The following is a 54,772-nucleotide window of genomic DNA, read 5'->3' as shown; positions in this document are numbered from 1 at the left end:
ACTACGCCAAGCAGCTCAGGGCTCTGCGGTTCAAAACGCCGTTCGAAGCCATCCGACAGATCAGCGAGACAAAGCCGGAAATCTTCAGCCGATCGCCAAGCCATGACATGCTGGGACCAAACACCTAAGATCACTCGTGCAACGGCGGCGGTCCCCTGTCTCGAGGCCCCGATCAGAGAAGAGATAGGGCCGGTCGGGCGTTGAAACGCCCATCGAGAGAGGCCCCATGACCGCCCTTGCCGAACGCAACGACACCTTCCGGACCAGTCTCGGCCGCGACCCGTCCGTCCCCGGCCGTGTCGTCATGACCCACGGCGTGTCGGCGCAAGGCGACGGCTTCGTCAGACGTGCCGTCGGTCAAACCCTCGCCTTTGCAACGTTCACCGAGGAGAACGATCCCTACGGCCATCGCGACTTCGGACGCTTCGAAATCGAAGGCACCGCTGTCTATTGGAAGAGTGATCTCTACGAAAACGACGAGATGGAATACGGCGCCGAGGACCCGCTCGCCGCCGAAACATTCCGCGTTCTCACCATCCTCCTCGCCACCGAATATTAGGCGGACCAGAGCGATCGCGGTCGCGGAACGGCCCTTCGGGGCCGCTTTTTCCTATTCAGGTATTTCTCATTCAGCGCCGGTATTAGACGATCCGACTGGCCATCGAGGCCGGGCGGAACGCTTTGGCGGTTCCGGTGCCAAACAGTCTTTGTCTGTTCAGTCGGCCAAGGATACGGCGGTGCCTGGAAGGCCTCAAGGATGAGCGGCGCCTCCAATTTTGCCGCCGCGCCGGTTCCCGGCACGTCAACAAAATCGGCTCCTCCACTCACCCGCTCCGCTAGCCGCTTCGCGGTCCTTGACCCCTTCCAGCCACCCCCGTTGCGAGCGTCGTCTTTCACACTCTCAAGGAGATGACGATGCTTATCGAACAGCACATCGAGGAACTGCGCGCGGAACTCAGGAACGCTGTCATTCGCGAAGAGCGCGACGAGATCCTCGCGGATCTCGCGAAGGCGCAGGCCGAGCTGGAGGCGGCCTTCAGCGAGCCCCCTCACTAGTGGGCAGACGCCTCGCAAGCGGCGCCAGGCGCCGCTGACCGGCCCTAAAGGCCGCTCTCTCGTCGCAGCTTCCCCCAACGCGGCAGATGCCGCATCCAGCGTTTACCGAGCGGAAACGCCGCATGAGCGGCCGTCTGCGCCATCGTTCCGCCTCGAGCGATGCTCTCGGGCTCACTCCCAGCCACGGCGGGTTCCTGCACGGCGTCCGGCGCCGTGGGACGGCTCGCTGACGCATCGCCATCCACCACCGCGTCCGTCGCCATCTCACTCACTTCCTCCTGCCGGACTTGCGCCCGCCGCTGGCGACGCCGTTGCGTCGCCTTGGCCGCCTGCAGGGCCTTGTCCTCTTCCGTTCGCTCCTTGCGTGGGCGACCGCGCTTGCGCGCCGGCTCACTCGCTGGCGCAGGCAGAATTTGCGTCGTGTCGTCGAGGACGCGCGCTTTCGGTGCCGCTGTATCGCCCATTGGCTTGAAGAAGCGGTCAGCCTCTACAGGGGTCTTGGGCGCGGATGTCTCCGTGTCAGCGTTCAGCGGCCGCTCTGCCGCCATCGCCTCCGTGAAGCCGGCAACGCCGCCAAACAATCCGCCGCTCAATTTGGTGCCCCGCCGGCGAACCGTGACGACCTCGAACGGACGCTTCTGCTTCTTCATCAAACCCCTTTGCCGGCGCTGGCGCGCGGTAGAACAGAGATAGAGACAAGGAAGCCCCGGCTGGATCAATCCAGCCAAGAGGAGCCCTGTCATGGGTTTTGCCACATCGTCGGAGCACCGCGGTCCTCACGCCGTCATGCACATCTCACAGCACCCATGGGCCTTCGTCCGGTCCACCGAATGCTACCGAAGCGCCCAGATCATTTGCCGCCTGCTCGGCGCCCGCTTTCCGGGCGAGAGTTTCAGCGTCAAAGAGGCTTTGCTACCGACTTCGGCCTTTGCACTCCCTCATACCGCGACAGTGCCCATTCCGTCGAGATCAACACGATCGTCGCCGGAGAGCTGGCGTCCGAGGCGCACACCAACGTCAACCGCGAGCCCAAATGGATCGCGTTTCACTTCAACGATCCGAACGCCTTCGTCTCGTTCCAGTATTGCGCCTATCTCGAACACGACGTCGAGGTGATCGAGAAATGCCGCGCCGACAAAACCCTCGTCGCTCAAGGGCCGGTTTTCTCCGTCTATCCTGGCAAACACGACATCCTCGCCATCGATCCCAAGTTGCTTCCAAAGGGCGCCTAGCGCCTTCTCGGAAGGGCATCGCCATGCGCCGACCCTCATGACGGTGATCCCCGGTCTTGGTTTCACGCGCTGCCCTGACGGTCCTGCTGCCGGGTAAGCTCCCCGCTGCCTGCGGCAGCTTCGTCATTCTCGTTGCATGGGATAGCCATCGTCCGAGCCGCCGGGACCGGCTTCGGCGGACCTTGCGGTTGGAGCCCCGCCACGATCGCGGCAGCCGTTGGCGATCCACCAGTTCAGACGCGCGTTTCATCGCCACGGCCGTATCGAGCGTGTTCCAGACGGCGCCGAAGTTGGTCCAGCGCCAGATCGACGATCCGCGATCTGTGCCGGTCACGCTCCCAACGCAGCATCGGCCTCCACGCGCCTTGATCCCGCAGGCCGTCATCAGCGGGACGCTGGTTCGCGTTCGAGCCCCTTCGTCCCGGTGACATGGGTATCAGCCAAGCCCACCGCGCATGGCCTCGATGGCGTGGCGTCGGTCTGGCCCTCAGTTGATCGGCGGCCGTTCGCTACCCTCCGTACAGCGCGGCTCGTGGCAGGTCCGCAGCCTCGTTGTCGTCCAGACCGGTGTGAGCGGCGATGTCATGGTCATGCCAAAGCTCCGGTCCTCTCCCTGTCTCGGCCTTGCCGCAGAACCGGAAGATGGATCGGCCGTCGTTCGTGCGGATGTCGCTTTCCTGGATCGCCGTGCGGGGTCTTCTCAGCACCCGCGCTCGCCGCCACGGTGATGGCCGCGCTCATACGTCAGCGCCGGGCGGTTAGGCTGGCTGAAGGCCGTGGTGATCGTCTACCCGCTGGTTAGGCCAGTGGCCCGGGTCACCCTTTGATTTGCCGGACAGGACGCGCGAAAGAGCGCGCTCTGGGCCGATCGCAAGTGTGGCTCCCCACCTATTTTCCCCGGCCTGGCGGCCTCCTCGCGCAACAAAATAGGCGGTCGCCCCACTCTCCGCTTCGCTCGCAAGTGCGATCGGCCTCGCAGTCCGCCTGCATCGGGTTGTCCCGGCCACAAGGCCCAACCCAACGGAGAGTTTCATGTCCACGACCTTCAATACCGCCAGCTCGACCGCCCACCTCCTCGACGAAATCGCTCTGTACGGCATCACCTCCTTCGACGGCGAACGCGACTACCGGCCCCTTCCTGACGCCGACCTCGTGGAAATGCAGATCGGCAGCCTGATGAACTCCATGGCCGACATCTTCCTCGGCTCCCGCCTTGAAGGCGAAGCCGAGGAGCTCCTGTGGAGCGTCGTCAACGGCTTCCACCGCCGCATCTCTTACACCCAGAAGCGTCTGGACGACAACGAGGCCGCTCAGAAGACCTCCTTGCGTGAGCAGGACGGCTCGGAGATCAAGAGCGGCGAACTGGAGCAGCTTATCGACGAGGGCCGCTCAATGACCGAAGCTCGCAACGCCTTCGAGGCCATGCGTGACTGGGCAGCCGAACACTTCGCGTCCATCACCGGATCGCAGTGGCTCCCCCGCTCCGGAAGCCGCACGTCCCACGCGGCGATGACAGCCTCCGCCATCGAGAGCAGCCGCTACATGAAGGCCAAGCGCCACCTCGAGAACACCACCGATTGCCCCGAAGGCACGCGGATCGTCTTCTCGGGCGGCACCGACTACCAAGACATCGACGCCATCTGGAACACCCTCGATAAAGCCAAGGCCAAATATCCCGACATGGTGCTTCTGAATGGCGGATCGCGCAAAGGCGCCGAGTTGATCGCAGCCAAGTGGGCCTCCAATCGCAAGGTCCACCAAATCCGCTACACTCCCGACTTCAATCTCGGGCGGAAGGCCGCCTTCGTGCGCAACGACAAGATGCTCGCCGAAGCGCCGCAGGGCGTCATCGTCGCCCCCGGCGGCGGCATTCAGGAACAGATCGCCCGCGAGGCCAAGAACCTTGGGATCACCGTCATGAGGATCGGCGCCTGATGGCGCCCTTCCTTTCTTCAAGGCCTCACGCCCGGCAAACGCCGGGCGTTTCTAAGTCGTAACACTGTTGGAGCGAGATAGCGAGAAAGTAGGAAGCGCAAGTCGCAACGGACCAAGTTTCCAATAGTGAGTCGGACCCCTCCCCTGCCCTTAATTCTATAACAGTATCGCCTTCTAGTGACGTTCGTAAGAAGCTGGCTTACTGCGGCACCTGGCGGTTATTATGACTTACTGTCATTGCGGTTTCGATCAATGGTAGTTCCGATCCGGTCTTTTCAAAAACAGATTTTCATCTTGTCATTTGATTATGGCTGGGTACTCCTACGCTCTATTATGCAACTTCATTGTAAGATTCCGTTCTCCACGGCCTGAGAAGCGGAATTTCGTCGCGCTATTTCGAATGATGGGCTAGCGAACCTGCTCAAACGAAGCTGCATACGTGGAAGCTGTTTATTCGCGGTATGAGAGTTAAGCGAGGATCGGCATATTACAGCGATGTTGGAGACTCAGAATGAGAATGGTCATCCCCGATAGGCTCTGCAGCGCGATTTAAAAAGTGGCAGCTGCCACTTTCTACCTATTAGGTGGCAGCTGCCATATTTTTAACGGTCGTTGTCAGGCGACACGGGCTTAGTTCTAGCGATTAAGGTAATCCTCGATCAATCGCGGAAGTTCATTACGCAAATGATCTGCGAGACCGGTGCTATCGCGATCGCTGACTTTAAATGAGACAGAGACGCCCTCACCGCTTGACGATACCGAGATGCCCCGTCTTTGGTAGAGGATGCTGCGCTCAATTTGCGGCTTTGCAGATAAGGTCTTTACGAAGAAGCCAAACCGTTCGTCGCTCGATTTCTCGTTCCAGGCTTGAAAACGGATCACCGAATTCAGCGCGTCGAGCGCCACCTTTCGGCCGTTTGCGTCTACGCTCTTGGCGAGCGCTTCCCAGCGCGGACGCCCGATTTTTGGGGCTGGCCCGATGGCCTCGATGATTTCGCGTGGGATTGCTGCAGCGAGCGTTGTCAGCTTAGAGACGTTCGTCGGTGGAACCGAGAGTGCCGCCGCAATCGTCTCACGTCTTGTGTTGCGCGCTTTAAGAGACTGAGCGAACAAAGCTTGTTCGATGAAAGTGAGATTTTTGCGCTCGGCGTTCTCCTTGCCAAGCGCGACTACCATCTGTTCGTCGTCAAGCATGGCGACGACCGCCTTCACCTTCTGGCTGAGTTCGGCGCATGCCTTCCAGCGCCGGTGACCGTAGGCGATCTGATATTGTTCTGGCGCTCCAGCGTGTGGACGTACCAGGATCGGCACTTGCTGGCCGTTACTGCGGATACTCTCAACGAGATCAAGGAAGCCCGCGTCAATATCGACCGGCAGCATCCGGTCCTTGACGAAAGAGGCCTCGATCGAGGCTGGATCCAGTTCCACCACCTGCGCACTCTCGGCGATATGCCGGCGCAGCGCCTCGTTCTCCTCCTCGATGCGCGAAAACGACGCTTCCAGCGAGCGCACGGAACCGGCGGATGGGTTACGAGCCGCGGGCTTTGCTGCATCCTCTACCACGGGAGAGGGAGCCTCTGAAAACATCGCCTTCATACGCTGCGCGCGTTCGCTGGCCTTACTCATGGACGCCCCCATGCCTGTCTGATCAGTCCGAAGATTTCGGCGTTTGCCGCATCCACCGCATCGAGCGCGCGGCGCAGCGTATCCCTGTTCATGGTGCCCCGTTCGATCTCGTAGAGGGATTTTTTTTCGAGACCCGCATTGGCGATCGCCGTCGTCTCAAGCACCGGCGTCACGCAGACATGATCAGTGAAGAGAGTGCGCAGAAGTGTCGCTACGTTCACTTGGGGCAGGTCGTGCGGATTATGCCGCGTCAGGAGATAGCGGAAGAAGTCTTGGCGCATGGTGCCGCCTGCCCGCTCAATGACGCCGAGAAGGTCGGAGGTCATGGCGAGGAACTGGTTCATCGAGGCGACGTCCAGCATCGCCGGATGAATCGTGACCACGATGGAGGTGGAAGCGAACAGAGCGGAGAGCGTCAGATAGCCAAGCTGCGGCGGGGCGTCGATAAGCACCACGTCGTAGTCCTCGTCGACCGAGCGCAGCGCGGCCTTGAGGCGGCGGAAGAACATCTGGTCGCCGCGCGACTTGCCCTCGACAATGGCGCGGGGCGTGTCGTGCTCGAACTCCATCAGTTCGAGATTGCCAGGCACGAGATGGAGACCCGGAAAATAAGTTGGGGTGATAACCTCACGGATATTGACAGTGTTATCATACCGAATCGCCGGATAAAGCGTCTTGTCCGCTGAGACGTCGAATTCGGGCTGAATTCCGAACATGGATGTGAGGGATGCCTGCGGATCGAGATCCACCACGAGAACGCGCAGGCCCTGAAAGGCGAGATAGTGGGCGAGGTGTATCGAAGTCGTCGTCTTGGCTGAGCCACCTTTGAAATTGGCGACTGCGAGAACCTGCATGTGGTCTCCCGCCCGACGATGCGGCAGAAATCTCAATGCTTGACCAGGGCGTTTGTCCGCAAGGTATCGGCGCAAGTTATTGATTTGATCCAACGAATAAAGCTTGCGTCCGTTGTCTAGTTGGGTTGGCGTCACGGCTTCGCCGTCGATTGCCATCTGCCGGACAGTCGACTCCCCGATACCGAGAAGGTCGGCAACCTCGCGGCTCGAGAAGTTTCGCAATGACTTGCGCGCTTCCGGCGGATAAAGGCTCTGGCGCATTGCATGGAGCTGACGGGAGAGCGTATCTGAATGGCGTGCGATGACTGCTGCGGCATCCTCGACACCCACCGCATTTTCTGCGTCGGCGGTCACTGAGTCTCCTGACGGAAAAACTTTGCTTTGTGCCTCTATAGCGTCAGGCTCGTGTAACCGCTAGGCTTTAAAAAGAATCAACCCGAGTCGCATTCAGCTTCGCACAGGATAGTGCAAGACCGAGTGGCCCGGGAGGGGTAGTCGAAACCGACCCTGACATCCCTCGCAAGGGATGTTGATAAAATTCGCGGTTCGATACGGCGCCGACAGTTTTCAACTGGTGCCGAATCTGAAACTTGTTTCCGCCAGTGCGTGGCGGTCGCAAGTGGCTGCGGTTCTGCAGCCAAACGATTGGCAGACAAGCCCCTTTGTGAGGGCATCATACGAGGAGAAGCGAACGGCAAAAGAAAAGGCCCCGAAGCGGGAGCCGCCTGGGACCTGTTCTGAACATCGTGGTTGAGTTCTGAATAACCTCCTTCGCTGACATCGTCAACTGAAAACGCGGTTTCCCGCCACGGACTTGCTTTGCCTCGCGCAAGGAAGACCCGATGACGGACGAACAATGGCGCGCGCCTGTGGCTGCGCGAACAGGAGCGCTTGATCTGTTCGGATCGGGCGAGGGCGGATCCGTGCCCGCTCCCTCTTTCGAAGCGAGAGCGGCGATCTGGCGCGACCAGCAGGCCGGACTGATCTCGTTTGCCGAGGCACAGCGCCGATCTGCGGCCGTCGGCGCCGCGCCGACCCAATCATTGAATGACGGCAAGAGCGGGAAGGGCGTCGCGCGCCCGCCTGTCGCACGGCCGCGCCACCAGCGGCCGGTCCCGAACGACAGCCGTCAGTATGCCCAGCCGATGGCGACGACAGCAGCCCGCGACGATCGCCTGACGCCGAACGCCAAGGCGTTCCTTCAGGTTTTACGCGCGCGCTGCGGCAAGGGCAGGGAAACCACGATCACAAAGGGCACGGCTGGGAACATCATGGCCCGGTCGACGCGCACGATCCGGCGCTACCTGATCGATCTCGTCCGCTTCGGCTATATCGAACTCTCGATCTACCGCAGTCCTCGCGGTCTTCATCTCGGGCTTATGGTGAAACTCACCGAGAAGGTCATGCCGTTCTTCGAGGAGGCGAAGGGGCTTGCCCGGTGGCTCGCCGAAACGCCGGCAGCTCTGTTCGAGCCGTTCAAGGGCGTCCAGGCTTCCGGGAAACAAGGGGTGACACTTCTGTCATCCAGAAACCAAGTCTCAAAAAATCATTCTCTTCAGGTTTTAAATGGCCAAGGAGATGTAAGAAGGGCAAGGTTCAGACCGCCAGACTGACGGCCAATCGTGGCTCCGTCAGATCATAAAAAAAGCTGTCAGCAGGCATTTTGACGATGCCGCGTGGTTTCCGACGTCGATGTTCGGAATGGCGCTCAGTCGTCCGCCTTTCGCCGCCTGTTCGTATGCCGTTGGCCTGCCCCTACCGGGTGGTCCAGGGTGAATCTTAGTGCATTGTCGGCCTCTGCGCCACGGCTGGCGTGGTCGGCGACGTCGGTCCGTTGAGCGGCGCCGGCCATTGAACGGTTTTTGGCGCAGGCGGCCGGTAGCCGAGCGATGAGTGCGGACGCGCCGTGTTGTAGTGGCGTCGCCAGTTTTCGATCACGACCTTGGCTTCTGCGATCGAGTAGAAGATCTCTCCGTTCAGAAGCTCGTCCCGGAGCTTGGAATTGAAGCTCTCGTAATAGCCGTTCTCCCACGGACTGCCGGGCTCGATGAACGCCGGTTTCGCACCGACCGCGACGATCCATTCCCTAACGGCTCTCGCGATGAACTCGGGACCATTGTCCGACCGAACATGTCCGGGTGGGCCGCGCAGGATGAACAGGTCCGTCAAAACATCGATGACGTTGATCGAGTTCAGCTTTCGATCGATCCGGATTGCCAGGCTTTCGCGGGTGAACTCGTTGATAACATTCAGCATACGGAATTTCCTTCCATCATGTGTCCGGCTTTCAACGAAGTCGTAGGACCAGACGTGGTTGGGATACTCGGGCCGCAGGCGGACGCATGATCCGTCGTTCAGCCAGAGCCGACCTCTCTTCGGTTGCTTCTGTGGGACCTTGAGCCCTTCGCGCCGCCAGATCCGTTCGACACGCTTGACGTTCATCGTCCAGCCTTCGCTCTTTAGCAAGGCCGCGATCCGGCGGTAGCCGTACCGGCCGTACTCGCTGGCAAGCCGGATGATGTCAGCAGTCAGCGCCTCCTCATCAGCCCTTCCAGTCGGCCGTTTACGCTGAGTCGAACGATGCTGGCCGAGAACCCGGCATGCCATACGTTCCGACACGCTGAGTTTGCAGACGACATGCTCGACGCACTGGCGACGGCGGGAAGGGCGCAGAAGTTTCCCGAGGCGGCCTCACTCAGGATCAGCTTCTCCAGCGTCAGATCCGAGACTGCTTTGCGAAGCCGCTCGTTCTCCTTCTCCAGATCCTTCAGGCGCTTCACCTGGCTTCCCTCAGACCGCCATACTCCTTGCGCCAGCGATAGTAGGTGAACTGGGTGACGCCGATCGCGCGGACCGCCTCCGCCACGCTTCGGCCCTGTGAAACCAGGACATCGACCTGCCGCAGCTTCGCAACGATCTCTTCAGGCTTGTGCTTCTTGTTCGGCATGCTCTCGTCCTCCGATGGTCTCAAAACCATACTTCATGAAGGACCACTTTCGTGGGGGCAGGCCACTGTCGCGGCGCTTGAGATCGTCCATCCATCGCGTTCCGACGGCATCGGCATCGTGACGATTAGCGTCGGAGTGGCGCGATGCGCAAGCGGCGGATTCTACTCGCACGATAAGCTGATGGCCGCTGCGGACCGCAGCCTCTACGCGGCCAAGAAACGTGGCCGCAATTGCTTCTTCATGGCGGAGGACGTCAGCGAAGCGACGGTTAACGGTTAGACGACTGCTGCGACCATTCCCGGCTCGCCTCAGCGAGGCCGCACTGAACCAAGCCTAAAGACGACCGCTTATGGGTATTAGTTTGCAACCCGTCCGAACGACTGCGAAGGAACGATAGGGCAGTTAAAGTCCTGATATGCCCAACAAAAGTGATCCTTTATGAAGTGTCGTTTTGGGACCATCTGAAGCGCCACCAGCGCTTGCCGCACAGGTCGGTTCAGTTTCACCGCGAGTATCACCGAGCGGGCGAAGCGCTTGTCGAAGGGGCTGTTCAGAGTGGGAAGAAGAACGGGATCGCAATGAGAGACGCTATGCCGACGATCAGGTTCATCGGGACGCCGATCTTCAGGAAGTCGACGAACGTGTAGTTTCCCGCGCCGTAGACGAGCGTGTTGGTCTGATATCCGATCGGTGTCGCGAAGCTCGCACTCGCGGAGAACATGACCGCGACGACGAAAGGCCGGGGGTCGACGCCGAGTTGCGTGGCGAGCGCGATCACGATCGGCGTGAAGATCACAGCGACCGCATTGTTCGTCACGACTTCCGTCAGGAGAGATCCGAGGAAGTAGACCGCCACCAGCATCATGATCGGATGGAGGCCATCGAGCCATGGAACAAGCCCGTTCACGATCAGCTCGACCGCGCCGGTCTTTTCGAGGCCCGCCCCGACGATGAGCATGGCGAAGATCAAGATCAGGATGGAACCGTCGATCGACTGCCAAGCCTCGTCATTGTCGATGCATCTGAGGATCAGGATCGCCGCGACGCCGATCAGGGCGAGGATGCCGATTGGCATGACGTCGAAGGCCGAGAGTGTGACGATCCCGATCAGGGCGAGGACCGCGATCGGTGCCTGACGGGGGCGATAGGCCCGCCCGCCCGGATTGGTAACGGAGACGACGTCCCCCGAACGCGCCAGTTCCTCGAACCCTTCCGTGGTCCCTTCCAGGAGCAGTTTGTCGGCCGGGCGCAACATGACGCTCGACAGATCCGCACCCGCGATATGGCGGGACCGGAAGGCGCCGAGGACGCGCATCCCCGCCCGCCGCCCGAGGGCGAGATCGGTGATCCGGACGCCCGAGCTTCGCCGCGAAGGCGTTACGATCGCTTCTGCGACCCTGATCTCCGCTTCCGGGTCGAGTTCGACGGTGCGCCGAAGGCCAACTCTCAGGCTCGGATCGTGCGCGAACGTCAAGAGTTCGGACGTTCTGGCGAGAACGATCAGGGCGTCACTCTTCTGGAGGACGATGCTTCCGAGGTTCGCCCGTTCGATCGCATTGCCACGCCTGATGCCCGTGACCCTGATGCCGCTTCGCTGCAGATCAGTGATGTCCGCCAGCTTCGAGCCGATGTAGCGGCAGTCGGCACGGATCGTCAGTTCGGAGAGGAAGTGGGTTTCGGCCCCCGCATCGATCCCTTTCTTGTGGCCGCGCGAGGGCAACAGGAGCGGCCCGAGGACGATCATCGCCGCCCCGCCGACGAGCGCCACGACGATCCCGACCGGCGCGATCTCGAAAATCGAAAACGGGGTGAGGCCGTTGCCGCGCGCGACACCGTCCACGAGGATGTTGGTCGACGTTCCGATGAGCGTGCAGGTGCCGCCAAGGATCGCCGAATAGGATAGCGGGATCAGGAGACGCGTCGGCGCGAGCTCGAGACTGATGGCGAGCCGGATCACAACCGGGATCAGAACGAGGACGACCGGCGTGTTGTTCATGAAGGCCGACGCGCCGATGGTTGCGAAGATGAACACGCCGACGGCGAGGACCGGATGGCTCTTCGCCCGGTCGATGACAAGGTCGGCCAGCGCATCGAGGACGCCGGTGCGCACCAGGGCGCCCGAGATGACGAACATCGCGGCGATCGTGATCGTGGCGGAATTGGAGAAGACGTCCATGACGTCATTCTGCGGCACCAGCCCGAAAACGATGAAAAGCGCTGCCGCGCCCGCAGTCGTCACCTCCGGCGGATATTTCTCGAACACGAAAGCGACGAACAGAAGACCCAGGATGACGAGGGCGAAAATGGGTTCGCTGACACCCAGAAAATCGCTCAATCGCCGTTCCTTCGAACTCGCGCCCCGGCAGGGCACGGTGAAACCTCGCCTATAAGCATTTTTCTTTCCCAGCTGTTCCAGTGAGGCTCGCGAGAACGATCAGGCCGCCTCGGCACGTTCTCCCGTATTCACGCCAAACATCTCGTAGGAGTATCGCTCTTCCGGTTCTTCGAACCAGGCCTCCTCGGTCTCTCCCGTGTTCCACTGGTAGAGAAAACCGACATGGCTGCCGGTCTCGATCGAAACGATCCGGCCGATCGCCCTGCCGATCATCTTCGTTCCGCTGTTCCAGATATCTCCCAGGTCGTCAGCCATGGGCGTCCTCGTCATCTTCAATCGTGGTGATTCTTGCCGACGCGCGCGGGCGAACTGCTTCAGACCGGTGCGTAGTTCTTTAGATCATCGACCACCCGGTCGATCTCCTTCCAGAACAGTGGCTCGAACTGACCTCGCAGCATGGCATCGTCGGAGCGGACCCGAAGTCGATCAGCCTTATCGTGCAAACCTTCGAGAAGATCGACGGAGACCCGCTTTGATGTCCGAAAGGCATAGGCGAGAGGAAGACGCTCGACTTCCTGCATGGCCGCGAACTCCGCCGCAGGTTCAAACGAGGCCGATGCTCTCTTCCCGGCGAGCTTCAGGATGTCCTTCATCGCGAACCCTCGCTGATCGAGATCTTCGAGTGAGGCGAGCTGATCAACGCGTGGGACCGCGCGCAGCCATACCAAACGCGTCCCGTTGACGTCGTTGCGCCCCGCCTCGCTGCGGTCGCCATCCATCTTTCGACACGGCGTAAATGTCGCCGGCTGTCCTCTGACGGAAGAGGGTGGTTCGTTTGGCGCGCTCACCTTTGGATTCGAACATTGTTCGTCCGACAGTTTCTGCTTCGACGGCTGGGGTGGTATCGAACGTTCGCGTAGTTGATCAACTCTTTCTGCGTGTTTTTTTGAACTGGCGTTTTCGTCCGGCTTCGGCATGTGGGTCGGGACGGGCTCGTAACCACCGCCGAAACTGACACCCTCAGGTTTCAAGGCGCCGAGCCGTGATCGCTTCCGGCGACCCGATTGCTGGTTCTCATCCGGTCCGGCCTCCGTTGGCCGCTTCTCAAAACTCTTGCGTTCAGTCGTCATTTGGCGGCCTCCAGCTGTTCGAGGATCGTCCGCGCTTCCTGGAGCGCATCGCGGTAGAGGCGCGCATGCGGTCGCATCAGCGGGTTGTGACTGGTTTCCCGTCTCTCGGCGAGCTCGTGCAGCAGTCCCTCGCGATCGACATCCCAGTGTTGGGACCGTTCCAGGAACATCTCATCGAGGATTGGAAAGCGCTCATAGGCTTGTCGCGCGGCGAGAACTTGCGATTTCCTCGGTCGCGACGGCATGCGGGTGAGGACGACGGAGAAGGACGGCAAACCGTCTGGATCCTCCGTCCGCTTTCGAGCCTCGCAATAATAGTTGAAGGTGTCGGCTGTGATGTCGAGATCGGTCTCGGTCGGGACCATCGGGCAGACGATATGATCGCTCTGCTCAACGACATAATCAGCCCAAGGACCGGCCTCGCCTTTCGTGTCTATGAAGACGGTATCGGCCATACGCTCGTCATGGGCTGCATCGAGTATGCCGTCGAGCTCTTCGACGGCCGAGATCGGCAGAACGGTCAGATTGTCCCGCTTAATTTCGAGCCGGTTCGCCCAGCGCACGAGCGACAATTGCGGATCGGCGTCTAGAACGAGGCATTTGCTTTCGTTCGACAGGGCGGCGCTTGTCAGGGCGCGGATCAGGCTCGTCTTTCCGCAACCGCCTTTTCTCGCCAGAGCAGTTATCACCTTCATAGTGATCTCCTTCGAGCATTTTGCGTTCAGGTTGGACGAACGCAGTCGCTGGTTGCGATGCGCTCGTCTGTGGGGTGCCAGTCCATAAGGGTGGAATGCAACGGGCTCGGCCTAATCGAGCGTCCGTATATCGCCATTCGGCAACAGGCAGATGGCAGTCGGGATGGAGCACTCGTCCGAAAAGATACGCCATCCGTTACCTATCAAGTGCCTTGCGGCAGGCGACATTGATCTTTCGGCATTCCGCAGCCGCCAATTTCCATCTTCCCCTTCTGGTTCGTCAGTCGGCGCCCTGTATTCTCCGGCTCTCACCTTGCACTCTGAACACGTCTTTCGGCATTCGGCACTCGTCATCGAGTATGCTCAGTTCGTCACCCTGCAGACGACGATTGCCTTTCACCATTTGGTTTTTGGCAGTGACCACGCGCCCTACTGCATGTGGCTCTTTCCACTCATCACCTGGCTTCTGCCATTCGCCTTTCACGCTTTGGCATTCGCCTTCCTGCACTGGCCAGTTTCCACGTTTGCGGGAGCGCGGTCACTGCTGCCGTCGGATCGGCCTATTAGAGCTGTGACGGGTTGCTCCGGCTTCAGTCATTCGTATGGTTGCGGGGAGTTGATGAGATGATCGCAAGAAATAGGGGTGTTTACTTCACACGTGGCCGGTCATACGAAACTCACCCGCAACCAGCGCTCGGCGATCGCCAAGGCGTTCAGGCAAGGGACCAGCGCGCAGGCGCTAGCTGAGCGCTACCGCGTGACCAAGCGGACGATCTATTACGCCGCGAAGGGCGAGGAGGACGCGAAGATCGCGTCCGGCGCGCGCACCGAGATCGTCAACGTCCGCATGACGAGACGAGAGGTCGAAGCTTTTGACCGGGTGCTCGAGCGCCACCGGATCGAACGGCGAGCGGAGGGACTGCGCTCGCTGATCCATGCGGCGAACGGTCTCTTCGTCACGGACCAGGACCTGAAGGACCATCTTGACGACATGCGGGTCGCGCTGAACCGGGTCGGCAACAATGTCAGCCAGATCGCCAAACGGATGCATGAGGCGAACCTGCGCGCCCAGCAGCCGGCCTTCGCGGATGGCGATCTTGTCGAAATTCGAGAACTGGCCGGCATGGTCACGGACTATAGCGACCAGCTTGCTCGCATGATCGAGCGACGGCAATCGAACGTCGAGGTGCGATTAGATGCAGCGCTGACGGCATCGCGCGACGGCGATGGTGTCGCGCCCTACTGGGGTAGCGACGGCGAGAAGGTCGACGAAGGGGTCTCGCGATGAGCGGGGCGATTTCTGCAAGAACCAAGGGGCGTTCGGCTTCGTCAGGCTCGCCTTCGTCGGCCTCTGCCGTCGCGGCGGTCACCGGCACGCTGTTTGAAGAGGGATGGGGCCGGACGCACGGGGCGGGCTACCATGCCAGACGCCAGCAGCAGATGACGCGGGCGGCAAGCGGCCACTTTCCGGCGATCTTCAAGCCGGTGAGGAACGGCGGCTGCCGCACGCGGTCCGCGCTCGTCGCACAGCTAACATACCTCACGACCAAGTCGACGCATATCATCGACAGTCGCAGCGTCTACGACGGTAAGTCCGAGCTGGACGCCGATCAGATCACGAAAGTTGCGGATCGGTTCTCTGGCGCATGGAACGAGGGGTTCAGCCCGAAGCTTGGCCATACGACCCACATGATCATGGCGTTTCCGATCGGCACGAAGGGCGAGGACGTCCGAACCATCGCGAGCCAGTTGGGCGAGCGCTTCTTCGGTCAGGAAGGACGGCGGTTCGACTACCTCATCGCGGTCCACGAGGACCGGGCCCATCCGCACGCGCACATCATCCTGAACCGGCGCTCGCCGGACGGCGAGTTCTTCTATCTGCAGCGTGATCATCACTTCAACTACGACGCCTTCCGCGAAGGGATGGTTGAGGAGGCTGAGAAAGTTGGCGTACGCTTGGAGGCGACCCGCCGCATCGATCGTGGCGTTCACAGCTACAAGCCAACGGTCCGCGAGGTCTACCAGGCGAAGGAAGAGGGCAGGGCGCCTGTCGAGCGTCAGCGAACCGGAGGCGATGCTGAGCGAGCCCGGGAAGAAATAGGTCTCGTCGCACGGCTCTACCGCTCGCTCTCGAACGAAGCGACCCATGAGAACCGAACCCATGTCGGGGAAGCGCTTGGCCGAGCGGCCGAGCTTCTGTCACGCGGGCAGCCCCTCCAACCGGACGGAGCAATCACAATGTCCGAAACCCATTCTCTCGAAGAGCTGTCGAGCCGGTTCGCTGATCAAGCGATCCGCGCCGAGGCGATGGCCGAGACCATGGAGCCGGCAAAGCGGGCCGCGTTTGAGCGCGAGCTCTCAGACATCTATGCTGGCATCGCGCATATGCAGCCGATCGGGGCGCAATCGCACAGGCTGAACGAGGTCCCATCCGACGCAGGCGTTTATTCCGAAACCAACATCGAACGCGACGCTCTCGCGCGGCTGTCGGCGACGGATGTTCGGCAGCGGGTGGAAACCTCACTTGAAGGCACCGGCATCGATGCGGACCGGGTCATCGCGCGGATCGAGACCGGAGCGAACAGTGCGGCACTGGAACGCCAGTGGCTCGCCGACGATCTTCGGGCGATCGCGAAGAATGATCGGCTCGACCTTGAGCGCCAGGACCATCGGGACATCGCGACCGAGCGGCTGAACGACCTTCACGTCGAGCTAAGCGAAGCGCTGCATCGAGCTGGCATCCTGCGCAACGATGGGGCGAGCGAGGCGGCCGCCGTTACCGACGCGAACCTCGTCGCCAATGAGCCGACGTCGCCCGTTGAAGAAGCTCGAACCTATGTCGAGGAGACCGATGCGGTTCTCCGAGACATGCTTTCAGCGATGCGGGCGAACAGCGCGATGGACTCATTCGATCGCGAGGCCGATGGCACCCGCTTCCGGGAAGCGGTCGAAGAGCATCTTGATGAGGAGCAGATCGCAAATCTGAAGCAGGGCGATGATAGCGCCTTGGCTGATCTTGCTGACGACCGCCTGGACCGGCTCTACCTGGCAAAAGCCTATCTGCAATCCGATGCCGCGACCGCGAACGGCGGCGCGGCGCAGGATGTCATGCGCGAGATCGCGGAAACGGAGGTCGACCGGGTTCGCGAGCGCCATGGCGAAACCCACAACGAGCCGGGAACGCGCCATGGGTAAGGGTTCTGTCCTCGCCGCGGTCGTCTCGCTTGGACTGATCGGTGCGGCGATCGGCGTGGTTCTGGCAACGATTTATCTGACGCTCGCCGAGCCTGCTCTTCCCGTCGATGCCGATCCGACGTTCATCCTGCGAAACTATGCCTGGCTTCACAGTGCTCGGCCTGATGCTTTTCTGATCGTGAACCTGTTCACCAGCGTTTCGGCAGTCGGTGGCATCATGGTAAGTTCGCTCCTCGCCGGCGACGCCCTCACCAAATACGGGCGGACCCATTGGCAAACTCGACGTGAGATGAAGCGGCGCTGCTTCTTCGGCCCGCTTGGAACCGGCTTCGTTCTCGGCAAGACGAATTCGCGCTTTGGCCGATCGCAGCTGATCACTTCGACTCGCTTTCCGCATGCTCTTCTCGTCGCACCAACGGGCCGAGGAAAGACGGTCGGCTTCGTCATTCCGAACCTTCTGACTTTCAAGGGCAGCGCAGTCGTCCTCGACGTGAAAGGCGAGAATTTCGAAGCGACGGCCCGCCATCGAAAGACGCATGGTGACGATGTCTTCCGCTTCGCGCCGACCGATTGGCGTTCGGGGCGCACCCATCGCTACAACCCGCTGAAGCGCATTTCCGAGATGGAGAACCCGCATCGCCAGCAGATGGAGCTGCAACTTCTCGCAACTCTCTTCCTTCAGGCCGACAGCGATCACGTGCGAGGCCTCCTGAAAGGCGGCATCGATATCTTCGTCGCCGCTGGCCTTCTCGCCTTCGAGCGCGGCATCCCGACCCTCGGCGAAATCTATAGGATTGCGGTCTCCGGCGGCGATAAGCAGAAGGAGTACAATCTTCGCGCCCAGGAGGTTCGGAACCACGCAGCCAAGCAGATCTTCGTGCGCATGGCATCGACCAACAACGACACGCTCACATCCTACATCTCGCTTCTGATGACCTCCGGGCTCGATCAGTGGAGCAATCCGGCGATCGATGCTGCGACCGCAGTCTCCGACTTCGACTTCAGAACGATCAGGAAGAAGCCGTTCTCGGTCTATCTCGTCGTCGAGACGCTGATGGTGAAGCCGCTCTCCTCGCTCATTCGGCTGTTCTTCTCCGATCTCATCGCAGCGCTTCAGGAGAACGAGCCGGGTCCTGACGAGCCCTGGCCGGTGATGATCATGCTCGACGAGTTCAACCGGCTCGGAAAGATGCCGATCGTCACGGACTCGATCGAAACACTTCGCTCCTTTCGCGGCCATCTCGCCATCGTCACCCAGAGCATTCCGGCTCTCGACGAGATCTATGGCGAGAACACACGCCGCGCGCTGCAGAGCAATGCCGGCGTCAAGCTCTACCTCACGCCATCGGACGAGAAGACGATCGAGGAACTGACGAAGGCAGTCGGCACGACGACCAAGCGCGTCGTCACGAAGTCGCGCTCGATCGGCGCCAATCCCTTCAAGGGCCTTAGCGCGTCCGAGCGCACCGAGGAGACCGCGCTTCTCACGGAAGACGACGCCCGGCGGATGCCGCTCGACGACATCGTCCTCGTCATCGATGCTCAGATGCCGATCCGCGCGAAGCGGGTGGCGTATTTTAAGGACAGGCCGTTCAGGCAGATCCATGCTGCGCAGAGCGGCGAGTATCCGTTGCCGGAGGCGAATGCGGGGCCGCGTGTCGAACATGATGCGCGCAGGGAGAGCCACGAAGACGGCGCTCCGATAGAAGCAGGCAGCGGCGAAGACGCGCCAACTCGTCCGATTCGACGGAAATCGCGATATCGAGCGAAAGAGCGCGCGCCTGAAACACAGCCAACGGCGAGAGTTTCCGTAGGAGGTGGTGGTTCGAAAGATTCGAACATTGCCGATGCTTCCGAAGACGTTCAACGCGTACTTCGTTTTCCGAAGAGAAAGCGAGCCAAGATAATTGGCGACCCGCATATGATCGAGGCCGGTAGCAGACCACGACGGGTCGTTCGGACGCCCGTCGCCGAAGATGAGGACGATCGAGTTTCGCTCGAACTTGCGACGAGCAGCCTGCGGGATCTCATGAACCGCGCGGATGCCGAAGCGTGATCGAGCCCATAAGGTCGCGGCAGCTCGGCGCCCATGGCGGACATATGAGGTCGACAACGACCGTTCCAGGAGCTGCCGTTTCCCCATTCTAACCAAGGGTCAACAAAGCGCGGGAAATGGAAGTTGAACTGACGTGGTGAGTTCACGAAATAGATGGATAGAGCGTAATGTTTAAAGGGCAGACAGGAATTCAAACGGAGACCATTAATTCCAACTTGATGCAGCTAATGTGCTCAAACTTGCACAACCGCTTGAGCGTCAATCAAGGCGTCGACAGCTACTTGAACCTCGGCATAGAGCTCAGTGTCTAACTCTTCCGCATCGATCTCGACAATCAGCGCATAGCGCACAGATGGCAATCCTTGGTTCAGAAGCTTTTTCGACTTCCACCATCCGGTGACGGGGTGAACAGCCAGCAAGTTGCGCCGCGCCAGATCTGAAGCCTTACATGTCAGCTGATCTATATGGAGGGAGCCGACATGGCGCCGATTGCTACCGAAGTCCCAAAGATCATCCTCGTCGTTTGCAGGACCATCGGGTTGTTCGGCCGCCTTGTTGATCCGAGCCAGGAATTGGGCTTCGTTCTCGCCAGCGCGATTGAGTTGGAAACGTAAGTTGTGGGACGCGTAGCGATACCGAACGCCGCGCGAGGCTTCGGACGGGTTCGGAGCGATAAAGCTGCTGAGTGCCACCCGCAAGATCACATCGGCATCGCCGAGCGCGCGCAAAGCCTCAACGGGCCAGGGAAGGGCGAACAGCTTCATTTCATTGTGGACATCACCGCCGGTCTTCTCAGAAATTCCGTAAGGCGTAATCGTGTCTTCGACGATGAGGGTCAGCGCGTTCGACGCGCTGCGGCGGGCACGGGCCATGTCCGGCACACCATAACCATAGCGCTGAAAAAGGGGCGTGTAGTGACCTTTGTTCGGCTGGGCAGGCAGATGTGCGCGCATCTGCTGCGTCCACCGCGCTGAAGACACATAGAGACCACGGACTGTCTCGGGCCAAAGTGTCGGATAGTCCGACCAGAGTTCCGTTACGTCCTTCGCTGCAAGCGCTGTCGCCGCGCTGGTGTCGAAGGTGAATGTGAAGGATCGGACCGGATAATTGTGGTGCGTTGAAAGGAGTGATAACCATCCGTGCCGCATTGGCGGAGGCATGGCACTTAGCGCCCAGTTGCCACCCTCGAGGACAACATCCGGCTTGATGGGCCAATGGGAGGACCACGACGCGGTTCGCGACGCCGGCGAAAGATCTCCGAACGGTGCGAGAGCTTGCGCCGGTTCGCCGTCTGGCAGAACGTTCTTCTCGGTATAGGCGCCGACAGACAGCGCGTTCCAAGCCTGGGCCGGCGACTCAATCTCGTTGTCCTCGTGATCGCATCGATCAAGATAACTTCCTACGCCAAAGGTGAAGTTGTCAGTATTCCCCGCCGAAACTAGCACCAGACGCCGCTGTCGGATCTCTCCTGACACGCCAGCCGCCAGCTGATCGACCTCCGTCGACCAGGAGGTCGGCGCGCCGTCATGCGGCGTGTCTTCACCCGTCGTCGTCGTCATTGTGAAAGTACGGCGTCGAGGGCCGACCAGTTCGACCGCATTTATCGCCTGTCTTGTCACCGCGCCGAGGAGATGATGCGGGTTCACCCCTGCATCAGGCAGCAGCTTTACGGATTCCAGACGGTTCACGACTGAAACCGGGTTCGCCTGGTGCAGTTTAGGCGTCAGATCGCCAAAGAGCGCCAGCCCCCCCATCTCCGTGCCATGGCCCTTCACGTCCTCCAATCCCCAGGCCGGGTTGGCGGCATGTCGGTCATCCATGCTGAGCGCCGGCTGAATGAGAGGATGCGCGCGACTGACACCGGTATCCAAAAGCGTAACGTAGCCAGGATCGGGATTGTCGGTATAGGTCGTACGACCCGCGAGTTCGTCGACCCACTGCGCCTGTTCGGCCACTGGCAAGCCGTCGAAGAAATCCGCTGTGATGGTCGGAGCGGCAAGGGCGCGCACGCCGCCCAGTCGGCGGACGGCCTGAGCGAGCTGATTGCGATCGGCCTGTACGACCACAACGGTATCTTCGGGAAACTCCAGCCGATCCGCTCCCACGGTGACGCCGTAGTTTGGTGCGGCCGCGACGAAGGCTTCGGTCATTTGAGGCTCAAGCCAAACCTCCCAGACAGTCGCAATATCCGCTCCGGGAAATTTGCCTGGAGGGCTGCGCCAGAGGGCACGCAATCCCGCTTCCGTGATGGCAGCAACGCTTTGCACCAGGTCCGCGTTCTTCGGACGCCCCGGGACGATTTCACCATCTTTCTCGCGATCAGGCGTGTCTTCAGTCCGAAACTGCTCGACCTTCTTGCGCAGGTTCTCAACACCTTTGGCTGTCGCAAAGACCGTCGCACGCTCCTGGGCTCCGCCGGGATCAAGGGCCTCGGCGACGCGAAGGAGCGTCAGGCCACTAGCGTCGAGGCTATCCTTTTTCAGGCGCTCGTCGACACGCGAGCGTACTTCCAGATAGACGCCGGGAAGCTCAGCAACTGGAATATTCGGCAGCGCATCGATGGCCTGAAGCAGCGCTTGGGCGTGCGCGGCACGACTGGGGACATCACCTGGTCTTTTGGACCCGCCCCCGCCCTTTGCCTTGAACGGGCGCGGCTGTCCGAGACTGCGAAGGTGGAAGTGTCGAAGGTCTCGTGCCATTGTTATCGGTCCCTAGTTCTTGGAGCGACCGTCGGCGTTCGAGGGCATCAAGCAAATCCTGTGTCGCAATTTTGTCGGTGTCGTTCAGCACAGCACGTCGGGCGGCATCTTCCGCCGCCGCCACGACATCGGCCGTCGATAGGCCCGTGGCGGCATCCGTCACCCGCTTCCAACCCATCCGAGCCAGCGAGAATCCGATCAGGCGGCGTTCGAGAGCCTGCCGGATGGCCGGGCCATCGGGCATCACATAAGGCAACACGAGATCGAAGCGGCGCAGCACCGCGCGGTCAAGAATTTCCGGCAGGTTTGTGGTGGCAATGACGATGGAAGGCCCGGTATCCTCATCCAAGAACTGCAGGAATGAGTTCAGAACCCGCCGGGCCTCGCCGACGTCGTTCTCACCGCCCCGTGCCGCGGCCAAAGCGTCGATTTCGTCGAAGAGATAGATGCCGCGCGTCGTCTTGACGGCATCGAAGATCATCTTCAGCTTCTGAGCTGTTTCACCCATGAACTTCGTGATCAGCCCGTGGAGCATGACCGAAAAGAGGGGGTACTGCAGCTCGCCGGCGAGCGCTGACGCACTTAGGGTTTTGCCGGTTCCGGGAGGACCGGAGAGGAGAACGCGCCGCCGTGGCTTCAACCCTTTTGCCTCAAGCTTTTCACGCATGCGCGTCTCGACAACGAGATGCGCGAGTTCGCTCTCGATCCTGTCTGGCAAAATGACATCGACGAGGCGCTTGGACGGATAGGACGCGGCAAGGAACTCCGCCAGATCGCCTCGGGGTGCTGCAATCGGCGTAACTATGGGGCTTCGTTTCGCTGGCGGCTTTTGCGCTGCTTCGGCCCATTGTCGCAACTGTTCGGCCAGCCGGGTGTGCCCCTTTTGCTCTTCGGCCGCAGAAAGTTGCATCGCCAGATCGTAAAAACGATCAGCGTTCCCTTCTGCGTGGCTTTTGACGAGCCCGATGAGTTGTTGAGCGGACGCCATTTGATACCCATTCTCCGACCTTGGGATCATAGTCGAGAAACTGTTAATGAACTAGATTTCGCGCGCGCATTCGGCCCAAGTTTTTCCGCCCGACACAAGCCAATTGCAATGTATTACGCTTGCCGATCATCTCTAGAGCAAAACGTCCCTGGAACTTGGGCATCGACGTTTAATCGTTTACGTGCGGATCAATGTCCGCTTCACCGGTTCGCCGTGCCCGAACCTGCCGGTCCGCTTACGGCCCTTCGATCGTTGGGCAAAACTCTCGATCTTCTCTTTCGGCCATTCCGGCCGATGGAGAAGGACGATGGGATATCCGGAGTATGATCCGGCGGGTAAAGCTCGTCGAGCATGGAACGCAAGCCGAACAGTTGGCGCGAAACGAGCCCTGAAGCCGCAGCAGGTGTGGGGGATCCGCTTCTGGCTCGATCGCGAAGGACGGATTCGAGACCGAGCGCTGTTCGATCTCGCGATCGACAGCAAACTTCGAGGCTGCGATGTCGTGAAGATCAAGATCGGCGATCTGACGTCGGGTGGGAGAATTCGAACGCGAGCAATCGTCGTACAGCAGAAGACAAAACGGCCGGTTCAGTTCGAACTGCTCGAACCTGCCCGGTCGAGCCTTCTGATTTGGCTGGAACTTCGAGGCGGGACGATCGACGACTACGCCTTTCCCAGCCGGATCGATCGGACGGATCACATCAGCACCAGACAGTATGCCCGTCTGGTTGACGAGTGGGTAACAGCGATCGGTCTCCGGCAGGAGGACTATGGTACGCATTCGCTTCGTCGGACGAAAGCGTCGATCATCTACAAAGCGACCGGTAATCTGCGAGCGGTTCAGATCCTTCTCGGTCATACGAAGATCGAGAGCACCGTTCGCTACCTCGGCGTCGATATCGAAGACGCGTTGACGCTCGCCGAAGGGACTGAGGTGTAAGACCGATCGTCATAAGGGTAGGACGGCTGTTGCGGATGTATCGCAGCGGCCGTTCCGATCGTGTGATCGGATAGTATTCTGGGTATTGTTCGCGGGCAAGGAGACGCGACCGTCTCTCTGCACAGTTCGTGCGTCGTGCCCATCGCGGACATTCCGAACGCATTGGATCAATCATTATTTGTTATCAGGTGCCGTCTGCGAAGGAAACGCTCGCCCGCGGCGCTCTGGAACCAAGTCATTCCTCCGGCAATGCGTACGCCACGATCTGGTCGCCGACCTGCGGCTTCAGGATCGAGTTGCCACCCGCGACGAAGACGATCCACTCGCGACCCTTGTGTTCGAAGACGGCCGGGTTCGAGACCGAGGGCGCCATCACCGGGTCGTTCCAGAGTTCTTCGCCGTTCGCCGCATCGAGCGCTCTGACGCGGGCATCGATCGAGCCGCCGATGAAGATAAGGCCTCCGCCGGTCGAGACCGGGCCGCCGATCGTCGGCGTCCCCCAGCTCGACGGCATATAGAAGCCGTAGCGTTGGACGCGGCCGAACGGCACTTCCCAGACCTTCTCACCCTTGCCGATGTCGTAGGCGCTCATCGTGCCGAACGGCGGCTTCCAGCACGGCATGCCGGCCCAGTTCTCGAACGCCGTGAGATAGACACCGTACGGCGCGCCTTCCTGCGGATAGTAACCGGCCTCGTTGCCCGAGCCACCCGCGATGTTCTCGTACTCTTCGCGCGGGATCAGCTGGAAGATCTGCGCGACGCGGCTGGCATTGACGTAGAAAAGACCGGTCTTCCGGTCGTAGCTGCCGCCGCCCCACTGCATGCCGCCGGACGTTCCCGGGTAGGCGAGGGTGCCCTCGGTCGAAGGGGGCGTGAACAGGCCTTCGTAGCGCAACTCTTCGGCCTGGCGCGAGCAGCCGCCGAACGAGACGAGGTCGGCCAGCCACCAGACACCCGGCCAGTTCTCATGATCGTTCGTCGGCGGTGGGGCGACTGGAAACGGCTGAGTGGACGATGCGACTTCGCCGTCCGCATCGGAGGAGGGGACGTTCTTTTCCGACCAGTCGAAAATCGGCTCGCCCGAGCGGCGGTCGAGCACGTAGAGGAAGCCCTGCTTCGTCGTCTGGACCAGCGCCGGGACCGTCTCGCCGTTCCGCTCGATGTCGATCAGCGTCGGCGCGGCGTTGGTGTCGTAGTCCCAGATGTCGTGACGGACGAGCTGGCGCGACCAGGCGATGTCGCCGGTCTCGACGTCGACCGCCGTGACGGACGTCGCCATGGGGATCGGCTCGGTCCGGTTTCCGCCCCAATAATTCGGGCTCGGCGAGGAGATCGGCACGTAGACGAGGCCGAGGTCCGGATCGGCGCTCATCGCGGTCCAAACATTGGCCGTGCCGGTGCGCTGACGGACGTCTTCAGGAATGAACTCGACCGTCCATTTCCGCTCGCCCGTCCACGCGTCTATGCCGAAGAGAGTCCCTGGAGGCGCTTCGGCGAAGGCCCAGTCCTTGCCGGCCCAACCGAGGACCAGTGTATCGCCCACCACCGTCGGCGGCTGCAGCAGCGAGAGCGGCCAGCGGTCGTTGGTCGTGTTCCACTGGTTGACGTCGAGGATGCCGCCTTGGCCGAAGTCCGCGCATGGTTTGCCAGTATCGGCATCGACGGCGTGCAGCGTCGCCGTCATGGTGCCGAGATAGATCCGCTTCTGACAGGCCTTACCGTCTTGTGGGTCGGACGCCCCCCAATAGGCGACACCGCGATTCTTGAGGGCTGGCTGGGTCACCGCTTCGAGACGGGACTTCGAATCGTAGCTCCACTTCTCCGCGCCGGTCTCCGGGTCGAGCGCGAGGATGCGGTAGAAGGGCGTCCCGAAATAAAGCGTCTCGTTGGCGTAGATCGGCGTTGCGGACCAGACGGTCGGCGGCAGGTCGCCCGAGCCGTCCGAGAGATCGCCGGTATGCACCTCCCACTGGCGTTCGAGATCGCCGACGTTCTCCGTCGTGATTGCTTCGGCGGGTGCGTATTTCTGCGCCGAGAGCTGCCCGTGAAAACTGTCCCATCTGTCTTGGGCTGCAAGCGGCGTTGCGACGAGTCCGGCGACACAGGTGATGAAGGCGAGCGTGCGGATCATGGACGGGTTACAATCGATTGGCCGACGACGACCAGGATGCCGGCGATGAGCGCGGCGAGCCAGATCGCGGGTTGCAACAGCAGAACGCCTGCCAGTGCGGTCAGCAGCGCGGCGAGGACGAACAATGCGAGGATGATCCGCCCGAACCAGCCGTTCGTTGCTGCGACGGCGAGGGTGCTGAGAGCGATCGCGACATGCCCGAACGCCGCGAGCAACGGACCGGCCGTGCCGTTCACGCCGGTCGAAGGCGCAAAGAACGCGTAGATCGACCAGATGAAGCCGAAGGCCGCGATGAGAACCGCGATGCCGAGAAGTCGGTCTCTATCTGTCATTCGATGCCTTGCAGTATGGATAAGACCCCTCATTGAGCGGATCGCTTCGATGTCGCCAAGATGACGAGCCAGATCGCGAGGCCGCCAAGCGAAAGCGCAACGCCGACATAGCCGGTCCAGGCCCAGCCGAAGCCGGCGGAAAGCGCGAAGCCGGCGAGAAGTGGCCCGAGCGCGTTCGCGGCGTTGAAGGCGGCGTGGTTCATGGCTGCCGCCATGGTTTGCGCTTCGCCGGCGACATCCATCAGCCTGGTCTGGAGCGGCACGACGAGGCCGCCGCCGAGGCCGATCAAGAACATTGCGGCGAACATGAAGGACATCGAGCCGATCGAGGCCGCGTAGATCAGTCCGGAGATCGCGAGAACGGCTTGGAATGCCGCCGCGGACTTGAGAACGCGTCCGCCCGTGAGTTTGCCCGCGACCCAGTTACCGACAACGACGCCGAGGCCATAGATCACCAGGCCGATCGAGATCCAGTATTGCGGTTCATCGACGGTCTGGAGGAATGCTGCGGAGAAGTAGGAGTAGATCGCGAAAGTGCCGCCGTAACCGATCGCGCCCATGGCCAGCACGAGCAGCACCTGACGATTGGCGAGGGCGCGGAGCTGCTTCAAAGGCTGGGCGCTCGGATCTGGGCCCTCATAGGGCGCCGTCAGCCAAATGCCGAGCGCGGTGAGCGCCGCCAGACCTGCGACGATCGCAAAACCGAGCCGCCAACCGAGCGACTGTCCGAAAGCATTGACCGCAGGGACCCCGACGACGGTCGCGACGGCTAGGCCCAGCATGATGTGGCTCGTCGCCTGCGCGCGCTTGCCCTTACCGGCAATGTCGGCGGCAAAGAGAATCGCGATCCCGAAATAGGCACCGTGCGGCAATCCGGCGAGGAAACGCGCAGCGTCCAGAGTGAGGATGGAGGGCGCGAACGCCGACAGGGTGTAGCCTGCGGCGACCACCAACATGAGCCCGATCAGCGTATATTTTCGCGGCCAGCGGGCCGCGAGGACCGCAATCAGCGGTGCGCCGATCATCACACCGACGGCATAGGCGCTGACGGCGTGACCGGCGACGCTCTCGCTGACACCGAGACCTTCTGCATAATGCGGAAGAAGGCTCATCGCCGAAAACTCGCCGGCACCAAGCGTGAAACCACCGCAGGCAAGACAGAAGGTGACAAGCGCGAGGCTCGGCTCGCTGCGGCTATTCGAGGTCGCTGTGGCGTGGGTCATGGGTTGTCTCGTCCTTGCGAAGATCGGAAGTTCGAAGTCGGACCGCCTCGCCCAACCCGTGGGCATCGTCTCGAGACGATGCCCGACAGGGCGGTCCGTTTCTTGAAAGCATCGCCCGGGGCTGAAGGCGTTCGGGGCAGTCGTCGTGGCTGGATCGGCTGTCCGACTGCGTGGCCGACCGAGATCAGCAGACGCCGAGGCCGCCGAATACTCGACCGGCTGATCCTGGTCAGTCTGCGACGTTCACTGAGCGAGATAACCGCCATCGATCGGCAGGTCTGCTCCGGTGATGAACGAGGCCTCGTCCGAGGCGAGGAACGCGATCCCGTTCGCGATCTCCTCCGGCCTGCCCATGCGGCCCATGGGATGCATGCCGACGACCTTCTTGATGCCGTCATCCGACAGCTTGTCGACCGCAGGCGTATCGATCGTGCCCGGCGAGACTGCATTGACCCGCACGCCCTTCGGCGCAAGGTCTATTGCGAAGTGCTTAGTCAGACCCGCTGCGACGTATTTCGCGGGTCCGTAGACCGCCTGACCGACCTGGCCCCCATAGGCCGAGATGGAGGACAGGAAGACGATCGAGCCCGAACCCTGCTTGGTCATGATCTCGGCTGCGAACTTGCCGCAAAGGAACATGCCCTTTCCGTCGACGGCAAAGGTATCGTCCCATAGGTCGGAGGAGGCCTGTTCGATCGTTGCCTCGGGGATGACGCCTGCATTGGCGACGAGGACGTCGATCCGATCGTACGCCTTCATCGTCTCGTCGAAAAACGTCTTAACCTCGGCCTCCTCGCGCACGTCGCAGACGAAGCTTTCGACCGTTGCGCCGGAGGTCTTCAACATCTCCGACGCTTCCTTCAGCGCAGCCTCGTCATAGTCGCAGATCGAGAGCTTGGCACCCTCGCGCGCGAACTTCTGTGCGGTGGCGAAGCCGATGCCCTTCGCGGCACCGGTGATCATGGCGATCTTGCCATCGAGACGGGGGGCGGATGTCGTATTGCTCATGGTGTCTCCGATTATTCAACTAAAGTGATTAATTAGGTCAAAGCGCGATCGTTCCGCTTTCGGCGTCCCGCCGAGCGCATTGCTGCTGCCACGAAATTTCATAGGTGCCGCGTCGTTCCGGATTGCAGCGCGCAACCGGTCGAGGTCAGCGTCTGGTCAAAGATCGAGATCGGCCAGAGCCTGGCGCATCACTTCGGGGTCGGCCTCGATGCCGGTCCAGTATTCGAGCCCGATCACTCCTTGCCCGACCAGCATGGAAAGGCCGTCCACAATGGTGCAGCCGTTGGCGTCCGCCGCCTTGAGAAACCGGGTCTTCGGTGGATTGTGAATGCCGTCGGCGACCACTTTGTCCGACGTCAGACTGTCCGGATCGATGTCGGGCATCTGATCGACGTTCGGATAAAGCCCCTGCGATGTGGCATGAACGACGATCTCGACATCGCTCGGCACGGAGACCGTCTGGTCCCACGGATGGTATTCGGCCTTTGCTGGCGTCCTGCCCGCGATGAGGCTTGCAACGGCTTCGCCGCGATTCCGGCTGCGGTTGACGACGAGGATCTTCGCGGCTCCCGCAAGCGCCAGTTCGACGCCGACGGCACGACCGGCCCCGCCGGCTCCGAACAGCATCACCGTCTTGCCGCTCGGATCGGTGACGTCGGACAGCGCCTTCACGAAGCCCTTGCCGTCGGTGTTCTCGCCGATCAGCTTGCCGTCGCGTGCGACGATCGTATTGACCGCGCCGATGATCTCCGCGCTTTCTCCGAGGCCGTCGAGATGGTCGATGATGGCGACCTTGTGCGGGATCGAGCAGTTGAAGCCGCGCCACCCCATGGCCCGCGCACCCTTCACCGCATCGCCGAGCCCTTCGGGCACCACCTCGCAGTTGATGTAGCGCCAGTCGAGATCGTAATGACGGAAGGCCGCCTCGATCATCGCCACCGTCGGGTTCTCGGCTGCAGGTTGGGCGAACGAGCCCGTCAGCGGCAGAAGAAAATTCTCGGCCATCTCAAAGATCTCCTCGAACAGGACCGATCGCCTCCGTGCGCTCCAGCATGACGGCGAGGAACGGTGCCAGCGGGAGAACGGGTGTCAGGGTTGACTGATAGGCGTGGTAGAGATCGGGCTTGCCCCTATAGATCCGCTCGGACGGTGCGTTCTCGCCATCGACCTCGTTGTGCCAGGACCCACAACGCCGGTCGATCACGTGAAGATCGAGATAGTCCCAGAGCGTACGGTACCAGCGTTCGTATTCGGTGCGTCCGGTGCGCTTCAGAAGACCGGCTGCCGCTGTGATGGCCTCGGCCTGAGCCCAGTGCGCGCGGTTTTTCACGCTCGGCCTGCCGTCCCAGCCGATCGTATAGACGAGGCCGGGATTGCCGTCTGTCTTCCAGCCGTCGCGCATGCCGGCGCGAAACAGCTTCTCGGCGTGGCCCAGCATCCAGTCCGGGGCACCTTCGCCCTGCGCCAGAAGGGCGGCTTCCAGCTTGAGCAGCAGATGCGACCATTCGACGAAATGGCCGGGCGTCATCCCGTAGGGTCTCAGATCGTCGTCGGGCTTGTCTTCGTTGTAGTCCTTCAAGATCGTCCAGTTGCGATCGAAATGCTCGACGATGCGGAAATCGTGTTCCGCAGCGATCTCGTGGACGAAACGCGTGACGATGCGAAGCGCCCGCTCGCGCCAGACCGGCGCGTCGAGAACGTCGGCGAGCGCCATCGAAACCTCGACCGAGTGCATGTTGGCGTTCGCGCCCCGATAGTCCTCCTCGTCCGACCAGTCGGGCGCAAAGCTCTCGCGCATGACGCCCTCGTCCTCGGACCAGAACCGGGTCTCGAGGATGGTGACGATCTCCTTCAGCAGCGCTTTCGCGCCCGGGCGTCCGGCGACATGGGCCGATGCGGCCGCGAGCGCGACGAAGGCATGGGCATAGGCCTGTTTGCGCCCCGATCCATCGTGCCAGCCGCCGTTCTCATGGTCCTTCAGCGGGCCAATGAGGGCTTCGAGGCCATGATCGACCAACGGCACCGCACCCGGCAAACCCTGAAGCGCGCCGAGCGCGTAGGAGTGCGTCATTCGGGCGGTCACGACGAGATCGGGCGTGGCATCGTCCGGCATCCGCCCGGTCGTATCGAGTGAACCGAAACCGACCGGAAGTCTGCTCTCCTTGGAAAAGTCGAGAAGCCGTTGACCCTGATCGCTCAGCCAGCGCCGGTGGCGAGCGCTGGTGATCCAGCTCCCGCCCTTCGGCGCGATGGGCGCGATGACATCCGCCCCATCAGCCATTGATGATCATGCCACCGTTCACGTGTATCGTCTGGCCGGTGACGTAGGAGCCGTCCTCGCAGGCTAGATAGACGAAGGCCGGCGCGAGCTCGCAGGGCTGACCCATGCGGCCCATCGCGGTCGAGTCGCCAAGATGCGGCACCTCTTCGGCAGACCAACCCTGGGGCTGGATCGGTGTCCAGATCGGGCCGGGGGCCACCTCGTTGACACGAATGCCCTTGTCCGCGATCTGGAGAGCAAGTCCGCGGGTGAAGCTCGCGATTGCGCCCTTGGTCGCGGTATAGGCCGTCACCACCGGCGCACCGGCAAACGCGTTGACCGAGGTCGTGTTGATGATCGAGGCGCCCTTCGTCATATGCTTCAGCGCCGCGCGGGTGAGGTAGAAGGGCCCGTGGACGTTGACGGCGAAGTGCCGCTCCCACGATTCGTCGCTCGTGTCGGTGAACTCGCGCTCGCCCTGCATATGGCCGGCATTGTTGACGAGGACGTCGATGCCGCCGAACGTCTCGACCACCGTGCCTATGGCCTCGTCGCAGGCTTTGCGGTCGGAGACGTCCGCGGGAATAGTGAGCGTCTTCGCGCCCTCCTTCTCGATCAGCCAGATCGTCTCGTCCGCATCGGCCTGCTCTTCGGGAAGGTAAAGGATCGCGACGTCCGCGCCCTCGCGAGCGAAATGCAGCGCGACGGCGCGCCCGATCCCGCTGTCGCCGCCGGTGATCAAGGTGCGTTTGCCTTTCAGCTTTTCCGAGCCCTTGTAGCTCTCGCGAATGTGGGTCGCGGGCGGCGTGAGCTTGCTTTCGACGCCTGGAACGCGGTCCTGGCTCTGCTCGGGAATGTCCTTGGCGAATGGGAAATTCATGGTGTGTGGTCCTCTCATTTCAGACGTGATGGTTCGCGTCGCGGCGTCTGGGCGCGGCGAATGACGAGCGGTCCGGTGTCGGTTGGTGGCGGTCCCGGCGTGGGACGTCAGCCGATGATGTCGGTCTGTTCGCCGACGAGGATCAGCGTGTTGTCGTGGTCGAGGAAGGTCTTCTCGTCGGGAAAGACTTTCGACTGGTAGGTCTCGGAGGTCAGCACCGCCTTCATGCCGTCCGGCCCATCGAACCAGATTTCGGCGGTGCCGTCATAGTCGGCCTGGGGAACGGTCCCCTCGGGCGGCTCCACCGGATGGGTCTGGATATATCGCTTCACGTGGGTTCCAGCTTCGGGGATCGAGCGGAACAGCGGTCCGTGATCCTCGATGTGGTGGCGAACGAATTCCTCGCGGCTGATATCGGGATGCCGCTTCAGGAACATGGTCATCTTGATCATGTCCGTCTCCTTCGAATTCGGGGTGAGTGTGGGTTACGGGCGCGGCGTCCAGCGAGCCGCCGGTGCTTCCGCTGGATAGGAGATACCGCCGGGATAGGTCAGAAGCTCGATCAGCATGCCCCAGGGCGCCCGGCCGTAGATGCCGGCATTACCTTCGGCGTCCTCGTTGTTGGCGAGCGGATGGGGACCCTTGAGCGGTTCGCCGCCGGCCTTGGTGAAGGCGTCGAGGGCTGCGTCTATGTCGTCCACATAGACGCCGAAATGGGTCAGGCCGCGATCCTGAAGCCGGGCCGGGTCGGCCTGATCGGCGTTCTCCATCTGGAAGAGTTCGAGACACGGACCCTCTCCGAGCCGCATCAGCCGCATATGGACGATCTTCGCGCCCTTGGAGAGACCGAGTTCGGCTTCCGGCCCTTCGCCCGCCATCGGTTCTGCATCCTTCGGCAGAACGTCGTAGAGCGTTACCGCGCCGAAGGCGTCCGCGAAGAAACGGCTCGCTTCCTCGATGTCGGGCACGGTGAGCCCGATATGGTCGATCCCGCGAACGCCGGGCCTCGACGTACGCGGTCCTTCGAGCGGTGTCACCTCGCTGACCGATGACCCGCCGCCGGTCGCGATCTCTTCGAGCGCAGCGTTGAACTGCTTCGTGTGGGGCTGGTCGAGATGCAACTGAAACGCCGCGTCGTCGCGATATCGCTCGATCATGACGAGGGCGCCGCTTTCTTCGGCGTAGACCTCGAAGGTGATATTGCCAGGCTCGGCGCGAACATTTTGAGCGAGTTCTTCGACAAGGGCCTTGAGACGGCTATTCTCGCCGGTGCGGGGAGTGGCCCGTGCGATGACGCATCGCGTCGTGTCCGGGACCGTCGATATGCGGGTCGATTGAAAGGTCACGATGGCCTCCTTCCGTCAGTTATGCTGCGCTGCGGCAGTCGAGAAGAAAATGGCGGCAACCCTTGCTTTGTTCCGATATTTTCAGCATCAAATCAACCAGTTTCGAAAATGAGATCAAATATCCAATAATGATGGAAAAACGGCTCATATGATCCAATCCGTCGAGCGCGCTGCCCATATCCTTGAAGCGATCGCCCATGCTGGCGGAGCAGCGCATCTGAACGCGATAGCGGCTGCCACGAATCTGCGATCGACGACCGCCCACAACATCCTGAAGACGCTGCAGTCGCTCGGCTACGTGCGGCGACGCGCAGGCGATACGCGCTATCATCTGGGCGACAGGATCCAGAACCTTGCACGCGTTGCCGGCGACGACGATCGCCTTCGGCGCGATCTGCGCCCGGCGCTTGAGGCGATGACGGAAGAAACTGGCGAGACGGTCTTCCTGGCGGTCCCGTCGGGCGACGAAGTCTATTTCCTCGACGCGATCGAAAGCCGTCAGACCCTGAAGGCGGGAAGCCAGGCCAGCGAACGCCTTCCCATGGCGGGCTCGGCAATCGGGCTTCTCTTCCTCGCCCTGATCCCGCAGATCAGGAACCGGATGCTGCAAACCCATTCGGATCGCATCGGGCCCAAGCTGGAAGCGGAGATCGAGGCGATCGCAAAGCGCGGCTATGCGCTCGACCAGGAGAATTGGCTGCCCGGCCTCAACTGCGTCGCGGTTCCCTATGCCGAAGCCGGGGAGGTGCGTGCCGGCTTCGGTCTCGCCGGTCCGTCATCTCGTCTGCCGCTTGGCCAGCTCGAGACGTTCGCAGACGTCATGAACCGGATCCTATCTCAATGACCTCGCGATCGACCGCATCCATGAAAGAAAGCGACAGACCATGGCGCACAAGATGATCTTCGTCACTGGCTCGACCCAGGGCATCGGCTTCAATATAGCACGCGACTTGGCGGATGCGGGCCATTCGGTCGTCGTCCACGCCCGTAGTAGCGAGCGCGCCGGAGAAACGAATTTCTCGGGCATGGCCGGCGTCGTTGTCGGCGACATCTCGACGCTCGCCGGAATGCGCACGGTCGCCGATCAGGCGAACGGCTTCGGGCCGTTCGATGCGGTCGTTCACAATGCCGAACTCGGCTACCGCGAGCCGCGACGGGTCGAGACCGAGGACGGTCTGTCCCAGCTATGGGCGGTGAACGTTCTGGCGCCGTACGTCCTCACCTGTCTGATCGAGACCCCGAAGCGGCTGATCTTCACCGGTTCCGGCATGCATCCGAGCGCATCTTCCCGTCTCGACGATCTGCAATGGCGCAATCGATCGTGGAGTGGCGCGTCGGCCTATGCGGAGACGAAGCTTCAAGATATCGCGCTCGCCTTCGCTCTCGCGCGTCGTTGGTCGGAGGTCGCCGTGAACGCGGTCTCGCCCGGCTGGGTGCCGACCCGCATGGGCGGGACCGGCCCGCCGGACGATCTCGAACGGGCTCACCTGACGCAGGTCTGGCTCGCGGCCTCCGACGAGATCGCGGCGACGAAAAGCGGTCGATATCTCTATCACAAGGAGCCGGAGAGGACGCACGCGGCGGCACGGGACACAGCTTATCAGGACGCGCTGATCGCAGCCTGCGAAGAGGCGAGCGGCGTCAGTCTTCCGGGCTTATAGCGCCAATCGAGTGACGCTTGGAGCGGGTTTTTCAGTCACTGGCAGCTTTGTTGGCCGATTTCTCGAAAGCTGACCGTTTGCTTTCGGCCCCTCCTCCCAAAATTCGCCGGTCTACATCGCGCCCATCGTTAAAGGAGCTTCGCTACTTTCCGGCCGACGCAATTCGGCGCGATCGTTCCACCATCCGCTGAACCTGCGTGCCGGCTCCTACGACGGCGCCCCTAGTGTAGGCGCCGGCAAGCTCGGGCACGGTCCGAGCTCCAAGCTTTTCCCTATTTAAAGAGCCCTTTGTGTTGACTAGACCTGCACCGAAACGCATGGCTCCATCCCCCATCGGGACCATGGCCGGCATGACGACGTTGCCGGAGATGCTTCGGACAATGAAGGGCGTCGACAGGATGAAGCCTTTCGCCATCAGGATCAGCATGAAGAGCGGGAGTACCTGACCAATCGTCGAGGCGTTGTCCGGATTGCCAAGGGAAGCGATGAGGGAGTTGCCGACACCGATGATCGTCGCGAACATGCCGGCGACGATCACCGGGTAGAGCGCGAACGAGATCGTTCCGGAGAGCCAGCGCAGGAAATAGTCTTTCGTCACCTCGAACAGGGTCAGGAAGATCATGATCGGCCCGAGGGAGATCATCAGGGTCACGACGAGCCGCGAGAAGATGAGGATGAATGCGGCAATGCCGCCGAGGAGGCTGACGAGAAGCACGCCGACGATATCGAGCATCGCGCCGGCGAACCAGTTGGCTTCTTGGCTGGTCGCGTCGAGGGCTTCGGTCAACGTTTCCAGGAGTTCGTCGAACTCTTCGGCGAAGGTGCCAGATGGGCCTGGTTCGCCGCCGCCGACTGAGGCGACGAGCGAGCCGGCGACGGTATCTATGCCGTTCAAGAGCGCCGAGGAGAACGCATCGAATTGCGTCCAGCTCTGCGCGAAGATCGCGATCAGGACCATCTTTACGCAAAGCCAAAATGTCTGCCTTCCATCGAGCGAGCGCCACTGGAAGACAAGGTTGATGGCGACGAAAAGGAGAACGATCGTGCAGGCAAGCGAGCCGAGCGTTCCGACCGTCGCTGCGAGCGCGCCGAACTGGGTTTCAGCGGCGTCAGCGAGATAGCCGTCCGTGGTTTCGACGAAATAAGTGACGACCGACATCGTAAACTACTCTTATCTCTTGAGTTTCTTCACGGATGGTCGTTCTAGCGAGCCATAGCACACGGTCTTTTGAAGAAGAGCATGAGCAAATGCGTTGAATAGGGCTCTTCGACGGAGACCAGTTCCCATCCATCGGCCCCGAGCGCGTTCAGCGTTTCCGTGACGCTCTTCGCTGACTTCTCAGCCTTCATCGTTTCGACCCGATACTCAAATTTAGGCATGATGGGCCTCATCGCTCGCGTTCGCAGCTGGCAGATAGAATTCGGTGATGCCACGCGCGCCCTCGGAGCGTTCGGTCTGGATGACGACGTCGATCGAGCTTTCGATGTATCGGTGGATGTCGGCATAGGTCATCGGCAGCTCGGCCTTGAGGGCGGCTATGGCGAGGCGCTGGATGGCGAGCTGCGGCGTTTCGGCGTGGAGCGTCGTCATCGAGCCGCCATGGCCGGTGTTGATCGCTTCAAGAAACGTCAGCGCCTCGCGTCCGCGGACCTCGCCGAGAACGATCCGATCGGGGCGCATGCGGAGCGTTGCTGTCAGGAGGGCATCGGCGGACAGCGCCGGAACCTCTCGGTTCGAGATCAGCGAGACGGCGTTCGGTTGAGCGGGCAGGAGTTCGGCGGCTTCCTCGATGGTGACGATCCGCTCGTCTTCGGGCACCAAGGATAGAATCTTGCGCGCCGCGACCGTCTTGCCGGTCGAGGTGCCGCCGGCGACGATCATGTTGAGCTTGTGCTCGACGCAGAAGTGCAAACAGTGCGTGATGTCGCCGCTTTCAACGAGCGTGCGAAGCTCACGGGTCCGGGTACGCCGGCGTTCTTCGAGGCTTCGCTCTTCGCCGTAGAGAAACGTCAGCTCGACTGCGTCGAGAGAGAGCTTCGGAAAGAAGCGCAGAGCAATCGACGCGCCTTCGATGACGACCGGCGGAACCATGACCTGCGCGCGGACAGGACGGCCGCGATAGGCGATGCTGACGGAGACGATTGGCTTCGCCTTGCTCAGGGTGACCTGAGCTGCCGAGGCGATCTGATTGCCGAGGTCTTTTGCCTGTGTTTCGGTCAGGCGGGTCTCGACCGGCCGCATGAAATGGTCGCCCTGGAACTCGCCCCAGACGCGCCCGTCCGGATTGATCGCAAGTTCGATGACGTCGTCCCGGCGCGCCGCTTCGATCCGGTCGATCGAGCTTTCGAGATAGCCCGAGGCCGGCATCAGAAGATCTCCAGGTCGCGGTCAACCATGACGGTGATCGCGGCGCCTTGCGGGACCCGGATTGTGGGTTCGATCGAAAGGCTTTCGTCGATGGCGCTGCGCGTCGAGCCGCCGAAACCGCCGCCGACGTCTTCAATGGTATCAACGACGTCCGGGTCCGTCAGGCTTGCGGTCGCCAGTGAGGGTCCGGCGCTGACGATCGAGAGGAGCGCGGCCGAGCCGAAGCGCTCAAGAAAATGGGTGTCGACATCGCCGGAGACGCCGGCGCGTCCAAGCTGATCGCCGCCATAGGCGCTGATCTGAAAGCTTTGGTTCGAGGGCAGGATGATCCGGTCCCAAGCGATGGTAACGCGCTCCTGCGCCAGATCGATATCGGATTGATAGCGGCCGACGAGACGTGAGCCGCGCGGGATCAGGACGCGTGAGCCGTCGAAGGCATGGACATTCTCTGAGACGATCGCGCGGATGTCGCCCGGGAGAGAGCTGTCGAGCGCGGTTTCGAGTGAGGCCTGGATGAGCGTTCCCTGAGGAACGGTGCGCGATGGATTGGCGATTACTTCGGCCTGGGTGACCTTTGCGGTCGCCGCGCCCTTGCGCACGAAGGCGGCGTCGCGCGAGAGACGCTGATCGTCGCCGTCGCTTCCTGATCCCGCTGACCTGCCGCCGAAAGCGATCATGTCGCTGGCATCGCGCGCATCCTGAAACGCGGCGGCTTCTTGCCGGCGTCTTTCGAGTTCCGCAAGACGAATGTCTTCTTCAGACGGACCTGTCTGCGTCGGTCTAGACTGAAGCTGCGCCATTTCGAGTTCGGAGGATAGGCGGCGGAGCTGGCGGTCGCGTTCGTCGAGCCGGCGCTGTAGCTCTTCCTGCGCCTCGGCGCTTTCAGCCCGCAGGTTGTCGAGCTGAGCGACGAGGTCTGCGATCGCCGCATCCTGCTCGCTGGTGTCCGGCGCTGGCAGCGGCGCATTCCTCAGGCGATCGAGCTCGGACTTAAGGCTGGCGATCTCGGTCATCAGCGATGGGTCGACCATTGGTATTTCGGTTTCGACGATCTCAGGCTCCGGCGCTGGCTGAATGACAGGCTCAGGGATATCGAGAGAGCCAAACCCCTTACCAACGGGTTGGAACTCCGCTGGCGCGCTGGTCGCCATCGGTTCCTCGGCCTCGTCCAGCGTCGAAAAGATCGCAAGACCGCCGACGATGACGACACTGACTGTGACGCCGATTGCCGCGATCGGCGACATCCGGGCCAGCCCTGTTCGGCCCGACCGGCTTCTGCCAGCTTCGAGCGCCTTCAGGCGTTCGTCGAGGCTCTCGGCGGCGTTGATCTGACCGTTGGCTTCACTCATCCGACCGCTCCCGTCACCAAAGCCTGAGGCAGAGCCTGGATACAGATGACCTGATCGCCGAGGCGCAGAACCCATTGTCCGCTCACGCCGGAGACGCGGACTACGTCCTGCTCGGTGGCCAGCGTGTTGACCGACCGCTCGCCATTGCCGGAAACGCGGAAGATTGCAGGTATCGGCCTGCTCTTCGGAAACTGGAAATAGGTGAAGGTCCCGTTGTCCCAGACCGCGTTCGGCGTGATCTCGGACGAGCCGCTGGCGCCGTAGCTGTAATTCGGAGCACGCCGGGCGACGGCGTTCTGCGGTTTGTCGTTCGCGTTCGGGTAGGCGAACCGGATGACGTAGTGCGGATGCGCTGCTTCCCTTACATTGAAGTAGTAGCTGCGGCGGTTGGTGTATACCGTGATGTTGGTCGAAACGCCGCGCGCCGCCGGCTTGATGGCGAACGCCCGCCCGCCCGGAACGCCGTCGAGCTGGAAACCTTCTGTATCACCGGCGATGATCGAGCGGATGGTCTCGCCTTGGCCGAACTCGACGCTGGTGACGTGGGTCATCGCCACGTTGATGCGGTAGACCTCGCCGTCACGATAGGTCGCCTCACGGACCCGCTCATCATAGCGGCCGCTTGCCGGACGGGATTCTGAAAGGGCGGGCTGCGCTGCGGCGACCGTGACAGCGGTCAGGACGAGCGGCCCGACGAGCCGGAAGGACAAGGATCGCGACATCACGCGTCTCCTCCATTCTTGGCTTCGGATGCGTCCGGCTCCATGCGATCGGAGGTTACGCCGTATTCGACGACCGTGAAGCCGAATGGGTTCTGCCAGACATCGTCGATGGTCCGGCTCGTCTCGGGCCGAAACTCGAAGAGAAGGTTCGCCGTGAACTGGCCTGTCCGGCTGCCCCGCTGTGACGAGAGATGCTTTCTGAAGCGGACCTGGGCGCGGTTGTTCGTCAGAAGCTGGATCGAGCCGATTTCGACTTCAAGCCGCGCGTCCGTTCCGTAGTTTGTCGGCGGATAGTCCTCGTGGCCGCTTGTCCAAAGCGCGCGGAGCGAGGCGTCGGCGTTGCCGTCCGACATCGATAGGACGCGGCGGATGCGCAGATCGTTGTCGAGCTGGTTGTAGGTCTCGCGGGCTGTCACATAGCGAAAGACCTGCGACTGAATGATGGCAGGCCGCTCCTTGATCGACTCCGCCTCGACGGACGCGTTCGGAAGCGCGACGCCGGTCTCGGAATCGAACGGTATGACGACGGGTGGCGGATCGATGTCGAGAATGGCGACGCTCGCCGCAGCGAGGCAACCGACGACGCCGAAGGCAAGGCCGCTGAAGGCGAGGGTCCGCCAGAGCTGCTCGCGCCGCCGCGCGCCATAGACCAGCTCCTCTTCAAGGTATTCGTTCATTTCATCTGTTCCGTCGTGTTGTCGGCTGGTCTCGCGTGCGTAGGGAAGGGCCGCCTTTGCGATCCCGTTCGCGGTCGCAAACGCCACCGTCGTCGCCCGCTGGGCTGCCAATTCTTGCCTGATCGCTCGGCGTTCGCTCAGTCGAGGTCCGGTAGGGTGAAATCCATGAAGCGCTGCTCTTCGGCGATCGTCGCAGCATCGACGACGCCGCTCTGGCCAGCGCCGACGGTCTGGATCGCTTCGAGTTCCCACATGCGGGTGAGCGCAATCGCAAGTTCCGCAGTCATGCGGGTGTTGTGATCGACGCTCTCTTTGAGGGTCTCCTGATCCGGGATCATTGAGACGAGTTCTTCGACGCGCTCGAGGGATTTGCCGGCATCGCCATGACTGTTCGCGGCTGCCGCTGACATCACCGCGCCAGTCGTCGCGCGGGTCGCTGTATTCCGTGCCGTGACCTCGCCACTCGTCGCCATCTCGCGGATCGTGTCGTCGTCAAAGCCGGCTTCGTTGAGGACGGCTTCCATCTGGGTCTTCAGCTGCGGGGCTGCGGTTCCGATGAGACCGGAATAGTCGCCCTTCGCGATATCGCTGGCGAGTTCGATCATGTCCCCGAACTCAGCGTCGAGCAGGCCGTTCAGATCACCGTCCATCGCCATCTGAACGATGTTGCTCGCACCGCTGAGCGCGGCATAGGTCTCCTCGAGCTGATCGATCTGATCCTGAAGGAGGTTGATCTGTTCGACAAGCCGGTCGAGCTGATCGGTCTGGATGCCGAAGTCTTCCAGCATTTGCTGGAACTGACGGATCTCCTGGGCGATGTTCTGGGTATCGACGACCGGCACGCCTTGCGCGGGAGACGAAGACACGGAGGCAATAAGCGAGATGAGCATCGCACTGGCGAATGCGGCAGTGGTGAAGATCGATTGCGCCGAAGATGAGCGCCGCTTACCTGCAATGCGCGGAGCCGAGTAACTAACGCGGGCTGTCGACGCGAGCTTTCTGTTCTGGGCAAATGCGGGCATCAATTGATTTCCTGAAGCTCGAAGGTCATGAAGGCGCGTTCGCGGGCTATGCGGCTCGCCATCGCGATTTGCTCGGCCGACAGTGGCTTGGTCCGTGCGGCCTTGAGGCGGGTCCGAAGCGCCACCAGGCGGGCGAGTTCGGCACGCGCATAGGTGTTGAGGTCATAGGACTCTTTGAGGGTTTCGGTCTCGCCGATCCGGATGATGATCGATCGAATGCGTTCGACTGCGCCTCGGATCGTCGTCCGGCTCTCCGCGCCGTAGAAGCGCGCACCGCCGGCGGAAAGGCTGAGGTTCGAGTTGGCGAGCAGCGCCGGCTCGATCGTGCCGAGAGCATCGATGCCGCCGACCTTTGCGAGATACTGGTTGTAGCGGCGCGGGATGACCTCGACATAGTGCCGGGTTTCAGCAAACGGCGGTACGCCGCCATAGTTTTGGACATTGCCTGGACCGGCATTGTAGGCGGCGAGACCGTGGACGATGTTGCCGCCGAACATATTGAGCATCTGCGCCAGATACCGGGCGCCGCCGGTCACCTGCAGATAGGGGCTGTCGTAGTATTCCGGGTTGATGCCGAGATCGCTCGCCGTGCCCGGCATGATCTGGGTGAGACCGAAGGCTCCGACCGGCGATTTCGCACCGATCGCAAACCGGCTCTCCTGCCAGATCAGCGCCTGCATGAGGCAGCGCCACTGAACGAGCGACAGACCCGCCTTGCCGACGCCGGCGAGGCTATGAGTTTCCTTCGCTGCTTTTATGATTAGCTCTTCGACGTTGCCGCTCGCATCGCCGAAGAGGCGCGCTGCGCCGGGGTTTGAATCCTCCGCGCTGTAGAGCTCGTCGGCGTCGGGGCCATCGCGACCCAGGTCCGCCGCGGAGTCGCCTGACTCAAGACCGCCAATCATCCCGGCGATGTCGCTGTCGCCAGTGACCGCCGTCGAATGAACGGCGTCGAGAGTATCGAGCTGCTCGGATTTCAGCGCGTTGAGCCGGTCTGCCTTCGACAGCTGCGCGCGCTGGCGGGCGAGATCGGCCTCGCCGTGTTCGAGCGCCGCCTTGCGCTTAGCGAAGACGCCCGGATCGAACACCGGAACGCCTTGGGCGGAGGCCGGTAGAGCGGGAACGGTCAGCGCCGCTGCGAGGCTAGCGGTAAGGGCGAGCGCCTTCGATGATGAGAGAAATCGCTCAGCCATCGAACTGATCCCAACGCGAGGAGCCGAGCGGTTCGAACTGGCACGGGCCGTCGTCTTCCGATGCGTAGCTGAAGCAGTTCGCCGCCGGCGGGGTCGAGCCACACCCGCCAAGTCCCATGCCGATCATGGAAAGCAGGGTGAAGACGACGGACTTGAAGACGATAGTGGTCATGGGAGTCTCCAGAAGTCTGCACGGTCGCGATAGTCGGCACCGGCGAGCTCCTCGCCCTTTTCCATGCCGCCGAGAATTGTCAGGAGGGGACCGAGAGGGCTGAGGTCAGCGTCGACGACGACCGAACCCTGATCGTCTCGGACGAGAGCGAGCCGCGAATGGCTTCCCGAATTGAGAAGGACGTCGAGCTCCTTTTCCTGAAGCCCCAGCATGGCGTAGTCGTCGGCTTTCGCGCGGATGTTCGGCAGGAGGATCTGCGTCGGGACGGACTCGACGATCGTCTTGCCGGTGCGGGTACGCTCAAGCTGGTTGGCGTACTGGGTCATCATGACGACGACGGCGTTCTGTTTGCGCGCCGTCACCAGCCAATTGCTCAGGCGTTCGGCGAAGTAGCCGTTGTCGAGCGCCTTCCAGGCCTCGTCGATGACGATAATCGTCCGCCTGCGGTCTTCGATCACCCGTTCGACGCGCCGGAAGAGATAGGAAAGGACCGCCATCCGCTCCTTCTCGCTCTCGCTGTCCAGAATGTCGGTGAGATCGAAACCGACCGTCTCGCCCTCGAGTGAGAAGGTGTCCTCAAAGCTCTGGCCGAAGATCCAGCCATAGCGTCCGTCCCGTGTCCATTCGCAGAGGCGCTCGTGGATATCGCCCTCGTCATCGGCGGATACGAAGAGCGAAGCGAGATCGTCCCAGTTGCGAAGAGCGACATCCGCTTCGGCATTCTGCCGGACGACCTCCTGGATGCGGTTAATCTGAACCGGCGAGAGGGGTTTGTCGGAGCGCTGGACGAGGGCGGCCAGCCAGTCGGCGAGCCAGGCCTGGCCGCGGGCGTCGGTCTCGGTGCGCAGCGGATTGAGGCCGGTCGGCTCGGACGCGTTGATCGCGGCGTATCGCCCGCCATTCGCGCGGACCGCCATTTCCATGCCGCGGCGATAGTCGAAAACGAAGAGGCGGGCGCCCAGTCGCTTCGCTTCAGTCATCAGGAACCCCGCCAGCACAGACTTGCCGGAGCCGGGACGCCCAAGGATCAGCGTATGGCCGCCGGTCGGTTCGGCGTCGGGGGTGCCCCGTTCATGAAAATTGAACCAGAAGCCGCCGCGACCGACCGTCGGAAGCATCGTCACCGGCGCCCCCCATGGCGTCTCCTGGCCGCGCTTTCCCATCTGAGTCCGATGGAGGGCCGCGAAATCGGCGAAGTTTCGGTTGGTGATCGCGGCTTTGCGGCTGCGCTTGGCGGCGTTGCCGGGATGTTGGGCGAAGAAGTGGGTCTTGGCGGCGAGGCTCTCGTTGATCAGCGTGACGCCTTGCGTCGATCCGATGTTACGGATCTCCGCGCCGATCGCTTCGAGCCCGGCCTCGCTATCGGCGAAGACAGTCGCCGTCATGTGATGCTCGCCGAAGCTGAGACGTCCAGTTTCGAGATCGTCGAGGGCGGCGGGCATTTCCTCGAGCAGCGAGATCGCGCCGTCGTCGGCCGCGCGCCGCATGCGCATCTCGCGTTTGATCCGTCCGGCCATCAGGTTAGAGTTGATGCCCGTGAAGGAATGGGTGACGACCATGTCGACCGGCAGGTCGAGCTCGTCGAACATCGTGGCGGCGGAGGCCTGCGGATAGCTCTTGATCGCATAGGATGCGCCAACGCGGTTGCCTACGCAGCCTTCGGATAGTGTGAAGGTCGGCCCACGGAACGTGATGCGTGTATTGGCAACGTCCTGCGCAACATACCCGTAGGACGAACCGCGATAGATCGGCGTCTCACGCCCGGTGTTGAGTGCGCCGAGAAAGCCGAGCAGTTCGCCGCTGGACGCAGACAAGCGGCGTGGGTCCATGGCGGAAAAGGTGGAGAGAATGAAGTCGACGACTTCGTTCAGTCGGCGCAGCGACTTCTGCGTCTCGCCGCGAAGCCGGTCTACCGACTTCGACCGCCGGAAGGGCACCTTCGAGCCGAACGTCGGGCGTTTGATGACGGTGAGCGTCAGCGTCTTCTCGCGGAGGTCTGATCCGTCGAGGTAAGTGCGCCACCGATGATCAACCGCGGATGCGAAACTGTCGTCTTCGATCGCAGGCAGGCCATGATCGACCCGCTTCGAGACCTTGTGAAGATAGAAGGCGAAGTCCGAACCACTTTGAGTGATGATCCGTGCGAACAGGTTCCGCATCTTGTCGAGTACGGCGTCGTCCGTCGTATGGCTGTCGAGGCCCGACAGCCGGATCGACTGGAACAGTTCGTTGCCGCGCGTGCGGATGGTGACGTCGTCGACAAGAGAAACGTAAGGAAGGAGCGAGGCGAGCTCCGTCTCCTTCGCGGCCCAGCTCGGAAGAAGCTCGTAAGGTCGTGCGGTGTCATGGAGCATAGCTGTCGCCTCCGTGGCGCGCCCGGTTCGGCGTCGGCCGCGTCTCCTCCAGGCTGACGGCGACCACATTTAGGAAATGCGGGTCCCAGTCCGCGGCCTTCCAGATCGCCGGATAGGCGAGCGCGGAGAGTGCGAGGACAATCCAGCTCTGGATCCAGAGAAACAGAAGCACGGACGCGAACAGCCATACCATGGCGTACATCATCGGAAGGCCGAGGAGCTTGGCGGGCCGCACGAGGCCGAGATAGACGGGCGATTGTTCTGCCATGATGCCGAATGCCGCAGCTTAAGTCGTCGACCAGATTGAGCCGACGATGGTCGGGGCCGCCGCGACGCCTGCGATCCCGACGATCGTCCACATAGCTTGGCGGAAATCGACGATGCCGAAGAGCCAGGAAAGAAACACGCCGATTAGCGCCAGCGTGCCGATGGCGATCCCAAGCGGGCCGGTGATGATGTCGATCAGACCCTGCAACAGTGCCTGGACCGGTGAGAGATCCAGAGCCTGGGCGAGTGCCGGCTCACTGGCCATGAGAGCTATGGCCAAGATGGGCAGAAGCGTGTTGAGGCGAGGCGTCATCGGGTTTCTCCGTTGAGACGTTCGGCGACCGCCATGACGCGGACGACGTGGTTTCGGGTTTCTTCGAAGGGAGGAATGCCGCCATGGCGCGCGACCGCTTCGGGCCCGGCGTTGTAGGCGGCGAGCGCGAGTTTCTCGTCGCCGAAGCGCTCCAGCATAGCGAGGAGATAACGGGCTGAACCGTCGAGGTTCTGGACGACGTTGGATGGGTCGACGCCGAGATTGGCGGCCGTCTCTGGCATCAGTTGGCCAAGGCCGAGTGCGCCGACGGGACTGGTGGCGTCAGGATCGTAAGCGCTTTCGATCTCGATATTTGCGCGGAAGTATCGCCGCCAGTCGGAGACCGTCAGACTAGCGGTTCGAAGCGCGGGATGCGAGCCGTACCGGATGGCGGTGTCATCGATCGCAGTGAGAATGGCGGCGGGTGGCGTCGGTGCTGTAGCAATCGTGGAATGTGGGGACACGGAAGTCCGTTCGCCCGAAGTCGAGTTCACTGAGGCTTCGTTGGGGCCGCCATCGGCACCGTCGTCTTCGTTGCTTTCACCGAAGATGAAGAGACCAGAGCCGCCTTCGCGACTGGCGTCGCCGTAGGATTTCGAGAACGCGGACTGATGTGTCTGCGCTCGGAGTGCGCCATCGCCACGCACGGAGAACACCATGCTTTCGGCAGGAGCGAGCGTCGGAATGAGAAATGCGACAGCGAACGCTGTTCCGGAGAGGGCGTTAGTCCGCGCTGTCGTCAGAAGCGGGCGGAACCTTGCGCTGAAGCGCCCTTGTCCCCGCATTGAACGGAATATCGCAGAAGCGATGGCCCGCATCGTAGAGGAGGCTGCAGAGTCCGAGCATCGTCTTGAAGAGACGAGGTTGAAGTTTCGGACCAACCGCGTTCTTTCCTCGCTCGGTGACGAGAACGAACTCTTCGCCGGTTTCCTCCGAGACGACGCGAACGAACCAGATACCGGTCCAGGTATGGTTTTTCCGGACGGCACTTTTCTCGCAGACGACCTCGGCGCGGTATCCGCGTTTGATAAGAGATCGGAAGGCATCCTCGACGACGACATTTGGTGCTCGCTCGAACATCACGACCTGGCGCTCTCCTCTTTCGGTTCGTTGGACCGAACGGGATCCGCCTGGACAAGACGCGGTCCCGCTACAAAATACGTATTATGTCGGCAAGGGTTGGTTCGGGTCTTTTGAGCCACCGACAACATAAATCTAGCCGTTCACCCCACGTCACGTGAACCGCCCAACCGCCTGAATTTGAAGGGGTCGCATTCCATGCCGTTGCGCACTCGCAACGCTATTACTTTTACGATTATTGTCTTCGCTTATGGTTTGAGCACGGCGGCAGCGCGCGAGTGCGTCCCGCCGGAGAAGCCGTTTGTGCCTTCGGAATTGAAAGCTATCGAGCGATACGAGGATCTCCTACGAGACGACTTCGAAAGTTATCTGACCGAGATCGCGGGTTATATCGCTTGTCTCGATGATGAGCGCCGCCGCGCCTTCAGGGAGTCGAGAGATGTCACGAGGGATTATCGGCTTTTCCTCGATCTCGTCGACCAGTGAGACGGGCCTCGGAGGCGAGGGCATCTTTCAAAACTCGCGTCACGGCAGTGAGTCAGTCTGTGTCGCGGCCGCATGGATGCAGCAGAAAGGATTGAATGAAAACAAAAGACGTATAGTGTTGTCGCTCCTTCATAAATTTCGGGAGCGCTATAATGTTCGCAATCAAGATGGCTTTTGCCGCCTCAATTGCAGTTGTAGTGATCGGCTCTACGAGTACGCAAACCAAAGCCTATCCGGTCGACTGCGCGATCCTGCTCTGCCTCTCCGGCGGATGGCCGGTCTCAGCCGAATGCAGCGCCGCGAAAGCGGAAATGATCCGCAGGATCACGCCGACGCCGATCGAACCACCTCTGCAGATCTGGCGCTGTCCGATGCATGCTGGACTGTCGGGCCTGCCTTTGTCAGCAGGTGAGGAAGGCGGACATGATTTCGGAGCCCCTGCGTTCGACGCGGCTCGTTCGATCCGCGTCAGCGATATTCAGCGCCTCGTTCAATACGAGACCGATATGCTCGGTCCGGACGGAGAGCCGATCTGCCGGCGTTTCTCATCTATCCGGACCGGTTTCTACAATATCGAGGGCGAATACCGCTGGGTTCCAACGGGCGTAGCAAGTCTACCAGCATCCTATCCTGCCGCTCGCCTATTCGGCGACGAGGACTGCACGAGCATCTACGATCGCTCCGTCGTCATCGAATGGCGGGATATTGATGGCCGGCGTGATTTTGAGGCGATCGATTATTAGGGCTTCCGAAGTTGATGCACCTGGAGCCTGGTTTCGAATAGGAAGTACTCGACGATCGGGCGCTTGGAAACATCATGAACACGTTCAGCGATCTCAAGTTTCGAAAATTGATCTGACGACATTCTTTATCCAACTGACTCCGGGGTCGTTTGCTTTCTCTTCTGACCATGCGAGAAAAATCTTCGTTTTAGGATAATCGAACGGGGGCGCTAAAACCCGAAGGCGATAGATCGGAGCGACCATCATCGCATATCGTCTGGGAACGATCGCAATCATGTCAGAGACTGCAACTGTCGCAGCAAGGTCGGCAGCATTCGGAAGCACACATACCTCCCGGCGTTTCAAGCTTTCCGCCATGAGCATATGCGGAACCTGCAGCCTGCGGCGGATCTGGCTTTGTAGAATGGCGTGTCCGCAGGCCTCGAAATTCTCCTGCGTCAGCTTGGTACCGATGTCTGGATGCCCTTCTCGAACAATACAGACCGCTTCCGCGTCCGCCACCGGTTCGAAAACCACGCCTGGAGTCTCTTGCGGGAAGACATCCAACATCAGGTCGGCTTCGCCTTGCGCGAGATTGCTGTGGGGCTGCGTCCAGTCCGGCGTGATGACCTCGAGCGTGCAGCTGCCTTCCGGCTGATCCAGCAATCGGAGCAGGGGTGGCAGGATCGAGGGCACACTGAAATCGTGCAGGATCAGTTTGAAATGCCGATTTGCGGTGCGAACGTCGAAATCGGCTTCGATCTGCAGCCCGCTCCGCAGAGTGCCCAATGCCTGCGTGATCGAAGCCACGAGGCTGAGAGCCATCGGGGTCGGGCGCATTCCGCTTTCGCTGCGGACGAACAGACGATCAGAAAACTGCCCCCTCAAGCGATAGAGCGCATTGCTGACTGTTGGCTGCGAGAGGTTGAGCATTCTGGCAGCCTGGCTGACGCTTCCGGTTTTGAAGACCGCCTCGAAAACCAACAGTAGGTTTAAATCGATATCTCGAAGATCGCGCACGTGATCGTCCCTCCGGCATTCAAAAACAGAGACCGATCTATTCCATTTCGAAATATCTTGTGTGTCGTTTCAGCATCGATTTCATCCAGTATGAAGCGAAACGCGTCCAATCTATTTTGCGAAACAACCGAAATGCCCTGAAGTCTCTAAGTTATTCACAAAAGGAATAGAGCATATTGATGAGGCGGCTATTGCGTAAATAGCCCTTAACATTTCTGTCTCAACCGGCAGGTGTGCGACCGCAATCGCTGCGGCGCATCGCTGTTTGGCCGTTCGAACGAACAGGAACCGGGAAAGCGTAGAGCTCGAACGGATCCCGTTTAGCCGAACCGTCGGAATGTGGACCGTGGTGATCGACACGGACGATCGGGCTTCCGGCGTCCTGCGCCTCCGTGGTTCGTGGTGGAGCGGGGAAGTCCATGCAGTCTCATCTTGCGAAAGCACTGTTCGGTGTCGTCGCTCTCCTGATCCTGCTTTCAAGCGAAAGCGCTTATGCACAAGGGTCTCCCGCTTGCCAGGCGATCAACCAAGAGTTTGGAACGACGCAGATCTTTTCTTCGCCGCTCGGCGAAAACAACGCTTTCCAGAGTCAATACTTTTCAGGAGGCCCTAATGGTCCGCTCACGCCAAGCGAGACGCTTCGGTACGAAGCGAGCTCGACTGGCGGCTCAGCCGGAAGCGCAACTCGATTTCAATTGTTCTCGAACACGTCCGACCAAGGCAACGTGTTTGCCGAGGACGTGGTCGCCGCCCCGAACGACTTCAATGTCAGCGGCTCCTTCGTCATTCCCCAGAACACGGGAAATACGCGGCTCCTCGTCCGAGCTGACAGTCGGACCAACATCCAGTCTGTAAGTTACCGGGTTACCTGCGATCCGATCGCGACTGTTCCCGGCGCGCCGGTGAACGTTGCGGCTTCGGCTGCGGGCGACGGTTCGGCGACGGTCTCCTTCGATCCCCCGGCCTCGAACGGCGGCGCCGCGGTCTCCGGCTACACCGTGACCTCTGCACCCGGCGGCATCACCGCGACCGGCACGGCATCGCCGATCACCGTCACCGGCCTTGCCAACGGCACCGCCTATACCTTCACCGTCACCGCGACCAACGCGGCCGGAACGGGGCCCGCATCCGATCCCTCCAACTCTGTGACGCCGATCGCCCCGCCGGTGGCAAACGACAGCACGGCCAGCGTCGCGGCCAACTCGACCGACAACGATCTGCCTCTCGACATCACCGGCGGGGCCGCCGCCTCGCTGGCGATCACGACGGGTCCGGCGAACGGAACGGCGACGGTCTCTGGAACGTCCATCCTCTATACGCCCGATGCCGGCTATTCCGGATCCAACAGCCTCGCCTACACCGCGACCAATGCCAGCGGCACCTCGGCTCCGGCCACCGTCGCGATCACCGTTACGGCGCCGACGCTCGTCCTCTCCCCGGCGACCCTGCCGGACGCCACCGTCGGCGCGCCCTACAGCCAGACGCTCACCGCCGCCAACGGTACCGCGCCCTACAGTTCACCGTCACGGCGGGAGACCTGCCGGCGGGACTGACGCTTGTAACGGGCGGGACGATCTCGGGAACCCCGAGCGAAGCCGGCACCTTCACCGCGACCATCCAGGCCACCGACGCCAACGGCGCCATCGGATCGGCCGACTACACCATCGCCGTCGCCCCCGCCGTTCCCGGCGCGCCGGTGAACGTCGCGGCCTCGGCTGCGGGCGATGGTTCGGCGACGGTCTCCTTCGATCCCCCGGCCTCGAACGGCGGCGCGGCGATCTCCGGCTACACCGTGACCTCCGCGCCCGGCGGCATCACCGCGACCGGCACCGCATCGCCGATCACCGTCACAGGCCTTGCCAACGGCACCGCCTATACCTTCACCGTCACCGCGACCAACGCCGCCGGAACCGGACCTGCACCCGGTCCTTCCAACGCCGTCACGCCCCTGGCTGGAAATGTTGCCCTTGCGTCACTAACCGTCGATCCAGGTACGCTGTCGCCGGCCTTCGACGGCGCTACCAGATCCTACAGCGTAGCCCTGACCAATGATCAGGCAACAATCACCGTCACACCGACCGTGGTCGAGCCGAACGCCAGCGTTGCGGTTGGAGGGACGGCCACCGCCTCGGGCACCGGTGTCAGGGTTCCGCTGACCGTTGGCGCAAACACGATCGACATCGTGGTCACCGCACAGAACGGAGCGACCGCCACCTATACCGTGACGGCGACGCGTGCCGCTTCAGCCGATGCCAGACTTGCCTCTCTCGCGGTCAATCCTGGCGCCCTGTCTCCGGCCTTCGAGGCAGCAACGCGGTCCTACAGCGCCGCACTGACGAATGATCAGACAACGATTACCGTCACGCCAACAGTGACCGAGACGAATGCCAGGGTTTCGGTCGGCGGCACGCCGACCACCTCGGGCACCGGTGTCGCAGTTCCGCTCGCCGTTGGCGCCAACACGATCGAGGTGGTGGTCACCGCGCAGAACGGTACGACCGCCACTTATACCGTAACGGCGACGCGAGCGGCACCTTCACCGATTGCACTGTCGCGAACGGTCGAGGCTCTTGCGGGAACGACCGTCGCGGTCGATCTCACCGAAGGCGCCTCGGGCGGCCCCTTCACCGGCGCTACCATTGTCTCGAATGCGACGTCCTCCGCCGGTACGGCTCGCATCGAGGGCAATCGCACGCCGCGGATGATCTTCTCCGCGAGCTCGACATTCGCCGGAACGAGCAGTGTCGCATACACACTGTCGAACGCATCCGGCACGTCCGCGCCTGCAACGATCGTCTTCTCCGTCATCGCGCGGCCCGATCCGGCACAGGATCCGGAAGTGATTTGGCTGGCAAACGCACAAGTGGGAGCGTCCAAGCGGTTCGCACAGGACCAGATCCGCAATTATAACGACCGCCTCGAACAACTGCGCGACGAAGGAACCCGCAGAAACAACTCGATGGGCGCACGCCTGCGCTATAACCCATCGTCGCCATCGGAGAGCGTGGGCGATCGCGGCGTTCAGGCCATGGACGATCTCGACTCCGAAGTCTCCTCGGCTGTCTACGGCTCCGATCCCATACCAGGTCTCCTCGCTTATGGGCCCGGCGAATTGCGGCCTTCGGGGAAGCTGGAAGACACCGTTCAGTCCCTCGCGCCGGGTGGAATCGATCTCGGTCGGTTCGCCGTGTGGACAGGCGGATACGTGAACTTCGGCGATCGAGACGACGCCGGTTTCGACTTCGACTACACGACGACCGGCTTGTCCGGCGGCATCGATTACCGCTTCTCCGACAGCTTGGTCGCGGGCTTCGGCGTTGGATATGGGCGCGATGCGTCCGATCTCGGCGAAAACGGAACCAAGAGCCGCGGCGAGGCCTACAGCGCGGCGGTCTACGGATCGTGGAACGCCACCGAGGGACTGTACATCGACGGTCTTGTGGGCGCAGGAACACTGGATTTCGACAGTCGCCGCTTCGTCACGAGCGATGGTTCCGCTATCGACGGCGAGCGAAGCGGACGACAGCTCTTCGGCTCGCTGACGACCGCCTACGAGATCCGCAACGAGAGACTGCTCCTCTCGCCTTATGGACGGGTCGAGCTCTCTCGTTCGTGGCTCGATGGCTTCTCTGAGAACAGTGCAGGCATCTACGCTCTGACCTATGGCGATCAGACGGTGGATGCGCTTTCAGGCGTCCTTGGTGTGCGTGGCTCCTACGCCTTCGCCATGGATTGGGGCGTCCTGACGCCGGGGTTCAGGGTCGAGTACGCCCATGACTTCGCCGGCGATAGCGATGTCCTGCTTGGCTACAGCGATATCGGGACGACCCCTTACGAGCTGACCACCGAAGGCTCCCTTCGCGATGCCACGAGCTTCGGTCTGTCGCTGGACGCAGACGTTCTCACGGATTGGTCGCTCGGCCTGGACTACCGAACGACGTTCGGCGTCGACGAACAGAACCACGCCTTCGGCCTGACGATCGGCACGCGGTTCTGAGCCGCTTGCCGCCGATGCCTGAGCCAGCCGCGCAAGAAAAGGACTGCCCGGACCATCCGGGTTGTTCCTTCAAACCGCTCGATGAGCAACCGCACGAGACAATGCAAAAGGAGAGACAACATGGAAAATTTTCTCGGAGAGATCCGGATCTGGCCGATCGCGGAAGCTCCGGTCGGCTGGGCGTTGTGCAACGGTCAGCTGCTCAGAATCAGTGCCGCGCCGGCACTCTTCCAACTTCTAGGAGCACGTTTCGGCGGTGACGGAAGCACGACGTTCGCGCTGCCGGATCTGCGTGGCCGCGTTCCGCTTGGTGTCGGCCTGAACAATCTCGGCGATTTTTCGCTGGGACAAGCTGCCGGCGCCGCGCAGACGACGCTGACACAGGCGAACCTGCCGTCGCACACCCATCTTGCCATGGTGAAGGTGAATTCCCAGCCAGTGCAGACAACCTTCAATGCAACGACCGAGTCCAGTTCCAGCGAGGTTGCGACCGTCGGCGCGCAGCTGGGTGCCGTTAACCCAGGTGGGACGAACATCTACGCCGCGTCGGGCAGCACTCAGATTCCACTCGGTGGTATCGAAACCAGCCAGCCGAACACGCAAGTCGAGGTCGAGAACGGGCCTACCGGCGGTTCGATGCCGTTCGACAACCATCAGCCCTACCTCGCAATCAACTACATCATCGCCATAACTGGTCTGTTTCCGAAATTTCCCTGATCTACTCAGCAGAAGCTGTCGCGGTCTTTCATGGGATTTGAACATACAGTCCGGTTGCGAAAACGAAGCGCCAACAGTCTGTTGACGGTATAGGTCGGAAGAACAAGCCCATTTGCCGGCTTGGCCGCCGACGTCCTGCTGGCGCTGTTCCTCCCCACCGTACTCTCGATTGAAAGCGTATGCGCTGCGCGACTTGTGGGTGCGGATCGGAGAAGGTTGCGGCCAGAGCGGAGAGTTCCGTTTGGGAAAGGCCGGGAAGGCCGTGATAGATTGCGGCCGATCGAAAGTACGTCGGCGTGGTGCGGATGCGACCGCCTCCCCAGCCGGACCGCTCTTCCCTTCGCTGTTGAGGGCTGCGGTCCGGGCGACCCTCGTCTTCCTCTCTACGATCGCGAAAGAAGAGACTCTGCTTCAAAGATCAGGCAAAATCCGAATCGAGGCGGTCAGCGTCCATGTCTGGTTCATCCGTCTTGCGGCTCATGATCCGCTCGAAAGCATCAAGATCAGCAGCGGCAGCTATTCGTTCGAATTCATCGGCTGTTGCGAATGCTGAGATTTTTCGGCAACCGCGATCGCGATGAATTGATTGACGCTCGTCTGCTCGCGTTCAGCGAGACCGTCGATGGCGTTTCGCAGGGAGGTCGGCAAACGTAGCGAATAGGTCGGTAAGCGAGAACGCTGCGCACTTTTGCGAGAAACATCTGTCATCCTTGTCTGCTCGAGAGTTCCTTCGCTCCGATCAGATTCAGTACGATTGCCGTCTTGTTCCCAAATGTGGAACGCGCTATCTTGGCCGTTATGCAAATTCTATCGAAGCGGGCGCTACGACAGTTCTGGGAAACCCATCCCCAAGCCGAGGTGCCGCTTCGAACCTGGTACGCCCTCGTCGATAAGGGCGTGTTGCAAAGTTTGGCCGCTTAACGCTGGGTTGACCCTATCCACTGATTCTCGCGCTCTCATAGACGGAGAGCCTTGCCATGATCCTGAACACGATCGCCGAGAAGCTGAAGCGGCAGTCGAAGGACGACTTCAAAGGCCGGCAGTTTGAAGCGTGGCTGATCGTGCAGGCGGTCGCCTGGTATCTGCGCTACCCGCTGAGCTACCGCGATCTCGAGGAGATGTTTGCCGAGCGCGGCTTCGCGGTCGATCATTCGACGATCAATCGCTGGGTTCTCGCCTACGCGCCGCTGATCGAGAAGCGTGCGCAGGTTTCGCAAGCCCCATTGCGGCTCAATTCGGATCGACGAAACGTATGTGAAGATCCGCGGCCAGTGGCGATATCTGTACCGCGCGATCGACAAGCACGGCAACGCTGTCGACTTCCTTCTGACAGCCAAGCGCAACGCTGACGCGGCCAGGCGGTTCTTCCGCAAGATGCTGAAGGACGAGCCGCTTTTGTCGCCGACGACGATCGGCACCGATGGCGCCGGTACATTCCCTGGCGCGATCCGTTCCGCCGTCGAGGACGGGCTGATGGTGGCCGATCCCGTCCATCACGTCACCAAGCATCTCCAGCAAGGGATCGAGAGTGATCATTTCCAAGTGAAAAGGGCAATGCCGAAGATCGGCGGCTTCCGTTCATTCAGTACGGCGCGTCGATCGATCAAAGGGTTCGAAGCGATGCTGTGGCTGAAGAAGGGCTTCGGCTTCACGGGCGAATGGACGGTTCACAGCCAGAATGATCTCGTCGCGCAGATCTTCGGACTTCAAAAAGTTAATAAAGTCTGAAGCATCTAAGTGAGACAATGGCTCCGCGCCCTTCGCTCGAAGTTGCGACACGCCC

At 61.6% G+C, this 54,772-nt stretch carries 50 protein-coding genes and 4 pseudogenes; 20 read left to right on the top strand and 34 right to left on the bottom strand.

The genetic code is table 11. From position 1 onward, the window contains the following. Positions 1-226 precede the first annotated feature (226 nt). On the top strand, positions 227-559 hold the full coding sequence (locus DYI37_RS18985; protein WP_116684851.1) for a DUF3768 domain-containing protein: 333 nt from the start codon (positions 227-229) through the stop codon (positions 557-559). Positions 560-915: 356 nt separating this feature from the next. Further along, a complete protein-coding gene (locus DYI37_RS20195; protein ID WP_199520214.1) occupies positions 916-1,056 on the top strand; it encodes a hypothetical protein in 141 nt (46 codons plus the stop codon). Between the two features lie 44 nt (positions 1,057-1,100). Here the strand turns inward: DYI37_RS20195 and DYI37_RS18980 are convergent, their stop codons facing one another. Beyond that, positions 1,101-1,706, bottom strand: coding sequence for a hypothetical protein (locus tag DYI37_RS18980; protein WP_147307955.1), 606 nt, complete (start codon positions 1,704-1,706; stop codon positions 1,101-1,103). A 288-nt stretch (positions 1,707-1,994) separates the two neighbouring features. Next, the gene (locus tag DYI37_RS19835) at positions 1,995-2,327 is read right to left on the bottom strand and encodes a hypothetical protein (RefSeq protein WP_147307954.1); all 333 of its coding nucleotides are present in this window, start codon (positions 2,325-2,327) and stop codon (positions 1,995-1,997) included. Between the two features lie 993 nt (positions 2,328-3,320). Between DYI37_RS19835 and DYI37_RS18965 the strand changes: the two genes are divergently transcribed. Beyond that, positions 3,321-4,223: a DUF2493 domain-containing protein gene (locus DYI37_RS18965; protein ID WP_116684847.1), complete on the top strand. Its 903-nt coding sequence runs from the start codon at positions 3,321-3,323 to the stop codon at positions 4,221-4,223. Positions 4,224-4,859: 636 nt separating this feature from the next. Here the strand turns inward: DYI37_RS18965 and repB are convergent. After that, on the bottom strand, positions 4,860-5,849 hold the full coding sequence (gene repB, locus DYI37_RS18960; protein ID WP_158555225.1) for a plasmid partitioning protein RepB: 990 nt from the start codon (positions 5,847-5,849) through the stop codon (positions 4,860-4,862). Then, complete coding sequence (repA, locus tag DYI37_RS18955; RefSeq protein WP_116684845.1) at positions 5,846-7,057, bottom strand: plasmid partitioning protein RepA; 1,212 nt, start codon at positions 7,055-7,057, stop codon at positions 5,846-5,848. Before repA ends, repB begins: the two co-directional genes overlap by 4 nt. 488 nt (positions 7,058-7,545) lie before the next feature. On the opposite strand from repA, the gene DYI37_RS18950 reads away from it, so the two are divergent. Beyond that, entirely contained in the window at positions 7,546-8,316 is a 771-nt protein-coding gene (locus DYI37_RS18950) for a helix-turn-helix domain-containing protein (protein ID WP_199520213.1), read from the top strand. Between the two features lie 166 nt (positions 8,317-8,482). Here DYI37_RS18950 and DYI37_RS18945 read toward each other — a convergent pair. Next, positions 8,483-9,650: pseudogene (locus DYI37_RS18945) on the bottom strand (IS3 family transposase). Here DYI37_RS18945 and DYI37_RS18940 point away from each other — a divergent pair. Next, positions 9,649-9,930 (top strand): diguanylate cyclase domain-containing protein, encoded by a 282-nt coding sequence (locus DYI37_RS18940; protein ID WP_116684844.1) that lies wholly within the window; start codon positions 9,649-9,651, stop codon positions 9,928-9,930. The pseudogene DYI37_RS18945 and the gene DYI37_RS18940 overlap by 2 nt on opposite strands. A 271-nt stretch (positions 9,931-10,201) precedes the next feature. Here the strand turns inward: DYI37_RS18940 and DYI37_RS18935 are convergent, their stop codons facing one another. The 4 genes from DYI37_RS18935 to DYI37_RS18920 form a co-directional block, all read right to left on the bottom strand. Continuing rightward, positions 10,202-11,986, bottom strand: coding sequence for an SLC13 family permease (locus DYI37_RS18935; protein WP_116684843.1), 1,785 nt, complete (start codon positions 11,984-11,986; stop codon positions 10,202-10,204). Positions 11,987-12,085: 99 nt separating this feature from the next. After that, entirely contained in the window at positions 12,086-12,301 is a 216-nt protein-coding gene (locus DYI37_RS18930; RefSeq protein ID WP_116684842.1) for a hypothetical protein, read from the bottom strand. Between the two features lie 59 nt (positions 12,302-12,360). After that, positions 12,361-13,116 (bottom strand): hypothetical protein, encoded by a 756-nt coding sequence (locus DYI37_RS19830; protein ID WP_147307952.1) that lies wholly within the window; start codon positions 13,114-13,116, stop codon positions 12,361-12,363. Beyond that, positions 13,113-13,811 carry a nucleotide-binding protein gene (locus tag DYI37_RS18920; protein WP_116684840.1) on the bottom strand — a complete coding sequence of 233 codons (699 nt, stop codon included), beginning with the start codon at positions 13,809-13,811 and terminating at the stop codon, positions 13,113-13,115. The genes DYI37_RS19830 and DYI37_RS18920 overlap by 4 nt, the downstream gene beginning before the upstream one ends. Before the next feature lie 643 nt (positions 13,812-14,454). Here DYI37_RS18920 and DYI37_RS18915 point away from each other — a divergent pair. The 4 genes and pseudogenes from DYI37_RS18915 (at position 14,455) to DYI37_RS18905 (ending at position 19,062) form a co-directional block, all read left to right on the top strand. Further along, complete coding sequence (locus DYI37_RS18915) at positions 14,455-15,099, top strand: hypothetical protein (RefSeq protein ID WP_147307951.1); 645 nt, start codon at positions 14,455-14,457, stop codon at positions 15,097-15,099. Continuing rightward, positions 15,096-15,647 (top strand): annotated as a pseudogene (locus tag DYI37_RS20610) (relaxase/mobilization nuclease domain-containing protein); the annotation flags it as partial. The gene DYI37_RS18915 and the pseudogene DYI37_RS20610, both read left to right, overlap by 4 nt. 402 nt (positions 15,648-16,049) lie before the next feature. Then, positions 16,050-17,006: a hypothetical protein gene (locus DYI37_RS20365; RefSeq protein ID WP_245414006.1), complete on the top strand. Its 957-nt coding sequence runs from the start codon at positions 16,050-16,052 to the stop codon at positions 17,004-17,006. Then, a complete protein-coding gene (locus tag DYI37_RS18905) occupies positions 16,999-19,062 on the top strand; it encodes a type IV secretory system conjugative DNA transfer family protein (protein ID WP_158555224.1) in 2,064 nt (687 codons plus the stop codon). Before DYI37_RS20365 ends, DYI37_RS18905 begins: the two co-directional genes overlap by 8 nt. Positions 19,063-19,295: 233 nt before the next feature. On the opposite strand, the gene DYI37_RS18900 is transcribed toward DYI37_RS18905, so the two are convergent. Both DYI37_RS18900 and DYI37_RS18895 read right to left on the bottom strand, forming a co-directional pair. Then, positions 19,296-21,761: a S8 family peptidase gene (locus tag DYI37_RS18900; protein WP_116684836.1), complete on the bottom strand. Its 2,466-nt coding sequence runs from the start codon at positions 21,759-21,761 to the stop codon at positions 19,296-19,298. Continuing rightward, positions 21,667-22,749, bottom strand: coding sequence for an AAA family ATPase (locus tag DYI37_RS18895; protein ID WP_116684856.1), 1,083 nt, complete (start codon positions 22,747-22,749; stop codon positions 21,667-21,669). Before DYI37_RS18895 ends, DYI37_RS18900 begins: the two co-directional genes overlap by 95 nt. A gap of 307 nt (positions 22,750-23,056) precedes the next feature. Between DYI37_RS18895 and DYI37_RS18890 the strand changes: the two genes are divergently transcribed. Continuing rightward, positions 23,057-23,689 carry a tyrosine-type recombinase/integrase gene (locus DYI37_RS18890; RefSeq protein ID WP_116684835.1) on the top strand — a complete coding sequence of 211 codons (633 nt, stop codon included), beginning with the start codon at positions 23,057-23,059 and terminating at the stop codon, positions 23,687-23,689. Between the two features lie 235 nt (positions 23,690-23,924). Here the strand turns inward: DYI37_RS18890 and DYI37_RS18885 are convergent, their stop codons facing one another. The 9 genes from DYI37_RS18885 to DYI37_RS18845 all read right to left on the bottom strand — a co-directional run bounded on the left by DYI37_RS18885 (position 23,925) and on the right by DYI37_RS18845 (position 32,869). Then, a complete protein-coding gene (locus DYI37_RS18885) occupies positions 23,925-25,820 on the bottom strand; it encodes a pyrroloquinoline quinone-dependent dehydrogenase (RefSeq protein WP_116684834.1) in 1,896 nt (631 codons plus the stop codon). Beyond that, entirely contained in the window at positions 25,817-26,152 is a 336-nt protein-coding gene (locus DYI37_RS18880; RefSeq protein WP_116684833.1) for a hypothetical protein, read from the bottom strand. Before DYI37_RS18880 ends, DYI37_RS18885 begins: the two co-directional genes overlap by 4 nt. Positions 26,153-26,181: 29 nt before the next feature. Next, positions 26,182-27,375 carry an MFS transporter gene (locus tag DYI37_RS18875; protein ID WP_116684832.1) on the bottom strand — a complete coding sequence of 398 codons (1,194 nt, stop codon included), beginning with the start codon at positions 27,373-27,375 and terminating at the stop codon, positions 26,182-26,184. A gap of 243 nt (positions 27,376-27,618) precedes the next feature. Continuing rightward, positions 27,619-28,383, bottom strand: a complete 765-nt coding sequence (locus DYI37_RS18870) for an SDR family NAD(P)-dependent oxidoreductase (RefSeq protein WP_116684831.1) — start codon at positions 28,381-28,383, stop codon at positions 27,619-27,621. Positions 28,384-28,539: 156 nt separating this feature from the next. Further along, positions 28,540-29,388 (bottom strand): shikimate dehydrogenase, encoded by an 849-nt coding sequence (gene aroE / locus DYI37_RS18865; protein ID WP_116684830.1) that lies wholly within the window; start codon positions 29,386-29,388, stop codon positions 28,540-28,542. 1 nt (position 29,389) lies between these two features. Continuing rightward, the gene (locus DYI37_RS18860) at positions 29,390-30,664 is read right to left on the bottom strand and encodes a D-mannose isomerase (protein WP_116684829.1); all 1,275 of its coding nucleotides are present in this window, start codon (positions 30,662-30,664) and stop codon (positions 29,390-29,392) included. Further along, a complete protein-coding gene (locus tag DYI37_RS18855) occupies positions 30,657-31,523 on the bottom strand; it encodes an SDR family oxidoreductase (RefSeq protein ID WP_116684828.1) in 867 nt (288 codons plus the stop codon). Before DYI37_RS18855 ends, DYI37_RS18860 begins: the two co-directional genes overlap by 8 nt. 107 nt (positions 31,524-31,630) lie before the next feature. Further along, positions 31,631-31,975, bottom strand: a complete 345-nt coding sequence (locus DYI37_RS18850) for an EthD domain-containing protein (protein WP_116684827.1) — start codon at positions 31,973-31,975, stop codon at positions 31,631-31,633. Between the two features lie 33 nt (positions 31,976-32,008). Continuing rightward, the gene (locus DYI37_RS18845; RefSeq protein WP_116684826.1) at positions 32,009-32,869 is read right to left on the bottom strand and encodes a VOC family protein; all 861 of its coding nucleotides are present in this window, start codon (positions 32,867-32,869) and stop codon (positions 32,009-32,011) included. A 148-nt stretch (positions 32,870-33,017) separates the two neighbouring features. Here DYI37_RS18845 and DYI37_RS18840 point away from each other — a divergent pair, with 148 nt between their 5' ends. Further along, positions 33,018-33,713, top strand: coding sequence for an IclR family transcriptional regulator (locus DYI37_RS18840; RefSeq protein WP_116684825.1), 696 nt, complete (start codon positions 33,018-33,020; stop codon positions 33,711-33,713). A 40-nt stretch (positions 33,714-33,753) separates the two neighbouring features. Further along, on the top strand, positions 33,754-34,530 hold the full coding sequence (locus tag DYI37_RS18835) for an SDR family NAD(P)-dependent oxidoreductase (RefSeq protein WP_116684824.1): 777 nt from the start codon (positions 33,754-33,756) through the stop codon (positions 34,528-34,530). A 142-nt stretch (positions 34,531-34,672) separates the two neighbouring features. On the opposite strand, the gene DYI37_RS18830 is transcribed toward DYI37_RS18835, so the two are convergent. The 13 genes from DYI37_RS18830 to DYI37_RS18770 form a co-directional block, all read right to left on the bottom strand. Beyond that, a complete protein-coding gene (locus DYI37_RS18830; RefSeq protein ID WP_116684823.1) occupies positions 34,673-35,689 on the bottom strand; it encodes a TrbL/VirB6 family protein in 1,017 nt (338 codons plus the stop codon). Between the two features lie 44 nt (positions 35,690-35,733). After that, entirely contained in the window at positions 35,734-35,910 is a 177-nt protein-coding gene (locus DYI37_RS20635) for a DUF4177 domain-containing protein (RefSeq protein WP_116684855.1), read from the bottom strand. Then, positions 35,903-36,898 carry an ATPase, T2SS/T4P/T4SS family gene (locus DYI37_RS18820; RefSeq protein WP_116684822.1) on the bottom strand — a complete coding sequence of 332 codons (996 nt, stop codon included), beginning with the start codon at positions 36,896-36,898 and terminating at the stop codon, positions 35,903-35,905. Before DYI37_RS18820 ends, DYI37_RS20635 begins: the two co-directional genes overlap by 8 nt. Further along, positions 36,898-38,142, bottom strand: a complete 1,245-nt coding sequence (locus DYI37_RS18815; protein WP_245414005.1) for a TraB/TrbI/VirB10 family type IV secretion system protein — start codon at positions 38,140-38,142, stop codon at positions 36,898-36,900. The genes DYI37_RS18820 and DYI37_RS18815 overlap by 1 nt, the downstream gene beginning before the upstream one ends. 101 nt (positions 38,143-38,243) lie before the next feature. Further along, a complete protein-coding gene (locus DYI37_RS18810; RefSeq protein ID WP_116684821.1) occupies positions 38,244-38,969 on the bottom strand; it encodes a TrbG/VirB9 family P-type conjugative transfer protein in 726 nt (241 codons plus the stop codon). Then, complete coding sequence (locus DYI37_RS18805; RefSeq protein ID WP_116684820.1) at positions 38,969-39,646, bottom strand: VirB8 family type IV secretion system protein; 678 nt, start codon at positions 39,644-39,646, stop codon at positions 38,969-38,971. Before DYI37_RS18805 ends, DYI37_RS18810 begins: the two co-directional genes overlap by 1 nt. Positions 39,647-39,783: 137 nt before the next feature. Next, positions 39,784-40,488 carry a type IV secretion system protein gene (locus tag DYI37_RS18800; RefSeq protein ID WP_245414004.1) on the bottom strand — a complete coding sequence of 235 codons (705 nt, stop codon included), beginning with the start codon at positions 40,486-40,488 and terminating at the stop codon, positions 39,784-39,786. Positions 40,489-40,667: 179 nt separating this feature from the next. Continuing rightward, positions 40,668-41,861 carry a lytic transglycosylase domain-containing protein gene (locus DYI37_RS18795; RefSeq protein ID WP_116684818.1) on the bottom strand — a complete coding sequence of 398 codons (1,194 nt, stop codon included), beginning with the start codon at positions 41,859-41,861 and terminating at the stop codon, positions 40,668-40,670. Next, on the bottom strand, positions 41,854-42,033 hold the full coding sequence (locus DYI37_RS18790; protein ID WP_116684817.1) for a hypothetical protein: 180 nt from the start codon (positions 42,031-42,033) through the stop codon (positions 41,854-41,856). Before DYI37_RS18790 ends, DYI37_RS18795 begins: the two co-directional genes overlap by 8 nt. Then, positions 42,030-44,387 (bottom strand): VirB4 family type IV secretion/conjugal transfer ATPase, encoded by a 2,358-nt coding sequence (locus DYI37_RS18785; protein WP_116684816.1) that lies wholly within the window; start codon positions 44,385-44,387, stop codon positions 42,030-42,032. Before DYI37_RS18785 ends, DYI37_RS18790 begins: the two co-directional genes overlap by 4 nt. Further along, positions 44,377-44,655, bottom strand: coding sequence for a VirB3 family type IV secretion system protein (locus DYI37_RS18780; RefSeq protein ID WP_116684815.1), 279 nt, complete (start codon positions 44,653-44,655; stop codon positions 44,377-44,379). The genes DYI37_RS18785 and DYI37_RS18780 overlap by 11 nt, the downstream gene beginning before the upstream one ends. Before the next feature lie 18 nt (positions 44,656-44,673). Next, on the bottom strand, positions 44,674-44,967 hold the full coding sequence (locus tag DYI37_RS18775; protein ID WP_116684814.1) for a TrbC/VirB2 family protein: 294 nt from the start codon (positions 44,965-44,967) through the stop codon (positions 44,674-44,676). Continuing rightward, entirely contained in the window at positions 44,964-45,626 is a 663-nt protein-coding gene (locus DYI37_RS18770) for a lytic transglycosylase domain-containing protein (protein WP_116684813.1), read from the bottom strand. The genes DYI37_RS18775 and DYI37_RS18770 overlap by 4 nt, the downstream gene beginning before the upstream one ends. Positions 45,627-45,774: 148 nt before the next feature. Here DYI37_RS18770 and DYI37_RS19825 point away from each other — a divergent pair, with 148 nt between their 5' ends. The 3 genes from DYI37_RS19825 (at position 45,775) to DYI37_RS18755 (ending at position 47,276) form a co-directional block, all read left to right on the top strand. After that, positions 45,775-46,164, top strand: coding sequence for a hypothetical protein (locus DYI37_RS19825; RefSeq protein ID WP_147307950.1), 390 nt, complete (start codon positions 45,775-45,777; stop codon positions 46,162-46,164). A gap of 81 nt (positions 46,165-46,245) precedes the next feature. Beyond that, complete coding sequence (locus DYI37_RS18760) at positions 46,246-46,533, top strand: hypothetical protein (RefSeq protein WP_199520215.1); 288 nt, start codon at positions 46,246-46,248, stop codon at positions 46,531-46,533. Positions 46,534-46,685: 152 nt separating this feature from the next. Further along, the gene (locus DYI37_RS18755) at positions 46,686-47,276 is read left to right on the top strand and encodes a hypothetical protein (protein WP_199520211.1); all 591 of its coding nucleotides are present in this window, start codon (positions 46,686-46,688) and stop codon (positions 47,274-47,276) included. 93 nt (positions 47,277-47,369) lie between these two features. Here the strand turns inward: DYI37_RS18755 and DYI37_RS18750 are convergent, their stop codons facing one another. After that, positions 47,370-48,275 (bottom strand): LysR family transcriptional regulator, encoded by a 906-nt coding sequence (locus DYI37_RS18750; RefSeq protein ID WP_116684811.1) that lies wholly within the window; start codon positions 48,273-48,275, stop codon positions 47,370-47,372. A gap of 695 nt (positions 48,276-48,970) precedes the next feature. Here DYI37_RS18750 and DYI37_RS18745 point away from each other — a divergent pair. The 5 genes and pseudogenes from DYI37_RS18745 (at position 48,971) to DYI37_RS18730 (ending at position 54,717) form a co-directional block, all read left to right on the top strand. Beyond that, positions 48,971-49,828 carry a fibronectin type III domain-containing protein gene (locus DYI37_RS18745; protein WP_158555223.1) on the top strand — a complete coding sequence of 286 codons (858 nt, stop codon included), beginning with the start codon at positions 48,971-48,973 and terminating at the stop codon, positions 49,826-49,828. Beyond that, positions 49,813-49,887: pseudogene (locus tag DYI37_RS20605) on the top strand (hypothetical protein); the annotation flags it as partial. The gene DYI37_RS18745 and the pseudogene DYI37_RS20605, both read left to right, overlap by 16 nt. Positions 49,888-49,971: 84 nt before the next feature. Continuing rightward, entirely contained in the window at positions 49,972-52,272 is a 2,301-nt protein-coding gene (locus tag DYI37_RS18740; RefSeq protein ID WP_116684809.1) for an autotransporter domain-containing protein, read from the top strand. 120 nt (positions 52,273-52,392) lie between these two features. Beyond that, positions 52,393-52,989, top strand: coding sequence for a phage tail protein (locus DYI37_RS18735; RefSeq protein WP_116684808.1), 597 nt, complete (start codon positions 52,393-52,395; stop codon positions 52,987-52,989). 977 nt (positions 52,990-53,966) lie between these two features. Beyond that, positions 53,967-54,717, top strand: a pseudogene (locus tag DYI37_RS18730) (IS6 family transposase). The last annotated feature ends 55 nt before the right edge of the window (positions 54,718-54,772 follow it).

Origin of the sequence: Fulvimarina endophytica (assembly GCF_003403015.1) — a bacterium.
Classification (GTDB): domain Bacteria; phylum Pseudomonadota; class Alphaproteobacteria; order Rhizobiales; family Rhizobiaceae; genus Fulvimarina; species Fulvimarina endophytica.
This window is presented reverse-complemented; position numbering and strand designations above follow the sequence as displayed.

Coding starts and splice junctions, on each gene's coding strand:
- DYI37_RS19825 (WP_147307950.1), top strand. CDS start 45,775: ATGGCCCGCATCGTAGAGGAGGCTGCAGAGTCCGAGCATCGTCTTGAA.
- DYI37_RS18820 (WP_116684822.1), bottom strand. CDS start 36,898: ATGCCGGCCTCGGGCTATCTCGAAAGCTCGATCGACCGGATCGAAGCG.
- DYI37_RS18870 (WP_116684831.1), bottom strand. CDS start 28,383: ATGAGCAATACGACATCCGCCCCCCGTCTCGATGGCAAGATCGCCATG.
- DYI37_RS18790 (WP_116684817.1), bottom strand. CDS start 42,033: ATGACCACTATCGTCTTCAAGTCCGTCGTCTTCACCCTGCTTTCCATG.
- DYI37_RS18855 (WP_116684828.1), bottom strand. CDS start 31,523: ATGAATTTCCCATTCGCCAAGGACATTCCCGAGCAGAGCCAGGACCGC.
- DYI37_RS18905 (WP_158555224.1), top strand. CDS start 16,999: ATGGGTAAGGGTTCTGTCCTCGCCGCGGTCGTCTCGCTTGGACTGATC.
- repB (WP_158555225.1), bottom strand. CDS start 5,849: ATGAGTAAGGCCAGCGAACGCGCGCAGCGTATGAAGGCGATGTTTTCA.
- DYI37_RS18965 (WP_116684847.1), top strand. CDS start 3,321: ATGTCCACGACCTTCAATACCGCCAGCTCGACCGCCCACCTCCTCGAC.
- DYI37_RS18885 (WP_116684834.1), bottom strand. CDS start 25,820: ATGATCCGCACGCTCGCCTTCATCACCTGTGTCGCCGGACTCGTCGCA.
- DYI37_RS18735 (WP_116684808.1), top strand. CDS start 52,393: ATGGAAAATTTTCTCGGAGAGATCCGGATCTGGCCGATCGCGGAAGCT.
- DYI37_RS18950 (WP_199520213.1), top strand. CDS start 7,546: ATGACGGACGAACAATGGCGCGCGCCTGTGGCTGCGCGAACAGGAGCG.
- DYI37_RS19835 (WP_147307954.1), bottom strand. CDS start 2,327: ATGAGGGTCGGCGCATGGCGATGCCCTTCCGAGAAGGCGCTAGGCGCC.
- DYI37_RS18985 (WP_116684851.1), top strand. CDS start 227: ATGACCGCCCTTGCCGAACGCAACGACACCTTCCGGACCAGTCTCGGC.
- DYI37_RS18785 (WP_116684816.1), bottom strand. CDS start 44,387: ATGCTCCATGACACCGCACGACCTTACGAGCTTCTTCCGAGCTGGGCC.
- DYI37_RS18815 (WP_245414005.1), bottom strand. CDS start 38,142: ATGTCGCCGATCGCGGCAATCGGCGTCACAGTCAGTGTCGTCATCGTC.
- DYI37_RS19830 (WP_147307952.1), bottom strand. CDS start 13,116: ATGACGACTGAACGCAAGAGTTTTGAGAAGCGGCCAACGGAGGCCGGA.
- DYI37_RS18755 (WP_199520211.1), top strand. CDS start 46,686: ATGTTCGCAATCAAGATGGCTTTTGCCGCCTCAATTGCAGTTGTAGTG.
- DYI37_RS18890 (WP_116684835.1), top strand. CDS start 23,057: ATGGGATATCCGGAGTATGATCCGGCGGGTAAAGCTCGTCGAGCATGG.
- DYI37_RS18895 (WP_116684856.1), bottom strand. CDS start 22,749: ATGGCGTCCGCTCAACAACTCATCGGGCTCGTCAAAAGCCACGCAGAA.
- DYI37_RS18805 (WP_116684820.1), bottom strand. CDS start 39,646: ATGAACGAATACCTTGAAGAGGAGCTGGTCTATGGCGCGCGGCGGCGC.
- DYI37_RS18930 (WP_116684842.1), bottom strand. CDS start 12,301: ATGGCTGACGACCTGGGAGATATCTGGAACAGCGGAACGAAGATGATC.
- DYI37_RS18880 (WP_116684833.1), bottom strand. CDS start 26,152: ATGACAGATAGAGACCGACTTCTCGGCATCGCGGTTCTCATCGCGGCC.
- DYI37_RS20635 (WP_116684855.1), bottom strand. CDS start 35,910: ATGCCTAAATTTGAGTATCGGGTCGAAACGATGAAGGCTGAGAAGTCA.
- DYI37_RS18980 (WP_147307955.1), bottom strand. CDS start 1,706: ATGAAGAAGCAGAAGCGTCCGTTCGAGGTCGTCACGGTTCGCCGGCGG.
- aroE (WP_116684830.1), bottom strand. CDS start 29,388: ATGGCCGAGAATTTTCTTCTGCCGCTGACGGGCTCGTTCGCCCAACCT.
- DYI37_RS18770 (WP_116684813.1), bottom strand. CDS start 45,626: ATGGTGTTCTCCGTGCGTGGCGATGGCGCACTCCGAGCGCAGACACAT.
- DYI37_RS18850 (WP_116684827.1), bottom strand. CDS start 31,975: ATGATCAAGATGACCATGTTCCTGAAGCGGCATCCCGATATCAGCCGC.
- DYI37_RS20365 (WP_245414006.1), top strand. CDS start 16,050: ATGTCCGAAACCCATTCTCTCGAAGAGCTGTCGAGCCGGTTCGCTGAT.
- DYI37_RS18775 (WP_116684814.1), bottom strand. CDS start 44,967: ATGACGCCTCGCCTCAACACGCTTCTGCCCATCTTGGCCATAGCTCTC.
- DYI37_RS18900 (WP_116684836.1), bottom strand. CDS start 21,761: ATGGCACGAGACCTTCGACACTTCCACCTTCGCAGTCTCGGACAGCCG.
- DYI37_RS20195 (WP_199520214.1), top strand. CDS start 916: ATGCTTATCGAACAGCACATCGAGGAACTGCGCGCGGAACTCAGGAAC.
- DYI37_RS18840 (WP_116684825.1), top strand. CDS start 33,018: ATGATCCAATCCGTCGAGCGCGCTGCCCATATCCTTGAAGCGATCGCC.
- DYI37_RS18760 (WP_199520215.1), top strand. CDS start 46,246: ATGCCGTTGCGCACTCGCAACGCTATTACTTTTACGATTATTGTCTTC.
- DYI37_RS18830 (WP_116684823.1), bottom strand. CDS start 35,689: ATGTCGGTCGTCACTTATTTCGTCGAAACCACGGACGGCTATCTCGCT.
- DYI37_RS18920 (WP_116684840.1), bottom strand. CDS start 13,811: ATGAAGGTGATAACTGCTCTGGCGAGAAAAGGCGGTTGCGGAAAGACG.
- DYI37_RS18940 (WP_116684844.1), top strand. CDS start 9,649: ATGCTCTCGTCCTCCGATGGTCTCAAAACCATACTTCATGAAGGACCA.
- DYI37_RS18835 (WP_116684824.1), top strand. CDS start 33,754: ATGGCGCACAAGATGATCTTCGTCACTGGCTCGACCCAGGGCATCGGC.
- DYI37_RS18780 (WP_116684815.1), bottom strand. CDS start 44,655: ATGGCAGAACAATCGCCCGTCTATCTCGGCCTCGTGCGGCCCGCCAAG.
- DYI37_RS18860 (WP_116684829.1), bottom strand. CDS start 30,664: ATGGCTGATGGGGCGGATGTCATCGCGCCCATCGCGCCGAAGGGCGGG.
- DYI37_RS18795 (WP_116684818.1), bottom strand. CDS start 41,861: ATGGCTGAGCGATTTCTCTCATCATCGAAGGCGCTCGCCCTTACCGCT.
- DYI37_RS18875 (WP_116684832.1), bottom strand. CDS start 27,375: ATGACCCACGCCACAGCGACCTCGAATAGCCGCAGCGAGCCGAGCCTC.
- DYI37_RS18810 (WP_116684821.1), bottom strand. CDS start 38,969: ATGTCGCGATCCTTGTCCTTCCGGCTCGTCGGGCCGCTCGTCCTGACC.